45 protein-coding genes and 1 tRNA gene (2 of these 46 running past the window's edge) are annotated in these 57,671 nt (G+C 37.7%); 20 read left to right on the forward strand and 26 right to left on the reverse strand.

The features are described 5' to 3' along the window. Together CXF79_RS00710 and cobD are read left to right on the forward strand one after the other, a co-directional pair. Positions 1-547, forward strand: the 3' portion of a protein-coding gene (locus CXF79_RS00710; protein ID WP_101153538.1) for a cobalamin biosynthesis protein CobD/CbiB. 488 nt of this gene lie to the left of the window's left edge; only the last 547 of its 1,035 coding nucleotides appear in the window; its start codon lies off the left edge, out of view; its stop codon occupies positions 545-547. A 69-nt stretch (positions 548-616) separates the two neighbouring features. After that, positions 617-1,651, forward strand: a complete 1,035-nt coding sequence (gene cobD / locus CXF79_RS00715; protein WP_101153539.1) for a threonine-phosphate decarboxylase CobD — start codon at positions 617-619, stop codon at positions 1,649-1,651. Positions 1,652-2,070: 419 nt separating this feature from the next. On the opposite strand, the gene CXF79_RS00720 is transcribed toward cobD, so the two are convergent. The 11 genes from CXF79_RS00720 to trmJ form a co-directional block, all read right to left on the reverse strand. Further along, a complete protein-coding gene (locus CXF79_RS00720) occupies positions 2,071-4,410 on the reverse strand; it encodes a bifunctional diguanylate cyclase/phosphodiesterase (protein WP_198560013.1) in 2,340 nt (779 codons plus the stop codon). Positions 4,411-4,818: 408 nt separating this feature from the next. Further along, complete coding sequence (locus CXF79_RS00725) at positions 4,819-6,765, reverse strand: putative bifunctional diguanylate cyclase/phosphodiesterase (RefSeq protein ID WP_232769038.1); 1,947 nt, start codon at positions 6,763-6,765, stop codon at positions 4,819-4,821. Positions 6,766-7,151: 386 nt separating this feature from the next. Further along, a complete protein-coding gene (gene fdx, locus CXF79_RS00730) occupies positions 7,152-7,490 on the reverse strand; it encodes an ISC system 2Fe-2S type ferredoxin (protein ID WP_101153542.1) in 339 nt (112 codons plus the stop codon). A 68-nt stretch (positions 7,491-7,558) separates the two neighbouring features. After that, positions 7,559-9,421 carry a Fe-S protein assembly chaperone HscA gene (hscA, locus tag CXF79_RS00735; protein ID WP_011041973.1) on the reverse strand — a complete coding sequence of 621 codons (1,863 nt, stop codon included), beginning with the start codon at positions 9,419-9,421 and terminating at the stop codon, positions 7,559-7,561. Positions 9,422-9,510: 89 nt separating this feature from the next. Continuing rightward, the gene (gene hscB, locus CXF79_RS00740) at positions 9,511-10,038 is read right to left on the reverse strand and encodes a co-chaperone HscB (RefSeq protein WP_011041972.1); all 528 of its coding nucleotides are present in this window, start codon (positions 10,036-10,038) and stop codon (positions 9,511-9,513) included. A 183-nt stretch (positions 10,039-10,221) separates the two neighbouring features. Further along, positions 10,222-10,545, reverse strand: coding sequence for an iron-sulfur cluster assembly protein IscA (iscA, locus tag CXF79_RS00745; protein ID WP_011041971.1), 324 nt, complete (start codon positions 10,543-10,545; stop codon positions 10,222-10,224). 11 nt (positions 10,546-10,556) lie between these two features. Beyond that, the gene (iscU, locus tag CXF79_RS00750) at positions 10,557-10,940 is read right to left on the reverse strand and encodes a Fe-S cluster assembly scaffold IscU (protein ID WP_011041970.1); all 384 of its coding nucleotides are present in this window, start codon (positions 10,938-10,940) and stop codon (positions 10,557-10,559) included. Between the two features lie 102 nt (positions 10,941-11,042). After that, positions 11,043-12,257 (reverse strand): IscS subfamily cysteine desulfurase, encoded by a 1,215-nt coding sequence (locus CXF79_RS00755; RefSeq protein ID WP_011041969.1) that lies wholly within the window; start codon positions 12,255-12,257, stop codon positions 11,043-11,045. Between the two features lie 48 nt (positions 12,258-12,305). Further along, a complete protein-coding gene (gene iscR / locus CXF79_RS00760) occupies positions 12,306-12,812 on the reverse strand; it encodes a Fe-S cluster assembly transcriptional regulator IscR (RefSeq protein WP_011041968.1) in 507 nt (168 codons plus the stop codon). Positions 12,813-13,077: 265 nt separating this feature from the next. Then, positions 13,078-13,887 (reverse strand): serine O-acetyltransferase, encoded by an 810-nt coding sequence (gene cysE / locus CXF79_RS00765; RefSeq protein WP_011041967.1) that lies wholly within the window; start codon positions 13,885-13,887, stop codon positions 13,078-13,080. A 298-nt stretch (positions 13,888-14,185) separates the two neighbouring features. Further along, entirely contained in the window at positions 14,186-15,019 is an 834-nt protein-coding gene (trmJ, locus tag CXF79_RS00775) for a tRNA (cytosine(32)/uridine(32)-2'-O)-methyltransferase TrmJ (protein WP_101153543.1), read from the reverse strand. 593 nt (positions 15,020-15,612) lie between these two features. Between trmJ and suhB the strand changes: the two genes are divergently transcribed. Both suhB and cobA read left to right on the forward strand, forming a co-directional pair. Further along, entirely contained in the window at positions 15,613-16,416 is an 804-nt protein-coding gene (gene suhB / locus CXF79_RS00780) for an inositol-1-monophosphatase (RefSeq protein WP_011041965.1), read from the forward strand. Positions 16,417-16,598: 182 nt separating this feature from the next. Further along, entirely contained in the window at positions 16,599-17,390 is a 792-nt protein-coding gene (gene cobA, locus CXF79_RS00785; RefSeq protein WP_101153544.1) for a uroporphyrinogen-III C-methyltransferase, read from the forward strand. A gap of 401 nt (positions 17,391-17,791) precedes the next feature. Here cobA and CXF79_RS00790 read toward each other — a convergent pair whose 3' ends face one another. The 6 genes from CXF79_RS00790 to queA form a co-directional block, all read right to left on the reverse strand. Continuing rightward, the gene (locus tag CXF79_RS00790; RefSeq protein WP_011041962.1) at positions 17,792-19,192 is read right to left on the reverse strand and encodes a DEAD/DEAH box helicase; all 1,401 of its coding nucleotides are present in this window, start codon (positions 19,190-19,192) and stop codon (positions 17,792-17,794) included. Between the two features lie 243 nt (positions 19,193-19,435). Continuing rightward, complete coding sequence (gene secF / locus CXF79_RS00795; RefSeq protein ID WP_011041960.1) at positions 19,436-20,383, reverse strand: protein translocase subunit SecF; 948 nt, start codon at positions 20,381-20,383, stop codon at positions 19,436-19,438. Positions 20,384-20,403: 20 nt separating this feature from the next. Then, positions 20,404-22,251: a protein translocase subunit SecD gene (gene secD, locus CXF79_RS00800; protein ID WP_011041959.1), complete on the reverse strand. Its 1,848-nt coding sequence runs from the start codon at positions 22,249-22,251 to the stop codon at positions 20,404-20,406. A gap of 202 nt (positions 22,252-22,453) precedes the next feature. After that, complete coding sequence (yajC, locus tag CXF79_RS00805; protein ID WP_011041958.1) at positions 22,454-22,789, reverse strand: preprotein translocase subunit YajC; 336 nt, start codon at positions 22,787-22,789, stop codon at positions 22,454-22,456. Between the two features lie 191 nt (positions 22,790-22,980). Next, on the reverse strand, positions 22,981-24,114 hold the full coding sequence (gene tgt, locus CXF79_RS00810; RefSeq protein ID WP_041737349.1) for a tRNA guanosine(34) transglycosylase Tgt: 1,134 nt from the start codon (positions 24,112-24,114) through the stop codon (positions 22,981-22,983). A gap of 98 nt (positions 24,115-24,212) precedes the next feature. Then, a complete protein-coding gene (gene queA, locus CXF79_RS00815; RefSeq protein WP_101153545.1) occupies positions 24,213-25,292 on the reverse strand; it encodes a tRNA preQ1(34) S-adenosylmethionine ribosyltransferase-isomerase QueA in 1,080 nt (359 codons plus the stop codon). A gap of 250 nt (positions 25,293-25,542) precedes the next feature. On the opposite strand from queA, the gene aceK reads away from it, so the two are divergent. From aceK to CXF79_RS00855, 8 genes are all read left to right on the forward strand, one after another. Next, positions 25,543-27,312, forward strand: coding sequence for a bifunctional isocitrate dehydrogenase kinase/phosphatase (gene aceK / locus CXF79_RS00820; RefSeq protein WP_011041955.1), 1,770 nt, complete (start codon positions 25,543-25,545; stop codon positions 27,310-27,312). Between the two features lie 281 nt (positions 27,313-27,593). Continuing rightward, positions 27,594-27,670: transfer RNA gene (locus tag CXF79_RS00825), tRNA-Trp, on the forward strand. Between the two features lie 200 nt (positions 27,671-27,870). Then, positions 27,871-28,248 (forward strand): DNA polymerase III subunit psi, encoded by a 378-nt coding sequence (locus tag CXF79_RS00830; RefSeq protein WP_101153546.1) that lies wholly within the window; start codon positions 27,871-27,873, stop codon positions 28,246-28,248. 13 nt (positions 28,249-28,261) lie between these two features. Beyond that, entirely contained in the window at positions 28,262-28,780 is a 519-nt protein-coding gene (gene rimI, locus CXF79_RS00835; RefSeq protein ID WP_101153547.1) for a ribosomal protein S18-alanine N-acetyltransferase, read from the forward strand. Positions 28,781-28,982: 202 nt separating this feature from the next. Beyond that, on the forward strand, positions 28,983-29,231 hold the full coding sequence (locus CXF79_RS00840) for a hypothetical protein (RefSeq protein WP_011041951.1): 249 nt from the start codon (positions 28,983-28,985) through the stop codon (positions 29,229-29,231). A 317-nt stretch (positions 29,232-29,548) separates the two neighbouring features. Then, a complete protein-coding gene (gene prfC / locus CXF79_RS00845) occupies positions 29,549-31,129 on the forward strand; it encodes a peptide chain release factor 3 (RefSeq protein ID WP_011041949.1) in 1,581 nt (526 codons plus the stop codon). Positions 31,130-31,466: 337 nt separating this feature from the next. Beyond that, complete coding sequence (argS, locus tag CXF79_RS00850; RefSeq protein WP_101153692.1) at positions 31,467-33,230, forward strand: arginine--tRNA ligase; 1,764 nt, start codon at positions 31,467-31,469, stop codon at positions 33,228-33,230. 282 nt (positions 33,231-33,512) lie between these two features. Then, positions 33,513-34,418: a TatD family hydrolase gene (locus tag CXF79_RS00855; protein ID WP_232769039.1), complete on the forward strand. Its 906-nt coding sequence runs from the start codon at positions 33,513-33,515 to the stop codon at positions 34,416-34,418. A gap of 10 nt (positions 34,419-34,428) precedes the next feature. Here the strand turns inward: CXF79_RS00855 and CXF79_RS00860 are convergent, their stop codons facing one another. Beyond that, on the reverse strand, positions 34,429-35,121 hold the full coding sequence (locus CXF79_RS00860; protein ID WP_101153549.1) for a hypothetical protein: 693 nt from the start codon (positions 35,119-35,121) through the stop codon (positions 34,429-34,431). A gap of 102 nt (positions 35,122-35,223) precedes the next feature. On the opposite strand from CXF79_RS00860, the gene serB reads away from it, so the two are divergent. After that, entirely contained in the window at positions 35,224-36,234 is a 1,011-nt protein-coding gene (gene serB / locus CXF79_RS00865; RefSeq protein ID WP_101153550.1) for a phosphoserine phosphatase SerB, read from the forward strand. A 159-nt stretch (positions 36,235-36,393) separates the two neighbouring features. On the opposite strand, the gene CXF79_RS00870 is transcribed toward serB, so the two are convergent. Further along, positions 36,394-38,859 (reverse strand): PilZ domain-containing protein, encoded by a 2,466-nt coding sequence (locus CXF79_RS00870; protein WP_101153551.1) that lies wholly within the window; start codon positions 38,857-38,859, stop codon positions 36,394-36,396. Between the two features lie 562 nt (positions 38,860-39,421). Here CXF79_RS00870 and radA point away from each other — a divergent pair. From radA to hpf, 3 genes are all read left to right on the forward strand, one after another. Then, positions 39,422-40,810 carry a DNA repair protein RadA gene (radA, locus tag CXF79_RS00875; RefSeq protein WP_101153552.1) on the forward strand — a complete coding sequence of 463 codons (1,389 nt, stop codon included), beginning with the start codon at positions 39,422-39,424 and terminating at the stop codon, positions 40,808-40,810. Positions 40,811-41,059: 249 nt separating this feature from the next. Further along, positions 41,060-43,318, forward strand: a complete 2,259-nt coding sequence (locus tag CXF79_RS00880; protein WP_101153553.1) for a S9 family peptidase — start codon at positions 41,060-41,062, stop codon at positions 43,316-43,318. A gap of 325 nt (positions 43,319-43,643) precedes the next feature. Continuing rightward, the gene (hpf, locus tag CXF79_RS00885) at positions 43,644-43,979 is read left to right on the forward strand and encodes a ribosome hibernation-promoting factor, HPF/YfiA family (RefSeq protein WP_011041941.1); all 336 of its coding nucleotides are present in this window, start codon (positions 43,644-43,646) and stop codon (positions 43,977-43,979) included. A 219-nt stretch (positions 43,980-44,198) separates the two neighbouring features. Here the strand turns inward: hpf and metH are convergent, their stop codons facing one another. The 4 genes from metH to CXF79_RS00905 all read right to left on the reverse strand — a co-directional run bounded on the left by metH (position 44,199) and on the right by CXF79_RS00905 (position 50,889). Next, entirely contained in the window at positions 44,199-47,891 is a 3,693-nt protein-coding gene (gene metH / locus CXF79_RS00890; RefSeq protein ID WP_101153555.1) for a methionine synthase, read from the reverse strand. Positions 47,892-47,985: 94 nt separating this feature from the next. Beyond that, positions 47,986-48,933 (reverse strand): homoserine O-succinyltransferase, encoded by a 948-nt coding sequence (locus CXF79_RS00895; RefSeq protein WP_011041938.1) that lies wholly within the window; start codon positions 48,931-48,933, stop codon positions 47,986-47,988. A gap of 536 nt (positions 48,934-49,469) precedes the next feature. Further along, positions 49,470-50,234: a MipA/OmpV family protein gene (locus CXF79_RS00900; RefSeq protein WP_101153556.1), complete on the reverse strand. Its 765-nt coding sequence runs from the start codon at positions 50,232-50,234 to the stop codon at positions 49,470-49,472. A gap of 172 nt (positions 50,235-50,406) precedes the next feature. Beyond that, on the reverse strand, positions 50,407-50,889 hold the full coding sequence (locus CXF79_RS00905; RefSeq protein ID WP_011041936.1) for a YajQ family cyclic di-GMP-binding protein: 483 nt from the start codon (positions 50,887-50,889) through the stop codon (positions 50,407-50,409). Positions 50,890-51,091: 202 nt separating this feature from the next. On the opposite strand from CXF79_RS00905, the gene CXF79_RS23315 reads away from it, so the two are divergent. Next, complete coding sequence (locus tag CXF79_RS23315; RefSeq protein ID WP_157825820.1) at positions 51,092-51,469, forward strand: VanZ family protein; 378 nt, start codon at positions 51,092-51,094, stop codon at positions 51,467-51,469. A 53-nt stretch (positions 51,470-51,522) separates the two neighbouring features. After that, the gene (locus tag CXF79_RS00910) at positions 51,523-52,506 is read left to right on the forward strand and encodes a ketopantoate reductase family protein (protein ID WP_101153693.1); all 984 of its coding nucleotides are present in this window, start codon (positions 51,523-51,525) and stop codon (positions 52,504-52,506) included. A gap of 9 nt (positions 52,507-52,515) precedes the next feature. On the opposite strand, the gene thiI is transcribed toward CXF79_RS00910, so the two are convergent. The 3 genes from thiI to pomA form a co-directional block, all read right to left on the reverse strand. Next, entirely contained in the window at positions 52,516-53,970 is a 1,455-nt protein-coding gene (gene thiI / locus CXF79_RS00915; RefSeq protein WP_011041932.1) for a tRNA uracil 4-sulfurtransferase ThiI, read from the reverse strand. A 273-nt stretch (positions 53,971-54,243) separates the two neighbouring features. Beyond that, positions 54,244-55,188, reverse strand: a complete 945-nt coding sequence (locus CXF79_RS00920) for a flagellar motor protein MotB (RefSeq protein ID WP_101153557.1) — start codon at positions 55,186-55,188, stop codon at positions 54,244-54,246. Positions 55,189-55,232: 44 nt separating this feature from the next. Further along, positions 55,233-55,997 (reverse strand): flagellar motor protein PomA, encoded by a 765-nt coding sequence (gene pomA, locus CXF79_RS00925; RefSeq protein WP_011041930.1) that lies wholly within the window; start codon positions 55,995-55,997, stop codon positions 55,233-55,235. A 586-nt stretch (positions 55,998-56,583) separates the two neighbouring features. On the opposite strand from pomA, the gene CXF79_RS00930 reads away from it, so the two are divergent. Both CXF79_RS00930 and ispA read left to right on the forward strand, forming a co-directional pair. Continuing rightward, positions 56,584-56,832 carry an exodeoxyribonuclease VII small subunit gene (locus CXF79_RS00930; RefSeq protein ID WP_101153558.1) on the forward strand — a complete coding sequence of 83 codons (249 nt, stop codon included), beginning with the start codon at positions 56,584-56,586 and terminating at the stop codon, positions 56,830-56,832. Continuing rightward, positions 56,832-57,671 carry the 5' portion of a (2E,6E)-farnesyl diphosphate synthase gene (ispA, locus tag CXF79_RS00935; RefSeq protein ID WP_011041927.1) on the forward strand. Its footprint extends 63 nt past the window's final position, so 840 of the gene's 903 nt are visible here — the first part of the coding sequence; its start codon is at positions 56,832-56,834; its stop codon lies beyond the right edge, outside the window. The genes CXF79_RS00930 and ispA overlap by 1 nt, the downstream gene beginning before the upstream one ends.

Below are 57,671 nucleotides of genomic sequence, written 5' to 3' on the forward strand. Positions count from 1 at the left end.
AGAGCAAGAGATGTCTAGAGCGACTATAGAGTCGATGTTAGAAAACGGTCATGACTCGGTTATCGCATCTTTACTTTACTACCTTATTGGGGGGGCGCCACTGGTAATAATACATCGATTAGCCAACACCTTGGATGCAATGTGGGGATATAAGAACTCACGTTTCAACGACTTTGGATATGCCAGTGCTCGACTTGATGATTTACTCGGTTTTATTTCGGGTAAGTGTTGTACCCTGCTTTATGCCATTCAAGGAGTGAAACAAGGGAAGATCATTAAGGCTATCGTTAATGCCTATAGGCAAGGTAATCAATACAAAAGCCATAACGGTGGTTGGGTAATGGCTGCTGGTGCCACAGTGATGAGTAGACAATTAGGTGGCAGTGCGCTTTACCATGGACAAACTGTCAATTCTGTTGTCTTAGGTTGCGGTAGCTGTGTTACCACGAAAGACATCCCGACAAGTTTACTTGTGGTTAGTAGGGCCAGTTTAATATTACTCGCTTTAGTACTTATTATTCAGTTAGTTTGTTATTTTATTTATTAAATTTTCGTTATAATTCTCGTTTGACTTTTCATTTAAACTCTTCATTTAAAACATATATATAGGAATAAGATGGCATTACTTCATGGCGGGCAACTACAACAGGTGGCAAAGCAATATAACATTCCGCCTAGCGATTGGATTGATGTATCGACAGGTATTGCGCCTATTAGTTACCCTATTCCAATTATACCATTAAGTGTTTGGCAACAATTACCACAACAAAACCCAGATCTGATCGCTGCAGCACAGCAGTATTACCAATGTTCACAACTTATGATTACCAATGGTAGTCAGGCAATAATTAAAGCTTTACCAGCGTTATATCGTCAAAAGAATGCAGAGAGTCAAGATGTTTACTTACCTGAACGAGGTTATAAGGAACACGCTCATGCATGGAAGAATGCCGGTTATAATTTACACTTTTATCAGGAGTTTCTTCCAGAAATGTCAGAGATATTGCCCAATAGTGTGTTGGTGATCATTAATCCTAATAACCCAACGGGACAGTTTTTTAATGGTCAGGTAATTGCTCAATACCAAGAACGATTAAAGCTAGTTAACGGCCTGTTGGTTCTCGATGAAGCTTTTATTGATGTAGTACCAGGCAATCAATCTTACTGTAATCAACTAGAAAACAGCCATAGCTTGGTATTACGCTCTTTTGGTAAATTCTTTGGTTTAGCTGGAGTTAGAATTGGCTTTTTAGTAGCTAATCGTTATTGGTGTGGGGCATTTAAAGAATTGCTAGGCCCATGGCAAATCAACGGACCAGCGCAATTAATTGCACAACATGCCCTGCAAGATACAAGTTGGCAAACGAGGCAGAAGGATACATTAACACGACTTAGAATTGCTCAAGAGCACATGCTTAGGCAAGCATTCCCTCAAATCATTCTTCGAGAGATTAACGGTTGTAATTTATTTCTCACCCTAAGTTTTCATCAGCAAGATACAGCAAAAAAACTGTACCATTTACTTTGTCAACAAGGGGTCTATTGTCGACTCGCTGATGAGCAAGATACGCTTAGGTTTGGTATTACTACAGAAGAGCTACTTGAGCGTTTAACGCTTGCCTGTAGACAAGCTTATCAGCAATTAACGTAAGCTAGAAACAGCATAAAAATATCAGATATTACATAAGCACCTAATGCCGATCAGTAAAGAAATATTTAATGCTCCATTGACCAATCTTCATGTCGGGTTATATAAGTGTCCAGCTGAAGATACTTTTTTCAGAAAACCTGAGTGAATCATCAAAGCACATTTTCTGTTAATGTTCTTTCCTTAAAAAAATATAACAACGAATTTGACTTGCTACCACCAAAAAAATGGCTGGTTTATAAAAATGTTATACAACGTTATTTATTTCGATAAGGAGTACAGAGATGTACCTTATTAGTAAATGCAGGAGTAATTACCCTCAGCATATCCTCCTGAATTCATTCAAGAACCCTCTTTTGTGAACAACGGAACTACCAGCGATATGAAGTGATGATATATGTGAAGTTAACAAATAAAGCTTGTTAGCTTTTCTGTAAGAGATTACTTTTTAAATATAATAAAAAATCTTTTTCCCTTAATGGCTTACTAAAATAATAACCTTGAAAACGATTACACCCCAACTCATCAAGACACTGTTTTTGTGCCTCAATTTCTACCCCTTCAGCAAGACAATTCATTGATAAACTCTTGGCTATAACCAAAATACCTTTAACTACACCAAGCTTAATTTTATTGCAATGAATATCTTGAATGAATGAGCGGTCAATCTTTAATGTATTTAGCGGTAAATTAAGTAAATAAGTTAATGAAGAATAACCTGTGCCAAAATCATCAATAGCAAATCTAATACCATAATGACCTAGGTCCTTAAATAACTTATTGGTATTATTTATGTTTTGTAGAAAAACATTTTCTGTGATTTCTAATTCAAGTGCAGAGCCTGGTAAATTAGCATCATTTAATCCCGTTAATATGCAATGTTTCAACTTTTCAGGATACAAACAATTCTTAGCCGAAATGTTAACCGCAACATAAACTGACGGACATATTAATCTTAACCGTGCAATCATTTGCAAACTTTGATTAATAACCCAGTGAGTGATTTCTTCTATTAATAAACTTTCTTCTGCAATGGGGATAAACTCATCAGCCGAAATAACTCCCAATTCAGGGTCTTCCCACCTTAATAAAGCCTCAATAGCAAAGACACCATCTTCATTAATTTGTGGTTGAAAAACTAAATGTAATTCCTCATTTTTAACGGCTAATCTCAACAAAGTTTCCAGCTTTTGCCGACAATGAATTTTATCGGAAAGACGGCTAGAATATAATTTAAAGCTGCTTTTCCCCTGCTTTTTCGCATGATACATCGCAATATCAGCATATTTAAGTAACTCTTCTGAATTTTTACTATGTTCTGGGAAATAACTAATACCAATGCTGGCACCAATAAAAATACTATGTTCATCAATTTGAAAAGGCTCTTTAAGCGCTTTAATTATTCTGGCTGAAGTGATATCAGCAATAGCTTTCGATTGCTTGTTAAGTAATAGAACGACAAATTCATCACCACCATGTCGAGCTGCAAAATCTTCTTTTCTTATTTGTTGATTAATGCGTTGAGTAACCCGACATAATAACTCATCTCCAACATCGTGCCCCATGGTATCGTTAACCACTTTGAAACGGTCTAAATCAATGAATAACAAGGTAAAAGGTATAGGGTTATCTTGGGTAATTGCCACTTCCATTCTTTGATTAAACTGATGCCGGTTTGGCAAACCTGTCAGTGTGTCGTAACACGCTTGATGCTCTAACTGTTCTTGTAAATTAACTCGACTTAATGTCACTCCCATAATTCCACTAAGCATTTTTATAACACCGAGCTGTTGAGCTCTTTCATTAATTTTCACGTTACTAGCGGCATTTAGCAAACCAACAATTTCGCCCTTCACTCGAACAGGCACACTCCAGCCTGAACACAAACCGTTTTTACTTAATATTAAATGATCAGTAAAATTGGTTACAGCCAAATTTTCAAAAAATTGAGGGCTCCCTGATTGTAAGACAAATTGTAATGCACTGTTTTCCATGTCAACAGTAGCCGACTTCATAACCTCATTTTCAGAAAATACTGACCGTATTTCAAAACATTTATCTTTATAATTAGGCACACAATAACTGATTCTTTGTGCTGAAATAATGTGACTTGCCGAACGAGTGATAATAGAAAAAACCTCACTTTCATTCATAGCAGCACAAAGCTCTTCAGCTACGTGGTTAAGAGACTCTAACTGTTTTGAATAGGTTTTATACTGCTTAACGCCAATTTGAGCTTGTTCAAGTAGATGTTGCCGTTCTAAATAATTAGAGACTAACGTACTAACTAACGTTAACAGCTCTAACGAAGTACTATCATAAGCATTCTCTTTGTAACTACCTATATTCACCGTTCCTATTATACGATCACTAAACTGTAATGGTGAATTCATAATTGATAACAAGTCTTGTTGATAAAGCTGTTGAGCATCTATTTCTATGCGGTCAGCATTTAGCTTAGAAATAATTGTTTTTTCTTGCTGTACAGCTAAACCTGCCAGCGAATTATCAACGGAAAAGTATTTTCCAATAGATAACATTCCCTCAGGTCCCTGTAGGGAAAAGACTTCAAACTCATCTTTATTTTCTGTTATTAAAGTAACACTACCTCTGTCAGCTTGTAGTATCTTAGGTAAATTTTCAGCTAGTTTATTATAAATTTCTTTTTCAGAAACAGCCTCAGTAATTGCTAACGTAAAATTGCCTAAAGCAATGGATGCTTCAGGAGAGATAGATATAAGTGATGGTACTTTAGATTTCAAATTCAATCCAAAAAGAAATTATAGGAATTTTATCAAGGGGTGTGATTTATCAAACTTTATTATAGTAAAAATGTAACTACTTGCCCATTTTATGATTAAAGTTTATCTTTCGTTATCATTCTATTATGAGCTATAAATACACATTATTGATTGACACTTAATAAGTTACATTGTCATTTCAATTCAGGGGGTATATCCCCATGTTATCTCAAAATGCAGAATTCAGTTAGAATTAGAGATGCTTCGCCTCTTAGCCTTTTAATTCTCGTTAAGTGATCAATAAGTTAGTACGATTGGTATAACATAATGCGTGAACTTAAAAGCTCGAACCACAATTGGCTTCTAAACGGTGGGCTAAGTAATCTTCATGCTAGAGAGAAATAAAGGTAACGAGTCCTGAAAAATAATTTACTTGTTAAGTAAATACTGCTTATCCAGTGTCATGTTAGTTAAATAACTGTCTATATCTTCAATTTCGATAGGCTTAGAATAATGATAGCCTTGAAGGAAATGCACACCTAACTTCTGTAATTCCCGTGCTTGCGCTTCAGTTTCCACACCTTCAGCAATAACCAAGAAATCTAACGATGAGGCGATATGCATTACTGCGGAGATAATCGCATGACCATTGGTATTCATTTTATTCACAAATGAACGATCAATTTTAACCATGTTGATCGCTAAGTCTTGGATAACCGAAAGAGAAGAATATCCGGTACCAAAATCATCAATAGAAACCTTAATTTTTCTAGCTTGAAGTCGTTTTATTTGGTTTGATATGATACTAGTATCAGCAGCAAATACCGACTCGGTTATTTCTATATGCAACAAATCGCCAGGCAATGAACTGTTTGAAAGTGCATCATCAACAATAGCTATAAAATTCTCATCTTGTAGCTGAATCACGGAAACATTTACACAAACTGACAGCGGTTGTTCCGAACTCCATTGGCTGGCTTGCAAACATGCATTTCTTAGTACCCACGCACCGATTTTGTGTATTAAACCGTATTGCTCAGCAATACTAATAAAATCATCCGGAGGGATATTTTCCTCATCGAGTTGCCAACGAAGCAGCGCTTCAAAAGCAACAACTTCATCATTTTTAGATGATATTATCGGTTGAAAAACGAGCCTTAATTGTTCTTTCTCAATCGATTGAGTCAGTTCATTTTTCAGACGAAGTTCATAAGAATAAAGTTTATCCATTTGTTTGGAGAATACGCCAACAGTCGAACGCGCTTGTTTTTTCTGATAGTACATGGCCATATCGGCAGATTGAATAAGACGATCTTCTGTTTTTGCGTGCGAAGGATATAATGCAATACCTATAGTTGCACCGACAGATAAAACGCTATGTTCAGTATTATGAGGGGCAGATAGTACCTCTATCAGTTGCTTAGATACACCAACAGCGCTGACTTCATCAGTATCTGCTAGTACCATCAAAAACTCATCACCACCCCAGCGACACAATAGCTTGGTATCAAAAGACCACTGTTTAAGACGCTCAGCAGATTTTTTTAAAATTTGATCCCCAGCTTGATGACCAATTGAATCATTTATTTTTTTAAAGCCGTCTAAGTCGATAAATAACAGTGCAAAAGGTTTATTGGATGAAGCTAACGCAGTCTTTAAATGTTTTAAAAAGGCGGTTCGGTTATATAATCCAGTGAGTGAATCAAGATTAGAGAGTTCATAAATTTTTCTCGTTCGCTGCTCAACTTTTTCTTCCATTTGATGAACTAACACCTTATTTTCATTTTTTAAAAACAAGGTATTTCGCGTGAAATCTGCCGATTTCTTTGAAGTAATAAGCATTACGATACTGTAGGAAACTCCCAAAAAACCCAGTAATTGTAATGCATGTTGATCGGATAAGAGTAAGCCTATCGAGGCAGGAGAAAGTAGTATGAATGCATAAAACATTGCGGTGTATTTATGAGCCGCAAGTATCGTAGCTGAACCACCAGCCATAGCAGCTATGGCTATAAGCGTTGTAGTTAATTCGACAGAGCTATTGTATTTCGTGATATAAACTAAGTAGATGGCCCACATAATTGCTGTAGGATTTACACCGGTAATATAACGCTTAACCGCTTTTTCTCCATCAAAATCAGTGTGCTGCAGTTTAGTTTTCCAGATAATGACATCAACCATTCTGAGCACAAGCAATATGCTCATCCCCCACCACCACATGTGTTTAAAAGAGTCGGTTAATGGGTTACTGAACATGAAGACTAGAAAACTAGAAGTAATCAAAGAGATCACAATACCGGAAACTGCATTGCCATATAACAATGCCGCAGCATCACGCTGCATGTATTTGTTCAATTCTAGTTCACTTCTGGTCAAAAAGACCTCTACTATTATTTATCATCTTTTTATAAGTATATACCAAATAAAATGACATGAGTCTCTATGTCAGGTTATCAAGTCGCTATTATCTTTATCCATTTTTGAGCGTTCGAACAAAACGATGCACTATAACTATCGAGGTAATACCGCATTATTATTCTAAAAATGGGTTGTGTAATATTAGAAGCTTTTAAGGCTTAGTCAGATGAGTTTATATTGATTAATATTTGAAGAAATAGGCTGTTACAACATCGATACTTTTGATATGAATTTTCACAAAGTTAGCTATTAGTGGACTATTTCAATTATTCTCTAATACTAAAAAAGGGTAATAACATTAACATGTTACAACCCTTTGTTTGTATATGGCTTTAAAGAATCAACTAGTGAGTTTCAGAAACCATATTAACTGTGTATTTAGGTATATCGACGACTAAGTCTTCATCACCAACAATAGATTGGCAGCTTAGGCGAGATTCAGGCTCCAAACCCCATGCTTTATCAAGCATATCTTCTTCAAGTTCATCGCCTTCTTCGATAGAGTCAAAACCTTCTCGAATGATGACATGACACGTAGTACAAGCACATACTTTTTCACAAGCATGTTCGATACCGATGTCATTTCTTAAGGCTACGTTTAACACGCTCTCACCTTTTTCGGCTTCAACTACTGCGCCATCTGGGCATAACTCTTCATTAGGTAAAAATATAATTTTTGGCATTTTATTTATTCTCTGCTTGAAAGGCTTTCGCCTAACTTAAATATAATCAGGATCTTATCAAAGATAATCTAAATTTTATCAACTGCTTGGCCTGCAAGGGCTTCACTAATTGAACTATCCATACGACGTTCAGCAAATATTGCTGTACTGTCGTTTAACTTATCCAGTGCATTTTCTATCGCTTTAATTTCTTGACCTTGGCTAACCTGAGCAAGTGACTTAATTGCGTTTTCAATAACCGTAATTTCATCACTATTAAGTAGTTTACTGTCAGCCAATAAAGCAGCTTGAACAGACTCTATAACGCGTGAGGCTTCAACTTGTTGCTCTTTCAACATACGCGCTTGCATATCATCAGCCGCATTGCTCATTGAATCTTTGATCATCTGACTAATTTGATTGTCATCAAGACCAAAAGAAGGTTTAACTTCAATGCTCGATTCCACACCAGATGACTTTTCCATCGCCGAGACAGAGAGTAAACCATCCGCATCAACTTTAAACGTTACACGAATATGAGCTGCACCAGCAGTCATTGCAGGAATGCCGCGTAATTCAAAACGGGCTAACGAACGACAATCCTCAACTAATTCACGCTCACCTTGTAAGACGTGAACGGCCATGGCCGTTTGACCATCTTTAAATGTGGTAAATTCTTGCGCTTTTGCAACAGGTATTGTGGTGTTTCGTGGAATAACTTTTTCTACTAAACCACCCATAGTCTCTAGACCAAGAGATAATGGCGTAACATCAAGTAATAACATATCACTATCAGGTTTATTACCCACCAAAACATCTGCTTGAATTGCAGCGCCAATCGCAACCACTTTATCAGGGTCAATTGACGTTAACGGTGTTTTATTAAAGTGTTTTTCAACTTCGCTACGCACTAAAGGTACACGAGTTGAACCGCCCACCATGACAACTTCTATTACTTCATCGATAGTAATATCAGCATCTTTGAGCGTACGACGACAAGCACGTAATGTTTTATTAACTAATGAGCTAATAAGTTTATTTAACTGTGCTTTAGTTAAACTTGTTTTCCAATCACTGTCACTATCAAGAGAAATTGTGATATCAACTTCCTCTTTAGTTGTTAACTGTTCTTTAGCAAAACAAGCTTGCTGCATCAGTTGACGCTCTAACGAAGGTGATAAAGGTCTAACTAAACCGGCTTGTTCAACAAGATAGTCAACTAAAACGACATCAAAGTCATCGCCACCTAACGCAGAATCACCACCAGTTGCTAACACTTCAAATACGCCTTTGTTTAAACGTAAAATAGAGATATCAAAAGTACCACCGCCTAAATCATAGACCGCAATAACGCCTTCTTGGCCTGAGTCTAACCCGTAAGCTACCGCTGCAGCTGTTGGTTCATTTAATAGACGCAACACACTAACACCCGCCAATTTTGCCGCATCTTTGGTACTTTGCCTTTGGGCATCATCAAAGTGAGCCGGGACAGTAATAACAACACCAGTGAGCTCTCCACCTAAAGCCGCTTGTGCTCTTAGGTTTAAGCTTTTTAATATCTCTGCCGAGACTTGAACTGGGTTAACAGCACCTTGTCTAGTCATAATTTCAGGATGATTTTCATCACCACAAAACTCATAAGGTAACGAAGGATATTTACTTTGAATATCTTTAAGTGAGCGACCTATCAAGCGTTTTGCAGAAGTAATCGTATTTTGAGCATCTTCAATGCTAAGTGCTTGAGCTGTTTGACCAACTAAAACATTACCTGCCTGATAGCTAACAATAGAGGGCAATATATCACGGCCTTGATCATCACTTAAGGTACTTGCGTTACCGCTTTGTACACTTGCTATTAAGGAATTTGTGGTACCAAGATCGATGCCTGCAGCTAATCTGTGTTCATGAGGAACGGTGCTTTGACCGGGTTCTGCAATTTGTAATAAAGCCATGATGTTAATTCAATGAGTTAGTTTAAGTTTATGTATGTTTTTCTTAGCTTAATAAAAAGTATGTCTTGTTAAAATGTTTGCTAGCCACGCTAGTCATCAAATAAACTGTCTTCAAGACGATCCACTTCAATATTGAGCTTTTGATAAAACTTTAATTTACGTAAATTATCGCATGCAGCGCTATTCGATGCTGCATTATTTTCACTAATTTGTGTTCTCATTACTTGAGAAAGCTGTAAATATTCAGTCGACAAAACACTTTGTACTTCAAGTAAAGCTGCATCAACGTCACCAGAATGCCTAACGTCTTCAAGCATTTCTCGCAATTCCATTTGACGCATCAAAAAACTAGTATCTTGAAAAGAATGCTGTTCGTTTGGCATCTCAACACTACGTTGCACAAGTATATATTCAGCGCGTTGCAATGGATTTTTAAGAGTTTGATAGGCGTCGTTAATCTGCGCAGATTTTTGTACAGCTATTCGCTGTTCTTGCTCAGAGGCGTGAGCAAACTTGTCAGGATGCACAGTCTTTTGCAAGGTTTGATAACTTGACGAAAGTTGTTGTAAATCGACATCAAAGGAAACTTCAATGTTGAATAATTGAAAGTAATTCAAAATTTTTACTCTGATTTTATATGGACTGGCACTTACAAAGTGATCTCGCCATAATGAATTCAGCTCAACGATAGTTTGCTCTGATGCAAGGCGAAAGCACAGAGTTGACGTTAGTCAATGAGTACTTTCAACGCTGCAACTGAGCAAAATAGCTAAGAGATGAACTCGTTATCACACATTAGCTTAGACGTTGAACGACTCACCACACCCACATTCACCTTTGGCGTTGGGATTGGTGAATTTAAAGCCTTCGTTCAAACCTTCTTTAGTAAAGTCGAGTTCAATGCCATCAAGGTAAACTAAGCTTTTCGCGTCGATGATGATATTAACATCTTTAATGTTAAACAATTGATCATCTTCATTTAAATCATCTACAAATTCGAGCACATAGGCTAAACCTGAACAACCAGTGGTTTTAATACCTAAGCGAAGCCCAAGTCCTTTGCCACGGTTTTGCATGAACGATTGAACGCGTTCAGCAGCAGCAGGAGTCATGGTAACAGCCATTGTTATCTCCGTTATTTACTTTGCTTGGATTTATAATCTTCAATCGCTGCTTTAATAGCATCTTCAGCTAAAATAGAGCAATGAATTTTTACTGGTGGTAGCGCTAACTCTTCAGCAATCGCGGTATTTTTAATTTCACCCGCTTCTTCAATTGATTTACCTTTAACCCACTCAGTAACTAATGAGCTTGAAGCAATCGCAGAACCACAACCGTAAGTCTTGAATTTTGCATCTTCAATGATACCGTCATCAGAAATTTTTAGTTGTAACTTCATTACGTCACCACACGCTGGTGCGCCAACCATACCAGTTGCTACTGATGGATCGTTTTTATCCATTGAACCTACGTTACGTGGGTTCTCATAATGATCTAGTACTTTTTCGCTGTAAGCCATGTGACTCTCCTAGCATGTGTCAAATAATTCGTAAGAACTATTTAACACCAAATGTTATTTAAAATAATGAATTGTTTACTAAACTTTTATTATAAAGAGCGTCTAGTGAGCAGCCCATTCAATTGAATCTAAATCGATACCATCTTTGAACATTTCCCAAAGCGGTGACATATCACGTAAGTGACCAATTGCACCTTTAATAAGTTCAATTGCGTAATCAATTTCTTCTGTCGTAGTAAAGCGACCAAAGCTAAAGCGAATTGAGCTATGCGCCATTTCATCATTTAGACCTAAAGCACGAAGTACATACGATGGCTCTAAGCTTGCTGATGTACATGCACTACCAGATGATACGGCTAAATCTTTCAATGCCATGATGAGTGACTCACCTTCAACAAAGTTGAAACTAACATTCAAATTACCAGGGTAACGTTTATCCGCATCACCGTTAATAAAGACTTGTTCCATGCTATTTAAGCCGGCCCATAAACGATCGCGCATTGCAGTAACATGTGCTTGATCTTGTGCCATTTCTTCTTTAGCTAATCGACATGCTTCACCCATACCGACAATTTGATGTGTCGCTAAGGTACCAGAACGCATACCACGTTCATGTCCGCCACCATGTGTTTGTGCTTCTAAGCGAATGCGTGGTTTACGGCTTACGTATAACGCGCCAATACCTTTAGGTCCGTACATTTTATGCGCTGAAATTGACATTAAATCAACTTTCAATGCTTGCATGTCGATGTTGATTTTGCCTGCACTTTGCGCGGCATCAACATGGAAGACAATTTTACGTGCACGACACATTTCACCAATTTCACTGATGTCTTGAATAACACCAATTTCATTATTTACTTGCATGATACTTACTAAAATAGTGTCATCACGCATAGCGTCATTCAATTTATTTAAATCAATTAAACCGTTTTCTTCAGGATCAAGATACGTCACTTCAAAACCTTGACGTTCTAATTCACGACACGTATCTAAAACGGCTTTATGTTCAGTTTTGCAGGTAATAATATGCTTGCCTTTCTTATTATAGAAATTAGCAGCACCTTTTATAGCAAGGTTATTAGATTCAGTAGCACCTGACGTGAAAACAATTTCACGTGGATCAGCATTAATCAATTCAGCAATTTGATTACGAGCGATATCAACCGCTTCTTCAGCTTGCCAACCAAATTTATGTGAACGAGATGCAGGGTTACCAAAATGACCATCATTGGTCATGTACTGCATCATTTTTTCTGCTACGCGCTTATCTACTGGTGTAGTAGCTGAATAATCAAAATATATAGGAAGCTTCATTCGCTAACTCTCTCCGATGGTAAATATTTAATACGACGCGACTAGTTATTACCAGTCGTTCATTACATCTTTTGTGGTTATTAATGTTTCTAACGCTATGCTTTTGTGAGCATTGATATGTAATTTATCTTGGCGCTTAGAAACTTCTTGTACATCACCTTTCGCGACTAATTCGGATAAGGTGATATTTTTCAAGAATTCTTCAATTCGTTGGCTTAATCCTTCCCACAAGGAATGAGTTAAGCATTGTTCTCCATCCTGGCAATTGCCTTTACCTGAACATTTAGTTGCATCAACACTTTCATTCACAGCATAAATAACATCTGCAACGGCAATCTGCGCTGAGCATCTGCCCAAGCGATAACCGCCACCAGGACCACGAACACTTGTCACAAGCCCTTCTTTACGTAAACGTGAAAAAAGTTGCTCTAAATATGACAAGGATATACCTTGGCGCTCTGAAATATCAGCCAAAGATACAGGTCCAGACACTGCATGAATAGTAACGTCTAACATGGCAGTAACTGCGTAACGACCTTTAGAGGTAAGTTTCATAATCTGTTCTCAAACACTATGTTGGTGTACTCAAAACATCAATTTAGTAGGATGACTAAATTAAAACCATTTGACAGCAAAACAAAATATAATATAAATGTCTTACTTTACAAATGCTGGGCAATTTTACATAACCCTACAAATTAGTCAAGTAAATACCCTAGTAATTTACTCAGGTATTATACACCAAGAAATATCATGCGAGAAGTAATAGTTGACTGTTTTACTCAACTATTACTTTTATTCCCAGAATTGAATAGCGAGGTTAAATTTCAGGATCAAAGCTTGCCACTTTATTTTCACGGCGCTCTGCCGCTGCTTTTTCATCTTCGACAAACTCACCTACTCTTAACTCAGGCAAGTTTTTAGGGCAAATATCACCACCTAAAGTGTTAATTTCTTTGCAAAGTTCACTCACTCTATCATCCATTAAATGCATATGATCAAGTAAACGACCAATGGCTTTAGCAACAGGATCTGGATTATCATGGGACACCGCATAAGCATCAAAGCCATATTTTTTAGCAACTTCTTCTCGTTGCTGGTTTTCATCTTTACTGTGTTTATCGGGCACGATTCGACCAGGAATACCAACCGCAGTAGCATTAGCAGGTAAATCTTTAACAACAACAGAGTTAGAGCCTACTTTTCCGCCCTTACCTATGGTTATTGGTCCAAGTACTTGCGCGCCAGCACCTATAACAACATTATCTTCCAACGTTGGATGACGCTTTCCTGCCTTCCAACTCGTCCCACCTAAGGTGACACCGTGATAAAGCGTGACATCATTGCCTACTTCAGCTGTTTCACCAATAACAATGCCCATACCGTGGTCAATAAAAACACGGCGACCTAATTTAGCGCCAGGGTGGATCTCAATACCCGTTAACCAACGAGAGAAAGTTGATATAGTTCTCGCTATAAGTTTCCAATCAGCACACCATAATCTATAACTTAATCGGTGAATCCAAATTGCATGTAAACCCGGGTAATTGAGGATAACCTCAAAACTAGTACGAGCGGCTGGATCTCTATCAAAGACACTATTGATATCTTCTTTGATACGACTAAACATAAATTATTCCTTATCTTTTCTTATATACCCGCTCCACTTGAAGATGCGAGTTTCAGGATGCCTGAGTGATTCATGATCAAGGCACATTTTTTTATTAAGGGTTGTTCCCTTAAAAATAGATGCAACGAATAGTATAATTTACTCAGACATCCCCAAAGGGCTGGCTTAGAAACGTTTTATGCTACGTTATTGATTTCGAAAAGGGAACAACCATTATCTTCAATCAATGCCTTGCCTAAAGGCGTTTCTAATTCCAGCTGAATCCTGCACATTCAAGTGGAACAGGTATAAATGGCTGTTATGACTTCTCTTTACTAGACCTTTCCATCGAGGCAAAAATCCCACGCATCATCTTAATTTCTTTAACATCAGGTCTCGCACGATTAAATAAACGTCTTAATTTAGTCATCACTAAACCAGGATGATTTTCGACAATAAAACCTGTCGCTTTAAGTGCTTTTTCAAAGTGCTGATAAAAACGTTCAGTTTCTTCGATAACAGGATAAAGTTCATCATCTTCGTTTTTAGCCTTGGCAATTGAATTACCATTGCCCGTACTGCGTTCTTGATAATTTTGATCATGCGCTAATAAATAACTAGTACGTACTTCATAACTTAAAGTCTGTACAGCCATTGCTAAATTTAACGAACTATACTCAGGGTTTGCTGGTATCTGAACATGAAAATGACAAAGTTGTAATTCTTCATTGGTTAAGCCGCTATTTTCACGCCCAAAGACTAATGCGACTGGATATTCATCCGCTTCAGCAATCATCTTTTCACCACAACCTCTAGGCTCTAACATAGGCCAAGGCAATGTACGTGAACGAGCACTGGTTCCGACAACTAAGCCACAATCTTCAATAGCCTCAGCCAAAGTGCTAACAACTTTAGCATTAGCTAAAACATCGGTAGCTCCTGCAGCCATAGCTTGAGCTTGACCATTAGGCATTTCAATAGGATCGACTAAAATCAGCTGACTTAGTCCCATTGTTTTCATTGCACGTGCCGCACTACCAATATTTCGGCAGTCGGAAGTGTTAACTAAAACAATTTTAACACGATCTAATAATGTACCTTTGGTATTACTTGGTTGAGAACCTTGTTGAGAACCTTGTTGAGAATCTGACATTTTTTACTCTTCTTGTTTGCTTTTTTGGGAAAAGACCAATCGAACTAATTTATTTATCACTTAACGAAAATCAAAAGACTTATACACAGCCATAGGTTGTAGAGAATAGTTATTCTATTATCAAAATTAACCACGCCATATATAGGTATTATATTTTACTATTAGGTAAGTGCTCTGCAAAATTTTATTAGCAAACAAATAACATCACAAAATAAATCAAATATAGACTAACTATACTTACATTATTAAACCTGATCTAAGTTCGCTACTGAAGCGCTAAGTTTTACAATAAATGAATTCATTGGTATGAAGCCCATCTAGATGGCCAATATTCTATCATAGAAGATTACTGCTGTAGCTAACAAAAAGCACGCTTATTGGGCATATTTATCTATGGTAATTTGATATTTAATAGTTTTTTTTTCTCTATAGAGAAGTGATTGACCAAACTGATTACTTATTGAACATTTATTTAATAATATTATCGCTAAATAATTTTTTATTTGCTATAATTCGCGCGCTCAATTTTCAAGACAATGTTTGCTTGGAAATGTATTGTTCTTTTAAAATTTATTTACAAATAGGTACTCTAAATGCATCCCATGCTAAATATTGCCGTGCGCGCAGCGCGTACAGCCGGTAAAGTTATCGTTCGCTCTATGGAGCAACTTGATAAAGTTGAAGTTGAATCAAAAGGAACTAACGATTTCGTCACCAGTGTTGATATTAGCTCTGAAGAAGCCATTATTGAAACTATTCGTAAATCTTACCCTGACCACACTATTATTGGTGAAGAGTCTGGTATTTTAAAAGGCAGTGATGATGATTACCAATGGATTATTGATCCATTAGATGGCACAAGTAACTTCATTAAAGGCATTCCTCATTTTGCTGTTTCAATTTGTTTAAAAGTTAAAGGCAAATTAGATCAAGCTGTTGTATTTGACCCAATTCGTGGCGAATTATTCTCAGCCAGTCGTGGTAAAGGTGCACAACTAAACGGTTTTAGAATCCGTGTAAACAAAAACAAAGAAATTGCAGGCACTATATTAGCGACTGGATTTCCATTCAAACATAAGCAACACAGCGTAGCTTATATGGCAATGTTTTCAAATTTATTCCAAAAATCTTCAGATATGCGCCGTTCAGGTTCAACTGCACTTGACCTTGCCTATGTAGCAGCAGGCCGTGTTGATGGTTTCTTCGAAATTGGCACTAAACCTTGGAATACCGCTGCTGGCGAACTATTAGTGATTGAGGCAGGTGGTTTAGTTACTGACTTTACTGGCGGTCATAATCATGCAAATTCAGGTAACATTGTTGCAGCAAATACTCGTATATTAAAAGACGTTTTAAAAGAAATTCGCCCACATTTAGGTGATGCGCTTAGCAAGTAATATTTGTATACCCTTTCCACTTGAAGATGCTCGTTTCAAATCGAGCGGGTATAAGAGTTCACCTAAGTTATAGCAGAATAATATTAAGCGCCACAGCAACCTTAGTCAATTAAGGTCACTGTGGCGCTTTTTTTGCTTTAGACTAGCAATATAGTTATTTGCACATATTGTTAAGAGAGCTCATGGAAAATATCAACACAACAAAACAAGCTTTTATTGCTGGCGAAGTAGCCCTAGTTGGCGCCGGTCCCGGAGATCCAGATTTACTTACTTTGCAGGCCTATCGTTTTATCAAACAAGCTGAAGTTGTTATCTATGACAGGCTAGTCAGTGCGGCAATAATGGCGTTACTGCCAAGTGATTGCCAACAAATATATGTTGGTAAAAAACAAGCAGATCATAGAGTTCCACAAGAAGGCATCAATCAGTTACTCGTTGATTATGCTTTATTGGGTAAAAAAGTGGTGCGTTTAAAAGGCGGCGACCCTTTTGTTTTTGGACGAGGATCTGAAGAGGCTCAATTCTTATTGAGCCATGGCGTTGCTTGCCATATAGTCCCAGGAATGACAGCCGCATCGGCTTGTACCAGTTACGCTGGCATTCCCCTAACTCATCGAAAAGTCGCACGAAGTTGCACCTTCATAACCGGTAATGTGCAAGATAATGGTGCATTAGATCTACCTTGGCAGGCATTAAATGATAAAGAGCAGACCATTGTTTTTTACATGGGGATAAAAAGCTTACCTATAATCACCGCTCAGCTCACGGGAGCCGGTCGTGATATAAATACGCCAGCAGCATTAATCAGGAAAGGCACTCACCAAGATCAACAAGTAATAAAAGGGACGTTAGCAAATTTAACTGACTTGGTGGCTTTACATAGGATTACGCCACCCAGTTTAATTGTGATTGGTGATGTTGTAGGGCTATTCTCCAGTGAGCAACTAACTAATTTAGGCTACCTAACCCCTTAACATTTTTTCTTTAAGGTGTTGAGCGTCAAAATTTAGCATAAAAAAAGCCTTATGAAGAATATATATTATTCATCATAAGGCTTTTTTTGTTAATTGATTCTAATAATCAATTATACCAATTTGATTAAATTTCTTCCCAACTCAGAGCTATGTTAGATGTTCAATAACAAGGCGAATTTGTTTAGGTCTAGTCATTCTAAATCAAATGAATTTAACGATGTTAATGGGCATAGAACAAGCTCCCAAGGGCGAGTTTAAAAGGCTTACATGCAGCGTTATTGATTTTGACAAGGGAATAACCATTCTCTTCAATCAATGTCTTGCCTCTAAGCCTTTTAATTCTCGCTGAGTGGGAAAGAACTTAATCTACTTGGTATTAATTACTGAATCAACTGTGTTATTTATTTTGTAGGGCGTATTGCTCTACGTGGTTTAGGACCAGTACCATCGTATTCAGGTTTTTTACGTCTAGAAGAATCATTGCCCGGTTTTGCTTTATTTCCACCTGCATTGTTCCCGTTAGCATTACGACCTGAACGTTGACCATCTTTGTGCTCAACTCTGCCCTTACCTGCCCCATGAGGTTTTGCTGATTTTGGTGGTTTACCTTGTTTTAAAGGTTTGATAACACGTGATTCGCCTAATTCATTAGCGGGTATAAACTTCTCAATCACTTTTCGTTCGATGTGCTGCTGAATAACATGTTCAATGCCCCACAATAAATCTAATTCATCGGCACACACTAGAGATAATGCTTGTCCGGTATTACCTGCACGGGCTGTTCTACCAATACGATGAACATAATCCTCAGGTACATTAGGTAGGTCGAAATTAACCACTTGTGGTAACAAATCAATATCAATACCACGTGCTGCAATATCAGTTGCTACTAATATTTTCACTGAACCATCTTTAAAGGCAGCAAGTGCTTTAGTACGCGCTCCTTGGCTTTTATTACCATGAATAGCCGCCGCAGTTAGCCCTTCAGCTTCAAGATGCTTTGTTAGCTTATTAGCACCATGTTTGGTTTTAGTAAAAACTAAGACTTGTTGCCAATTATTTTCTTTTATTAAGTGCGTTAATACAGCAGGTTTGCGTTTTTTATCAACCGCAGTTAACCATTGAGTCACTTTTTCTGCTGTGCTATTTTCTGCATCAACTGAAATTTCTAATGGGTTATTTACCATGCCTTTAGCTAATGCACGTATCTCAGGTGAAAATGTTGCCGAGAATAGTAAGTTTTGACGGTCTTTTGGCAAAGCTGTCATCAACTTTTTAATATCGCGAATAAAGCCCATATCTAACATACGATCAGCTTCATCAAGAATAAAGACTTCAAGTTGGCTAAACTTAACTGCTCTTTGATTGTATAAATCTAATAGACGACCTGGTGTTGCCACAAGTACATCAACACCCTGGCGAAGACGCGCTATTTGTGGATTAATTTTAACACCACCAAAAACAACCATTGAGTGTAAGTTTAAATACTTACCGTAAACCTCAATGCTCTCGCTTATTTGTGCAGCTAACTCGCGAGTAGGCGTTAATATTAGCGCTCTTACGTTGTTAGATGAAACCTTGTTACCTTTACTGCTAGAAAGGCGCTGTAATAATGGCAAAGTAAACCCTGCCGTTTTACCCGTACCTGTTTGTGCGGCTGCCATGACATCACGACCAGAAATAACTGCTGGGATCGCTTGGGCTTGAATAGGAGAAGGTGTTTCATAGCCCTTATCACGTACTGCTTTTAGTAATGCTTCTGATAAGCCTAAATCAGTAAACTTGGTTGGGGTATCACTCATAAGAAATCTCTTTAAAAAATATCAAGCAAATACTGACAGCGCTAATGAAAATGTTGGCAGCATGGAAGGCCGTGCAGCATACAGCAAGGTTAATACCAAGTCTATTACCACGCCAAGATATTTACTGCAAAGTGGAGTATATAGCGCCACTTTGCAGATAAAATAAAAGCCATAAACACCATAAAAAAAAAGCCGAGTAACTTTCGTTACTCGGCTTTTTTATATCAAAATTACTTACAATACTTAAGGCATCATAGCTTCTTGATCTGCACCTTCTTTTTCAATGACTTCAGGTATTAAATCTTCTTTTGAAATACCTAGAGATAATGCCACTAAACTAGCAACATAAATTGAAGAGTAAGTACCAACAAAAACACCGAATAATAATGCCGTGGCAAAACCATGAATCAGTGCTCCACCTTGAAAGAACAAAGCAGCTAGAACTAATAGTGTGGTAATTGAGGTAATAAAAGTTCGACTTAATGTTTGCGTTAAAGAGATATTAATTATTTCTTCAGCTTCACTGTTGCGCACTTTTCTAAAGTTTTCACGAATACGGTCTGAAACAACAATAGTATCGTTAAGTGAGTAACCTATCACAGCTAATATCGCTGCAAGTACAGTTAAATCAAACTCTAGTTGTAAAATTGAAAACAAACCAAGTGTTAATAATACATCGTGAAATAACGCTACCACTGAGCCTACAGCAAAGCGCCATTCAAATCGAAAAGCAACGTAAATCAAAATACAGATCAGCGCTGTTAGCATAGCTAAACCACCCTGCTCTGCTAACTCATCACCAACGCTTGCGCCAACAAACTCAATACGACGCATATCAACCGTTTGGCCAGTCGCTCCTTGTAAGACATCAAGTACTTCATTGCCAAGCATTTCAGCTTTAACGTCATCACGTAAACCTAAACGAATCACAACATCACGGCTACTACCATAAAATTGCACTTTCGCATCAGCAAAGCCATTAGTTTTCATCACTAAACGAAGCTTTTCTAAATCTGCTGCTTCTTGAAAACCAACTTCAATCAAAGTACCGCCAGTAAAATCTAAACCAAAGTTCAGTTTATTAGTGGCTAGAGAGAAGATTGAAGCAATCATTAATAAGGCGCTAAATACTAAGGCTATCTTGCGATAGCTCATAAAGTTGACAGTTTCTTTTAATTGTAAAATTTGCATAATTTTAATTCCTGCCTTCTTTATATCGGAAGCTTTTCAAGGCGTTTACCGCCCCAAATAGCGTTAACTACGGCACGAGTACCAACAACCGAGGTAAACATTGAAGTAATAATACCAATAGATAACGTCACGGCAAAACCTTTCACAGGTCCAGTACCAATTGCAAACAGAATTAACGCTGCAATTAAGGTAGTGATGTTGGCATCAATAATCGTTGAAAATGCTGCATCATAACCTTGATGAATTGATTGTTGAATCGTTTTACCTTCACGTATTTCTTCACGAATACGTTCAAAAATAAGCACGTTAGCATCGACCGCCATACCAACTGTTAATACGATACCAGCCATACCCGGTAATGTTAAAGTAGCGCCAGGAATCATCGACATAACACCAACAATCAACACTAAGTTTGCACCTAGAGCAAGGTTAGCCACCACACCAAAGGCACGGTAATAAATCATCATAAAGATAAACACTAAACCAAAGCCCATTAAGATAGCTTCGAAACCAAGTCTTACGTTTTCAGCTCCTAATGTAGGCCCTACAGTTCGCTCTTCTACGATGGTGATTGGTGCAATCAAAGCCCCTGCACGTAATAATAATGCTAGGTTATGCGCTTCAGCAGCACTACCTGCTCCAGTAATACGGAAGGTTTTACCTAAACGTGATTGAATAGTTGCAACAGAGATGATTTCTTGTTGTTTTTCAAAAATGATGTTGCCTTCAGCATCTTTTTTGTCAGTCGCTTTATATTCAATAAATACCGTTGCCATTGGTTTACCAATATTACTTTTGGTACCACTAGACATTTTAGAGCCACCAGCACTATCAAGTGAAATATTCACTTGTGGTCGAGAGTACTCATCAAAGCCTGATTTAGCATCAGTGATGTGATCACCGGTTAACATGATGCGTTTTTTCAATAAGCTTGGTCTACCGTCTTTATCTGTTAACAAAATAGAGTTTGCTGGAATACGACCATTTAATGCATTAGACAAGTCACCTTCGGTATCGACTAATCTAAATTCAATGGTTGCGGTAGCATTAAGGATTTCTTTCGCTTTGGCAGTATCTTGAACACCTGGTAATTCGATAACGATGTGTTTTTTGCCTTGGCGTTGAACAAGCGGCTCGGCAACCCCTAACTCATTGACACGATTTCGAATAATAGTGATGTTTTGCTGTAAAGCATATTCACGAATTTCTTTAAGCTTTGGCTCCGTCATTTTTGCCGTTAGCGTTAGCGTATCGTCATCAGTACTTAGCAGTAAATCACGGTAACGCTGTTTCAGTAATGATTGTCCCGCCTCTAAGTCTTCAATTTTTCTAAAAACAACGACTACAGAATTATTAACTTCTTTAACACTGCGGTAGCGAATTTTTTCATTGCGTAAATCACCGCGAAAATCACTCACCATACCTATTTTAGCTTTATTGATGGCCTCTTTCATGTTCACTTCCATCAAGAAGCTAACACCACCACTTAAATCTAAACCTAACTTCATTGGCTTTCCGCCAATTGCTGCTAGCCAGCTTGGAGTATTAGGCGTTAAATTTAAAGCAACTGAAAACTGTTTACCTAAATTATCATCTAATACATCACGCGCTTTAAGTTGATCTTCAGTATTATTAAAACGTGTTAATACTTGTCCATTCTCTAAAGCAATACTAGCAAAGCTTAGGTTACTTTCTTCTAATTGTGCTTTGATACTATCAAGCGTAGCAGCATTTGCTTCAACACCGCGTAAGCCTGAAACTTGCACTGCAGGTGATTCGCCGTATAGCATTGGTGTGGCATAGAGCGCACCTATAGCGACAATCATTGCCACCATTAGTGTCTTCCATAAAGGGTATTTGTTTAACACAATGTGTCCTTTTTATTTATTTCTTTTTGCGCGAACAAGCTGTTCACTCTACTTAACAATTGATAGGCTTTAGCTAACAATAGTTAAGTAGTGTTAAGCTCGCAGCCAGTTAATACAGTAACAAAAAAGAAACACGCAGTTGACGCATGTCAATGAGTATTTCCGATGCAGTTACTGTATTAATTGGCAATGAGATAAGCTGCTACAATGATTTCATTGTGCCTTTTGGAAGTACTGCGTTTATGGCGCTTTTTTGTACTGTAACTTCAGTGCCTTCGCTAATACTAACAACGATAAAATCTTTCTCATCAGATACTTTAACGATTTTGCCAACAATACCGCCTTGTGTTAAGACTTCATCGCCTTTACCTAATGAAGACATTAAACCTTTGTGCTCTTTTACACGTTTAGCTTGTGGACGATAGATCATGAAGAAAAACACTAAACCAAAAACGGCTAGCATAATGATCATTTCCATTCCGCCACCGGCTGTTGCTGGTGCTGCTGCGGCGTGTGCTGTACTGATAAATAAACTCATATATTTCTCTACTTCTTATTTTTAATTATAAATTAGTTAGTGACTTTGTATTTTATTGCTCTTTCGCCCAATTGATATGTCAAAGGTACTCACTGACTAACGTCAGCTCCGTGCATTTTCCTTTCAATTAAATGAAAGCCCTTCAAAACACTAAGCCACTAGATTTAACAAAACCTTTCAATTAATGAAAGCTAAACTTGCTTACTACCTTCTGCTAATGGCGGCACAGGTAAACCACGTAAAGCGTAAAATTCTTCTACAAAGGCGTCTAATTTACCTTGCTCAATGGCATCACGCAAACCTTGCATCACTTTTTGATAAAAATGAAGGTTATGTAAGGTATTTAATTGCGAACCCAGTATTTCTTTACACTTGTCTAAATGATGTAAATAAGCACGTGAGTAATTCTTACAGGTATAACAATCACAAGTATCATCTAGTGGTGCAACATCTGTTTTATGGGCAGCATTTCTGATCTTAATAACACCCGTATTCACAAATAAATGACCATTGCGGGCATTACGTGTAGGCATCACACAATCAAACATATCGATACCACGGCGTACACCTTCAACTAAATCTTCCGGTTTACCTACTCCCATCAGATATCGGGGCTTATTTTTAGGTATCAAGGGTGCGGTATGATCTAATATTCGAACCATATCTTCTTTGGGCTCACCTACTGACAAACCACCAATAGCGTAACCATCAAACTCAATTGCTTTTAAGCCGGCAACTGATACTTCACGTAAGTCTTCATACATGCCACCTTGAACAATACCAAACAATGCGTTCGGGCTGTCGCCGTGAGCATCCTTTGAACGCTGTGCCCAACGAAGCGAGAGCTCCATTGAATCTTTAGATTCTTTATGGCTCGCTGGGTATGGCGTACATTCATCAAAAATCATCACTATATCAGAATTTAAACTACGCTGAACTTCCATTGAACGTTCAGGGGTCAGCATAATTTTTTCACCATTAACGGGTGAGCTAAAACGAACACCTTCTTCGGTGATTTTACTCATTTTCCCTAAACTGAAGACTTGAAAGCCGCCAGAGTCGGTTAAAATCGGTCCATTCCAATTCATAAAGTCATGCAAACCACCATGCTGCTCAATAATATCGGTACCTGGACGTAACATTAAGTGAAAGGTATTACCCAAAATGATATGAGCACCAGTAGCCTCTACTTCTTCAGCTTTCATGCCTTTGACCGTACCATACGTACCCACAGGCATGAATGCTGGGGTTTCCACCACACCACGGTCAAACGTTAATCGACCACGACGGGCTTTACCATCAGTGGTGATTAGTTCATATTTCATTTTATTTTTTACTGTTTCAGTCATAAATTTTCTCTCTCACCTACTAGCTAAACAGGCTGGCGGTGTTGGTTTAATAAATAGTATTTTTTCTATAACGTTTACGGCGTATCTTGCTTAGTTAGCTCTTGTTTCGTAAGGAACATAGCATCACCATAACTAAAAAATCGGTATTCTTGGCTTATCGCATGTTGATAAGCAGACATAATATGGTCATAGCCAGAAAATGCACTCACTAACATAAGTAAGGTTGACTCAGATAAGTGAAAATTAGTTACTAAAGCATCAATGATTTGAAATTGACAACCTGGGGTGATGAATATATCGGTATCACCATAAAAAGCACTTAATGGTTTGTTTTTATCCAGTGCTGCTTTTGCAGCACTCTCAAGTGAGCGAACAGAGGTTGTTCCAACCGCAACAACTCTTCCGCCAGCGGCTTTCGTTTTGGCTATTTGGGCAACAACTTCATCTGATACTTCAACATACTCAGCGTGCATAATATGATCAGCAATTTCATCTACCTTAACTGGTTGAAAAGTCCCTGCGCCTACATGCAATGTAACAAATGCCAGTTCAACGCCTTTGGCCTTAATTCTTTCTAATAAAGCTTCATCAAAATGTAAACCTGCTGTTGGCGCAGCAACCGCGCCGGGCTTTTCATTGTAAACAGTTTGATAACGTTCTTTATCACTGTCTTCATCTGGTCTATCTATATAAGGTGGTAGTGGCATATGCCCTATTTTGTCTAATATAGTTAACACTGACTCGTCACTGTTAAATTTTAATTCAAAAAGTGCACCATGGCGCGCCACCATAGTCGCTTTAACTTTAACGTCACTGTCTTCATTACCTAAGAAAAGTTCGTTGCCAACTTTAGGAGACTTACTCGCACGAATATGAGCCAGAGCTGTGTTTTGGTCGATAACACGCTCAACCAACACCTCAATTTTTCCACCACTGGCTTTTTGACCAAACATTCTGGCAGGGATCACTCTGGTATTATTAAAAACCAGCAAATCACCTGAGTTCAATTGCGCGACAATATCGGTAAAAACACCATCGGTTATAGCGCCTGAGTTGCCATTTAAGGTCATTAAACGACTAGCAGTACGCTCAGCTTTTGGGTATCGAGCAATAAGGGCTTCGGGTAAATCAAAGGAAAAGTCTGAAACACGCATGATATTGGCTATTTTTCTGCTTTAAAAAAAGCGTAATTTTAGAGCTGCACGCCATTGATAGCAAGTTAATTCGCCACTTTTAAAACTTAAGAGTCAAGATCAGAGAACAATCTTGTGTTGAAACAACATTATTGCTTGTTATAGCCAGTATTTAGGAAAATTATCTCTGTAATTGAGCTTTTAGTGTATGTTGGTAAATAAGCTGTGCTGACACGCCCTTACTTAAATCGACTAAAGAGTTAATTGCCCTATGAAAGATGAACTTGCGCTTACTATAGCCAATACAATTATTAATGGTTTTGAACGCCATTTTGCAATTTTTACCGAAATTACTCAATCTGCCCGAAATCGATTTCAACAATGTCAATGGAATGAAATTCATCGCTCTGCTAGGGCAAGAACCAATTTTTATGACGAACGTGTAAAAGAAACATTCAATGATATAAAGGAAGACTTTAATATTAGCTCGCTTGATGATGCGTTATGGCAACGAGTTAAAGCCGTCTACTCTGATTTATTAATCAATCATAAACAACCAGAATTAGCTGAAACCTTTTATAACTCGGTTTTTTGTCACTTATTCGAGCGTAAGTATTATCACAACGATTATATCTATGTCGAGAGTACCGCTCACCGACTTGATGATAAAACACAGCCGGAAATCTATACTTCTTATCAGCCAAAAGAACTTGGCTTAAAACAAACGATTTGTGACATTATGAATAGTCATAGAACGGTGATCCCATTTGAAGATCTCGATCGTGATGTTGATGCGCTTATTAACACTTTTCGCCGAAAAGCACATAAAACCCGTGTTAAATTAGAAGATTTGAAGTTTGATATTCTTAACTTTACCTTTTATCGAAATAAAGGTGCTTACCTCATTGGCCGGGTATTATCGCCAGCGGGAGAAACACCATTTATTATTGCGGTGCTTAATAATGAAAAGGGTGGTTTGTATATAGATGCATTACTCACCAGTAGTGAAAGTATGGCGGTTGTTTTTGGTTTTGCTCGCGCTTACTTTTTTGTTGACTGTGAACATCCTTATGCGCTGGTTAACTTCTTACAAGGGCTAATGCCCCATAAAACCAAAGCTGATTTATATTCTGCTATTGGATTTCATAAACAAGGAAAAACACAGTTTTATCGAGATTTTCTCAACCACCTCGATAGCAGTGATGACCAATTTGAATTAGCTGCTGGTATTAAAGGTATGGTGATGTCTGTATTTACCCTGCCCTCATACCCTTATGTTTTTAAAATCATCAAAGATAAGTTTTCACCCAGTAAAAACATAACCAAAAAAGATGTAAAAGGAAAATATCGTTTAGTTAAGTTACACGATAGAGTCGGTCGAATGGCCGATACTATGGAATATTCAGAAGTAGCCTTTCCTAAGTCGCGTTTTAACGATGAGCTTTTAGCTGAACTTCAAAAAGTAGCACCATCTATCATTCGCTATGAAGGTGAAGGCGAAGAAGCTCTTATTATTATTGAGCATTTATATATAGAGCGCCGAATGGTGCCACTTAATCTATACCTAATGGATGCCCTTAAAAATAAAGCACAGCAAAAAATTGATGACGCCTTATTCGGCTATGGTCAAGCCATTAAACAGCTAATCTCCGCAGATATTTTCCCTGGCGACATGTTACTCAAAAACTTTGGTGTGACACGTCATGGACGGGTGATTTTTTATGATTATGACGAAATAGCTTATATGAATGAAATCAACTTTAGAGTAAAACCTAAAGCGGTGACTGAAGAACAATTATATGCGGCTGAACCTTGGTATAGCGTAATGCCTGGAGATATGTTCCCAGAGGAGCTCGCTACGTTTGCACTCGCAAATCCAAGTTACCTCAAAGCATTTAAAATACACCACGAAGATTTATTAACAGCGGCATATTGGCAACAATGCCAACAAGATGTCGCCAATGGTATTTATAAAGATGTTTTTCCTTATCCTGATAAATATCGCTTTTGTAATTTAAGTTTTGGTAGCATTAAAAGATAAACAGCAGCTGAAATTAACGAGTAAGTGTACCGGCATAAGTAAACTATGTTGGTATTCCATCTATACCCGTTACCATTTTAGGTAAATAATAACCAAGTTTAGTCATTTGAGATAAAGAGTGAACTTGGTCAATTTCACCTAGCTATCAAACTTCACTAAATAGAACAGGCTAGTTTACTAGCACTTTGTTGATAAAACAGTCGAACAAACACTAAATACAAAAAAAAATCACCTTTACTCTTTACCTTTGCCTGCGCATCAGTATAATTCGAATCTGTTGCAGGGGTGTAGTTCCAATTGGTAGAACAGCGGTCTCCAAAACCGATGGTTGGGAGTTCGAGTCTCTCCACCCCTGCCATTTTCTTCTTGTTTTTTCTGTATTATCTAAATATTCTCTTCATAAAATCTAAGTCAACTCTTTGTAGATATTTATAAACTATCGAACAAAATAACACTTAGTTCATATTTTATTATTCCTATGAATTTATCTACTTTTAGTCTGTTGCAAATTCTGTCATTATATTTACCCTTAAATCTAGAGCAAATAAGCCATCACCGATGAGCATTAATCAACATCAATTTGAGCAACTCTCTGAAATGGGTATCAGCCTTTGGCAGCATCGTACCTGTGATACGCCAAAAGACACCGTTCAAGCTCAGCCCAAACAATATATTGATATCGATTTAAAGTATTTAGCTAGTCAGCAACTATTCAATGACATTTTATTAGCCATAGGTTTAAGTATCGGTGAAATAAATCATCAAAGTGATCACCTAGATTTAGGGCTTTTTAACTGGTATTTCACAGCAACATCATCACAAAATGGAATCAAATGGGTCGAGCAACAGCTGTTCACTCCACCTATCACTGAACTTTCAAAATCGCCTGCGCTTAAAAAGCAATTATGGCAATTATTGACTAAGCAAACACAATGAGTTGGCAAACCCAATGAGTAATGGAACAAAATCTAAAACAAACCACTTTACTGAAATAGCGCGCATTGACCTAGATACGTTAATGCCAATAGAGCTCGCTTGTCATTCACACCCTTGGAGTGAGAAAACTTTTTTAAGTTGTATTGGTGGTCGTTATTTCGGCGAAAAACTAGCTATTAACTTTGCTCAAAACGCAGCAACAGAAATACCCGACAATCATGCTATTGGTTTTTATATTGGTTTTTATATTGGTGAATATGTGCTCGGTGAAGCGACACTGATGGACATTTGTGTAAATCCTACTGAGCAAGGTAAAGGTTACGGAAAAGTATTACTAAACCAATTTTTAGCTCAAGCTAAAAAGCTCGGTACCACCAAGGTATTTTTAGAAGTTCGTGCAAAAAATATCGCAGCACAAATGCTTTACATGAACGCGGGTTTTATCGAAATCAATCGCCGCACAGGTTACTATCCAAGTAGCACTGGTTTTGGTTATGAAGATGCCATTGTCATGTCATTGGCTTGTAAGTAATTAATTAGTACGTTCGTTCATTCATTCATTCATTAATAACGATTAGTCCTCTTTACTGCATCAAACCAGCCAGCCCGTTAACAAATAACAACACTTGAATACGTAAAGTAGCTAGTTAATCGCTCTCCTTTAGTTAAGATACTGAACAAGAACCGCAATAAGGTTTTTACAGTATTTCTTACACCTAATTAAGGAGAGCAAAATGTTTACTAAGATAACCCACACAACAGATAGCCTGCTGTCTAATGAAGGTGTCACAAGCCTTATTGTCAATGATGCGCTGAGAAAAATTAGCCAGCTTACCGGTTTAAGCCAGCAACAAGCTTTCGCATTATTATCGAGTCAAGTAACTCAACAATACAACAATACTGACCATCGAGAAATAATTAAGGTTCAAGCGCCTTTATTAGAGCAAAAAGAATCCCAATTCATTTCAAGTTTGTTTAATTAATTTTTGACCTAACCTCAGCTGAATTATTCTTTTCAAGAATTCAATAACAAGCAGCTAACGTTACTGTAACCTCAGTCTTTATCTCGATTTATAATTCGTTATATTCACTACGCCATCCATCACCCCTCGATCACCCGACCCGTGATAATGCATCATTATTTCTTCCGTTATAAAAAACATCATAAAAGAATAAGACGAACTTAAACAACACGCCCTTTAATGGTACAATGCGCGCAATTTTTAATAATAATGAGAAGCGCTGTACTAAGCCAAGTACTAAAGTCACTTCTCTACTATTTACTTAACAGGTAATTTGCATGTCTGTACAGCAACAGCAAGTCGATTTACGTCGCACCTTTGCCATAATTTCTCACCCTGATGCGGGTAAAACCACCATCACCGAAAAAGTACTTTTGTTTGGTCAAGCCTTACAAAGAGCCGGTACGGTAAAAGGTAAAAAATCAGGTCAACACGCGAAATCTGACTGGATGGAAATGGAAAAAGAGCGTGGTATCTCAATTACTACCTCGGTAATGCAATTTCCTTACAATGACTGTTTAGTAAACTTACTTGATACCCCTGGTCATGAAGATTTCTCGGAAGATACCTACCGTACGCTTACTGCGGTTGATTCATGTTTGATGGTAATTGACGTTGCTAAAGGTGTTGAAGCACGTACCGTTAAATTAATGGAAGTTACTCGTCTTCGCGATACGCCAATTATTACTTTCATGAACAAAATGGACCGCGATGTACGTGATCCAATGGAAGTCATGGATGAAGTTGAAGAGGTATTAAAAATCAAGTGTGCTGCTATTACCTGGCCAATAGGCATGGGTAAAGAATTTAAAGGCATTTATCATATTCTTGATGACGAAATTACTTTGTATCAATCTGGCCTAGGCCACATGATTCAAGAAAAGCGTGTTATTAAAGGTCTTAATAACCCCGAACTTGATAAAATAATTGGTAACTATGCTGATGATTTACGCGAAGAATTAGAGCTTGTTTCCGGCGCGTCTCATGACTTTAATTTAGAAGAGTTCTTAAAAGGTGAATTAACGCCAGTATTTTTCGGTACTGCATTAGGAAACTTTGGTGTAGATCATATGCTTGATGGTCTGACTAAATGGGCACCTAAGCCACTACCTCGCAAAACAGATTTACGTGAAGTGACTGCTGAAGAAGAAAAATTTTCTGGTTTTGTCTTTAAAATTCAAGCCAATATGGATCCAAAACATCGTGACCGTATCGCCTTCATGCGTATTTGCTCTGGTAAGTATGAGAAAGGCATGAAAATGAAACAAGTTCGTCTTGCTAAAGATGTAAAAATTGCCGATGCGGTAACCTTTATGGCTGGTGATCGTTCAAACGTTGAAGAAGCCTTTGCTGGTGATATTATTGGTTTACACAACCACGGTAGTATTCAAATAGGTGATACTTTCACTGCCGGTGAAATGATGAAGTTTAGCGGCATTCCTAACTTCGCACCGGAAATGTTCCGTCGTATTCGCCTTCGTGATCCATTGAAAGCTAAGCAGCTACAGAAAGGTTTGATTCAGTTATCTGAAGAAGGTGCTGTACAAGTATTTAGACCTTTCATTAACAACGATATGATTGTTGGTGCTGTTGGTGTATTGCAGTTTGAAGTTGTTGTGCAGCGATTAAAAACTGAATACAAAGTTGATGCAATTTACGAAGCTATTAGTGTTGCTACCGCGCGTTGGTGTACTTGTGATGATGAACGTACTTTAGAGCAATTTAAAAAGAAATCGGGTGATTACTTAGCCTTAGATGGTGGTAATAACTTAACCTATATCGCACCAACGATGGTTAACTTATCGCTAGCACAAGAGCGAAATCCTGATATCGTGTTCCACTCGACTCGTGAACACTAGTTTGGTGTCCTAGTTCGTCATTTTTCGGTGTTGCTTGATAATTTTTATGCTGTCACTTAGTGTACTAAGCTCCCTTATAAAAATGATCAAGCGCCTTGTAAAATAAACGAACTAGTTAACCAAACAGAATTAAATCGTAAATAAAGATTAAAAATATTTTGCTGATTATTTTAATAATGAAGCAGAACTTAAAAAATAAATTTCACTAACTGCGTAATAGCTTCTTTATCGCAGTTAGTTGGTTCAAGGTTAAAGAAATGACACGGAGCATGCAGCGCATGTGAGTATCATTGATGCCAAGATTGAGCCAAATAACAATGATAAAGAGTCTATTACAATGAATATTAAGAACATATTAAGCGAAAGAGTCAGTGCAGCTATGGTTGCTGCTGGCTTACCTGAAGGTACTAATCCTGCAATTAGCTTATCTAACCGTCCTCAGTTTGGTGATTACCAAGCTAATGGTGTGATGGGCGCAGCAAAAAAACTAAAAATCAATCCCCGTGAGTTAGCAACCAAGGTTGTTGCCGAACTAGACTTAGACGGCATCGCTAGCAAAATTGAATTAGCCGGCCCTGGTTTTATTAATATTCATTTAGATGAAAGCTGGTTAGCGGCGCAACTAAATGAAGTTGCTCAAGATGACTTTATTGGCGTAGCACAACGCGGCGTAACCCCTGGTGATGAATCGCAAACAGTCGTTGTTGATTATTCAGCGCCTAACCTTGCCAAAGAAATGCATGTTGGTCACTTACGTTCAACCATCATTGGTGATGCTGTTGTACGCGCATTAGAATTTCGTGGTGACAAAGTTATTCGTCAAAACCACATGGGTGATTGGGGTACGCAATTTGGTATGTTAATCGCACACTTAAGCGATAAACTTGCCAGTGATGAAGTTGCTGAAACTGCCCTTGCCGATTTAGAAAATTTTTACCGTGAAGCAAAAGTACGCTTTGATAACGAAGAAGGTTTTGCTGATAGAGCACGTGCTGATGTAGTTAAACTGCAAAGTGGTGATGAAGCTTGTGCCAAGTTATGGCAACAGTTTATTGATATTTCAATCACGCACAGTGAAGAAATTTACGCTAAATTAAATGTGTCATTAAAACGCTCTGATATTATGGGCGAAAGCGCTTATAACGACGATTTATCTACTGTTGTTGATGAGCTTATGGCGAAAAAAATAGCGGAAGAGAGTCAAGGCGCTAAAGTTGTTTTTATTAATGAAATGGCTAACAAAGATGGTGAAGCACCAGTATTTATCGTACAAAAATCGGGTGGCGGTTTCTTATACGCAACAACAGATTTGTCTGCATGTCGTTACCGCAGTGGTAAACTAGCAGCCAATCGCATTATTATTTTTACTGATGCTCGTCAAGCATTACACTTTAAACAAGTTGAAATTGTTGCGCGTAAAGCTGGCTTATTACCTGAAAATGTCGGTTACCAACATTGCCCATTTGGCATGATGATGGGTGATGATGGCAAGCCATTTAAAACCCGTACTGGCGGTACTATCAAGTTAGCTGAATTACTTGATGAATCTATCGTGCGTGCTGCGGCATTAATCAAAGAGAAAAATCCAGATATTACTGATACTGATCTAACTGAAATCTCTAAGAAAGTAGGCATAGGCGCAGTTAAGTTTGCCGATTTATCAAAAAATCGTACCAGTGATTATATTTTCGACTGGAAAACGATGTTGAGCTTTGAAGGCGCTACTGCACCTTATTTACAATATGCTTACTCTCGTATTCAAAGTATCTTCTCTAAGGCAGAGAGCGCCAAGGCTGGAACAGTTAAAAATGATGCGGTTATCAACATAATCGAACCACAAGAAAAAGCCTTAGCATTAAAGTTATTACAACTTGAAGATGTGGTTGATGCAGTTATCAGTGAATGTACACCTAACTTGTTATGTAACTACCTTTATGAATTGGCCAGCCTCTACATGAGTTTTTATGAAGCCTGTCCTATTCTTAAAGAAGGCATTAGCGATGAAGTTAAAGCTTCACGTCTAGCGTTATGTAACGTTGTTGCTGATACCTTAAAACAAGGGTTAGATATATTAGGCATTGAAACAATGGAACGTATGTAAATTTACCCTAGTAAACGTGATTGGAGCGTCAAAAAATACTCACTGAAATTCGTCAGCTCCGTTTTTTTCCTTCCACTAACGTTTACTAGAAATAAATTACAATAAACGGAGTTTGTTATCTTAACTCTTACGTCATTCAAGTAATGTAAGATCGGGAGTCCAGTAATCAAACTGGATGCTCAATTAAAACACCCAGAGCATGACGACGGAAAGGTTTAGTGTTCAAGAATAGAAGTCCTATTCTTAATAGTTAACTCTCAAAAATAAATAATCAAAGGGGCAATGATGCAGTTTACCGATAGCCATTGCCACCTTGATGATATTGCTTTTAGTGAGCAACTACCCGCTTTATTAGCCCAATGTCAGCAACTTGCAATTAACCGTATAATCGTGCCCTCTATTGCGCCTGACAACTTCACTCAAGTCCTTAATCTAGCAAAGCGCTGCCTTGATAACCTTAGTAATATCACCAACACTAATCCGATTAAGATTTACCCTTGCTTAGGTATTCATCCGTGGTTTTTACAAGCCCTTAATGACTCTCACCTTCAAACATTAAGTGAGTTAGTAATTAAGTCACGAAACGAGATAATTGCCGTAGGAGAGATTGGCATTGACGGCGCTATTGCCAAACAAGCCGTAAACCATGGACAAACCCCTGAAGATAACTTGCATCATCAACAGCATTTTTTTGATTTTCAACTCAATCTCGCTAAACAGCAAAACCTACCGGTAATAATACATCACAGGCAATCTCACGATAAAATAATGCCGTTCCTGAAAAGATATCAGTTAGAAAGAAAAGGCATCATTCATGGATTCTCAGGTAGTTATCAACAAGCTATGGGGTATATTGATTTAGGTTTTAAACTCGGTGTCGGTAGTACTATTACTTATTCTCGTGCTAAAAAAACCATCAATACCCTCAAGCGCCTTCCCTTAGAGAGTTTAGTTTTAGAAACTGATGCGCCATCGATGCCGTTAAGTCGAGAAGTGACAGGTGAAGAAGTTCTGACAAATAATGAGCGTAGGGAACAAGAAAAGCTTGAGACGCTAGTTAGCTCTCCAACTAACTCCCCAGTAAATCTAATAAAAATTTTTGAGGTGTTATCAACCATACGCCCTGAAAGTTCAGAGGAGATAGCAAATCAGCTTGAACATAACATCAATCAGATATTTTTCACTTAAATGAAATGTATTAGTCTGTTTTAGACTCAGACTCTAAACGATATCCGCGCCTGCTAAAACGATTTAAACCCCGAGTAAGTAAGAACCCTACGACGCCTGCTAATAACAACATTAAGCGTTGTAAAGACTGTTGCTCTTCATCCGCTTTAGCTAAAAGATCAGTTAAATAAGATTGCTCGATAGTAAATCGAAGATAACCATGTAGATTGTAACTGCTTGAGTCGGTTTGACGTATTTCTTCAACAAAAGGCGTTAAGGTATCTGTTACATTGCGTTGATGAGGAGAAATTCCGTAAAGGTCGTTAATACTCTTTGCACTAGGCGGAGCGAGTTCATTACCCTGCTTATCTTTTTCCACCGAAGCACTCGATACGACTAATAGCCCTGTAGCATCATATAAATGGGCTTGTTTAACAAAATTAACTTTTGTTAAACCATCAAGATAACGTTGTAAAAACGCATCTTGATCTACTTTACTTTCATGTGATTGCTCAAGAATAACCGCAACCCCCGCAATCGCCTGTTGAAGTTGTTGCTTAGCAATATAATTAAAGTGCGCCGTTAAGTTATCACTATTTCTCTCTCCGGTTGACTGCCAGAGACTCATCAGTACTATGATAAGCAAAATTGCACTAGCTAATTGCAGGATTTTATTATAAATCGAGGATAATTTAGGGTATAAAGGCTGTTCGGCTTGCTTCATAAGAACACTGGTGACATTTTAGCGCATCGATAGTGCCACTATAGTTAGATTATTAACTGATGTGAAGTTTATTAATTTTAGAACATACCCAAGAGAGTTAACGTGTCTTTTATTACCACTATATCACCCCTTTCGCTTGAACAGTATTTAGCCAATAATTTACAAAATCAACAACTACCTATCGCTTTTAGTTTGTCTGAAAAAGCAGTTACTTTAGCTGATAATATATTAAGTGAACCGGCAACAGAAGAGCAGATAGAGTTGGTTGTATTCCAACAACTTCCCCTGTCGCAGCTGTTAGCATTGCAAAACGATGCTCAGCTTGAAATCATAACGCTCACTACGATTAATCACCGTAATAATCAAACGAGTTGTCGTTTTCAAGTGAACTGTGCTGACTTTATCAAAACCCGTAAAGCAGTAGCTGACTTCGCTTTAGCGAATAAAATTGAAGCCGCTTTATTAACACAGGTACCTAAATTAGCAGTGCCTGGATTATTAGTGATGGATATGGACTCAACCACCATAGAAATTGAGTGTATTGATGAAATAGCTAAGCTAGCGGGCGTTGGTGAAGAAGTCGCTGAAGTAACAGAGCGCGCCATGTTGGGTGAACTCGATTTTGCACAAAGTCTGCATCAACGTGTAGCAACATTAGCAGAGTCACCGGAAAGTATATTAAGTGATGTAGCAAAAAACATTCCCTTAATGGCTGGATTAAAACCACTCATTGTTGAGCTTAAAAAGCACAATTGGCGTATTGCTATTGCTTCTGGTGGTTTTACTTATTTTGCCGATCATCTAAAAGAAACCTTAAACTTAGATGCTGCTTTTGCCAACACCCTTGAAATTATTGATGGAAAACTCACCGGTAAGGTTTTAGGTAGCGTGGTTGATGCGCAAGTAAAAGCGGATTCTTTAGCCATTTTAAGTAAAGAGTATCAAATACCAGTAAATCAAACCGTTGCGATGGGTGATGGTGCCAATGATTTAGTGATGATGGCTGCGGCAAGCTTTGGTGTTGCTTTCCATGCTAAACCTATTGTATTAGCTCAAGCTGATAGCAGCATAAACGAGCAAGGTTTAGATTGCCTGTTACACTGGTTAGCGTAGTTTTTATCATGTCATCTAAAGTTTTAGAAGGCTGATCACAATCTATATTCGCTCTATTTCAATAGGTAAATTCAGACATATTGAAATAGTGCGGGTAAATAATAACAATCAGGTTTAGTTTTACACTGAAATTTTCAACTGCAACAAATAGCAAAAAACTTATTGAGTCAGCTTATATCTCAGTAATGTTTCTTGTGTGACATCAATTAGCTGAACTAACCCAGCAACACTATAGATATCTTGCTCAAGTTGTTTACCACGATGTATAGCATAAGAGCCGATATACGCCAGCTCTGGGTTTAAATGTTCCATATGAGCCTCATCACTACGTGATAATTTCAATTGCAGGCTGTAAAAGTCACCTTGTTTCAACGCGTTTTTAATAAAAAAGTTTCTCATCTGTGGGGTATTAAGCTCACTCACTTGCTTTATTGTTACCGATTTTTCTATGTCTGTAATACTTGCATCGATAGCAATATAGATGAGTTCACTAACGGCAGTATCACTCGCCATGAGTTTTTTCATATGTTGATCAATTAGATTACTGACCTGCAAATTCCCCAACATAGGGTATAAATTATAATAACCATGACGATCACTTAATCGTAACATCGCTGATAATAAATTTTTATGGCTTTGATAACCGTGCGTCCCTACTACTAAGTTTTCTACTTTATAGCGACTACCACTTGATTGCACCATCGCAGTAGGTATTTCCATATTCACCGCATACAAAGTTCTTAGTGCAGCTGATAAACCAGGTGTTAGCATGGCATACTCATCAGGGGTTAATTTATTTTTGTTCTTATCAATTAATAATTTAAAAAATGATCGTCCTATATGTTGATGCTCTTTAACGGACACACGCAGGTTGACCACCTTTTTATCTTTACTGATCCTCATGATCTTATAAGGTAACTGCTTTAGATCAAAAGCTGAGGTGATTTTCTGTAATTTTGGAAAGCTTAAATGAACGATATCGCCTTTTGATAAAGCAGCGGGGTTTTCTAAGTCCACTTTTAACCCAGAAACAGAGAAGTCTGCCGACAATCCAGACCAATTTGAAGCCTTAGATTCAATAGTAACGGGCGTTTGATATTTAAAGCGAACTTCTTGACGTTGATGTCCATAACTCAAAGTTATTTCATCGACTCGGCTTTCTTTATCGTTATGCTTTTGACCTAAACTTTTAAGTCGATCGAGATCGATGCCCTCATAGCCTAGCGCTTGATAATCATTAAAGTCACTGGTATCAGTAACATCAGTTGCAGTTACTGCACAGGGTAAATGCGCAAGAATATCATTCACTTCCTCAGTTAGAGGGGAATTTAAATAGTTCTGCTGTTTAGTAATAGCAGTAGATAAAGTAAAAGGTGAATAAGCTTGTTCAGCATCTATCGTCAGCGATTTTAACGCTGTGATAGCAAAGCTACTTTTACTGGCAGCAAAAGCTAAGAACTGCATAAAAAAAGCATTATCATGTTTAAGTTGTTCTTCATCTACCGTATAGAAAAACTTCTCACCTTTATGCTGATGAATAAAGCTAAACACTAATAAACTCTTACCTTGTTGTTGTAAGACATTTAAACGCGCTAGTCGTTCAGCATTAACAAGGTAATGTAATGCTGGGCGCTTTTTCTCATCGTGCCAATATTGATATAACTTTTGATTGTTCTTGGTCGTTAGTGCATAACGAGGAGACATTTTGTTCATATCCCCTTCGGCACTTTGCATAAATATAATTAATTCATTTAATTTAACTAATGCATATTGTTCAAGGCTTCTCGTCTGTAATGCCGCTAAACTGTTATCTAAGTTGATTTTATACCGGCGTTTATTTCCTTGAATATAACCCACTAAGAATCGCTCAAAGCTATCATTTTCAGGAATATCTATACGCTGACAACCTATTAGTTGAGTCCCCGAGTCGCGTAGGACATTTTTAACTTCAAAATAAAATAAATCATCTTTACTAAATTGAAACTCTTGCTCTAAACCAGTAAAGGCGATACTTAATTGATCACCTTTAAATAAAGAAATATCATTAATCAGTTTAAACTTAATCCCCTTAACACTCAGATCAATACTGGTTGTCGCTAACTGCTGTTTATTCAGTACAGTTAAGGTGATAGGAATAGCAAAGTTCATTCGCTCTTCAGCACGGTTGGGATAGTTTGCTAAGAAATTTAGTTTCGCAGGATATTGGAGCTTTTCTGTTCCTGATTTGTTATTATTAATGCTCTCAACGACGCTAGGGGTAACCTGCTCATTTTGATAAATATTACGAAAACTATTTTTAGCATTTTTAACTGATTCGTACACGCCAAAGGTATAACTACCATATACCGCCACATTTTCTTTGAAAGTAGCAATGGCAACGTCATCTAAAAAATGGGTTTGACCTTGAAAGTCAAATAACTGACATTCACCATTGACCAAACCACGTAAATCAATGGAGCGCGCGCAAGCACCCGCTAAACGTTTTAATTCCATTTTTAACAAAAATTTTTCAGTTTTATTAAGGTGCTCAGTTACAGCACTATAACTCGCTTCAAAACTATTTTTGTTTACCTCACCACGAAAATTGGCAATGATTTTATGATGTTTACTGAAATCTTTATCCATAGTTTTATTATTAACTTCTGATTTAGCGCATGTTTTAACACTTAATTACAGCGTCGCTGTTAGGTTAGAGTTTTTATCGTTACTTTTAACTTAGACAAAAAAAATCAAAATCATTATAATCTAACCGACTTTATCATTAAAAACTAAGCAATTTCTATGCCTCTCAATGATGGAGATCAAACAAAACCATTCATTTTTATAAATTGGTTTAGTTTGATAGTGTAATACCAACCGGACTAATTGATTGATCACTTAGCGAGAATTAAAAGGCTTAGAGGCAAGGCATTGATTGAAGAGAATGGTTATTCCCTTGTCAAAATCAATAACGCTGCATGTAAGCCTTTTAAATTCGCCCTACGGGAGCTCAATAGCAAACTGATAACATCACAAAATGAATGAAATATAGAATAACTATAGTTAACTCATTTTACTTGTTTTAAGCTCGCTAATGTAGCTCTAAGCTGACCAATAAATTAATCCGTTTGGTATAAATTCACATAATATTGTTCAATGACAGACGCTTATTACCGTCATGTTATCGTTTAAAAGGTGGTAAATCTAGATGGTAAAAGCAGCAAAAATCGAATTTGTATGCACCGATTGCGGTATGAATCATACGCGTTGGCAAGGGCAATGCCGTTGCGGAGCATGGAATACCTTGGTAGAAATGAAAATACCAAAAACAGCAAATAAAAATGCAGCTACTCGTACAACAAGTTCAGGCGGTTATGCTGGCTTAACAGGTGGCGGCTCTAAAAAGATTAATGAAATTGAATCCATTGACGCCGAAAAAAGATTAACGGGTATCGGTGAGCTTGACCGTGTTTTATGCGGAGGAGTGACAACAGGATCGGTAAATATTATTTCTGGCGATCCGGGCGCAGGTAAAACGACCCTACTCTCCGATCTTGTCGCTCGTATGTCAAAAACTCACGCCTCACTTTATTGTACCGCTGAAGAATCCCTTTCTCAGTTCAAAAACCGTGTGCACCGATTAAAGTTGGATTATGACGAAGATAACCTTTATCTATTAGCAGAAACCAGTGTTGAAGCCATCATTGATGAATTAGATAAAAACAAAATTAAGTTTGCAGTAATTGACTCTATTCAAGCGGTAGTCACTGAAAATGCTAATGGCAGTCCTGGCTCTCCTTCACAAGTAAAAAGCAGTGCGCAATCACTGACCCAATACTGCAAGCAAAATAATGTCACCATGTTTATTATTGCCCATGTAAATAAAAACAATGAAATTGCCGGCCCACAAACGCTAGTACACATAGTAGATGCCCTGTTGCATATTGATACGAATGACGGTCAAATTCGTACGCTTAGAGCGAACAAAAACCGTTTTGGTGATATCGACACCGTCGGCATTTTCAAAATGTGTGAACGCGGCATGCTCAGTGTTGATAACCCGAGCGAAATATTTTTATCGGGTTCTAGTACCGAATCTCCTGGTTCGACAATAACCTGTATTCGTAAAGGTAATCGCAACCTACTGTTAGAAATTCAATGTTTGACCACTGAAACCGAGGCAGAGTTTCCACAACGTGTTTGTGTTGGTTTGAACATGAACAGGATTAAAATGTTAACCGGGATATTGCGTAAACATACCAAAACGAAGATATTTCACGATACCTTTTTTAATATAGTCGGTGGCTTAAAAATTGATGAGTCTGAAACCTGTATCGATTTAGCCTTGGTCACTGCGCTATTAAGTAGCCTGAATGACTTTGTTATACCGCGTAATACCTGCATCATGGGTGAGTTGAGCTTAAATGGCGACGTTAGACCAATAGACAGTGGCGTACCTCGTGTTAAAGAAGCAGCGCAGCATGGCTTCACCGAAATATTTATTCCTTACCGTAATTATCATAAATCAATGGAAGGACTAGGCGCTAATATCAAAGCAGTAAAAACCATTCATGAGCTCATTGAATTGATAAAATAATGAGCTGAAAGCCTAATAACTTGCAGGCTATACAAATAATTTGTTGCCATTATTGTTTACACTAAGACCAATTTTTAAAGATAGTATCCCTTAAAATATTGGTCCTTTTTTAGCACTACGCTAGTTTAATATACTAGCGTTTGTTAAAGTGCTCGGGCTAAAAAATATTGGCATGGACGTCATAGGCACAACGCATATAATTACCTATTACCACAAACAAATAAAATAACTTAATAAGATAACTTTCCTATGAAATTTACTGTTAAAAAAGCACTTTTCTCTCTCCTTTGCTCATTAGCTTTACCATTGAGTGCAAATGCAAGTGATGAGAAAGTCCAAGTGCCTAGCGCAGAGCAATTAACCATTGAGCGCATTTATAGTTCGCCTTCTCTTAATGGTCAAACACCCAAGTCATTGAAATTTTCTCCAGACGGAACACGGGTAACTTACCTTCAAGGTAAAGCAGAAGATCTAAACCGTTATGATTTGTGGGAATACAATTTAGCCAGTAAAGAAAATAAGCTGCTTGTTGATTCTCAATCCTTATTTAGTGGCCCTGAAAATTTATCTGACGAAGAAAAAGCACGCCGTGAACGCCAACGTATTTATGGTGTTGGTATTATGGAATACCAATTTTCACAAGATGGTAGTGCATTATTATTTCCGCTTAATGGTGATATTTACTACTACCATTTAGCAACAAAAACAGCTAAACGCTTAACGGAAACTGCTGGTTTTGAAACTGATGTAAAGTTTTCACCTAAAGGCAATTTTGTTTCTTATATTCGTGAGCAAAACGTTTATGTATTAAATATTGCTTCAGGTGAAGAGCGCCAACTTACCATCGATGGCGGCGGCACCATTAAAAATGGTATGAGTGAATTTGTTGCTCAAGAAGAAATGTCGCGTATGACCGGTTATTGGTGGTCGCCAAATGAAAAGCATATTGCTTTTTTACGTGTCGATGAAACTCCGGTAAAAACGGTTATTCGTAACGAAATATACGCTGAAAAAATTGAGCTAATTGAACAACGCTACCCTGCAACAGGGACTAATAATGTTCATATTCAACTAGCCGTTACTGACATTAAAGGTAAAAAAATCCGTTTTGTTGAGTTAGGTGATAACAAGGATATTTATATCCCACGTGTGAAATGGCTTAGTGATAGTAAAAAGGTATCTTACCAATTACAAAGTCGTGACCAAAAAACGTTAACATTAAAAACATACAATTTAAAAAAACGTCGCCAAAAAACCTTACTAGTAGAAAAATCTAACCATTGGCTTAACTTGCATAAAGATTTAACTTTTTTAAGTGACAATAAAACTTTTATCTGGGCTTCCGAGCGCGACGGCTACAAGCACCTTTACCATTACAACTTAAAAGGTGAGTTAATTTCTCAGTTAACCAAAGGCGAGTGGGTAGTTGATTCACTAACACGTGTAGATGAAAAGAATGGTTGGGTTTACTTTACCGGTCGTGCTGACACTCCTCTTGAACGTCACTTATATAAAGTTCCTCTTAGCGGAAAATCGCCTGAAAATGTACAGCGTATTTCTAAGCGCAATGGCTTTCATAGCATAAACTTCAGTCAAACCAGCGAAAGTTATATTGATAGTTTCTCAAATACGAAAACACCTAAACAGGTAAGTTTGCATTCAGCTAATGGTGAACATATTACTTGGTTAGCTGAAAATAAAGTGACGTCTGAGCACCCTGTAGCACCTTATTATAATGGCTTAGTCATGCCTGAATTTGGTTCTTTAAAATCAGATGATGGCAAAGCTGATTTGTACTACAAGCTTTATAAACCTAAGAACATGCAACCAGGCAAAAAGTACCCTGTCATTGTTAGAGTTTATGGCGGTCCTCACGCACAACTGGTCACTAATAAGTGGCAAGGCGCTGATATAACCCAATACATGTTACAACAGGGGTATATTGTTTATCAGCTTGATAATCGAGGCTCTAACTACCGTGGTACCGCGTTTGAATTTCCAATCTATGAGACGCTGGGCCAAATTGAAGTTGCCGACCAAATTACGGGTGTGAAATACCTCCAGACATTGCCGTATGTTGATAAAGAACGCATTGGTGTATTTGGTCACTCTTACGGTGGTTACATGGCGTTAATGACTATGTTTAAAGCAGGTGATTACTTCAAAGCTGGTGTAAGTGGCGCGCCTGTAACAGATTGGATGCTCTACGATACGCATTACACTGAACGCTATTTAAATCACCCTAAAGTCAATGCTGCAGGTTATCAGCAAAGCAGTGTGTTCCCTTATGTTTCTGGCTTAAGCGGTCCACTGATGGTTTATCATGGAATGGCGGATGACAATGTATTGTTTACCAATACCACGAAATTAATTAAAGCCTTACAAGATGAAGGTAAACTATTTGAACTGATGACCTACCCGGGTAGTAAACACAGTATGCGTGGAAAAAAAGTAAAAGTGCATTTAAACGCGACTATTATGGATTTCTTTGATAGGCATTTTAAATAACCTGTTCAGTGTAACTTTGGTGTTAACTACTAGAAATTAACTACAAGGCATTAGCTATTTCGAACAACTCAAACGGCAAGTAACTTAAGTTACTTGCCGTTTTTTTTGCTTTGTCATTTTTGGTTTAATTAATTCTTTGAATAACAACTCAATTATTTATTAGTTTTTTATTAGCATATTTCATGCCCAAAAAACCCTAAAAATCGGGTTACATTTAATTGCATTTATCTACCATTTTTCTATTGCATTTTTATGACTGAAGGAGGATTATGAAATTGAAGATAACGACACAGATAAAGTTAAAGATAACAAAAGAGGTAAGACTATGAAGATTAAAATTTCTGGACACCACGTTGAAATAACTGAAGGTATCAAGCAATCTATCGAAAATAAGTTTGCGAAAATCTCTAAACATTATCCGTCAATCATGACGCTAAACTCGACCATTACCGTTGAACCGCATCTACAAAAACTTGAAGTAACCACACTGTATGAAGGTGAAAAAGTAACCGTAAATGCTTCTGACAAACAACTTTATGTTGCCATTGCAAAAGTAGCCAAAAAACTACAATCAGCACTAGCACATCGTAAAGGAGTATTATCCGCCAAATTCAATAATAAGTTTGAAGTACCACAAACAGACTTATATCAATCAGCATAATTAAGATATGAGCTAAGGTATAAGCCAAGGCCAGTAAAGTGCTTGTAATAACGTAATACATTACCAGCAAAATTCATTTTACTAAAAAGCATTAACTAGAAAACGAAAAGGCTGCACCATGATAAACATGGTGCAGCCTTTTTTATTAGTCTCAACTTGTGTAACTTAAATAGGTAATCAGTTCACCTATTTAAACGACTCAGTTTATTCTGGTTCAGCTTACTCTGGTTCATAGTCTAAGTTTGCAGATAACCAACGTTCTGCTTGCTCTAAGGTAAATCCTTTACGAACTGCATAATCTAGCACCTGATCTTTAGCTAATTTTGCTACCGCGAAGTATTTAGACTCTGGGTGCGAGAAGTACCAACCACTCACTGCAGCACCTGGCCACATCGCATAACTTGAGGTGAGGTCCATATCAATGTTTTCTTTAACATTGAGTAACTCCCACAATAAACCTTTCTCAGTATGCTCAGGACAAGCAGGATATCCTGGTGCAGGTCGAATACCTTGATAACTTTCGCGAATTAACGCGTCATTATTTAAATCTTCATCGGGGGCAAAACCCCAATATTCTTTACGCACTTTCTCATGTAAATATTCAGCACTCGCTTCCGCTAATCTATCCGCTACCGCTTTAAGTAATATTGAATTATAGGCATCGTGATCTGCATCAAAAACTTTGACTAAATCTTCAACACCAAAACCTGCTGACACAGCAAAAGCACCAACATAATCTTCAATGCCTGAGTCTTCTGGTGCGATATAATCCGCTAAACAACGGTTAAACTGCCCTGCTGGTTTTTTACTTTGTTGACGTAGTTGATGAAGTCTCATTAATTTATCGCTGCGACTTTCATCTGTGTATAGCTGTATATCATCTTGATTACTGTTTGCAGGAAACAAACCAAATACTGCTCTAGCACATATTTTTTCATTATTAATAACATCATCAAGCATGGCGTTAGCATCATTAAATAAGCTTGTTGCTTCAACACCAATCACTTCATGTTTTAAAATAAGCGGATACTTACCAGACATTTGCCATGTCATGAAAAATGGCGTCCAATCAATATATTTTCTAACTTCATTCAAATCGATATTATCAAGGACAGTTACACCCAGTTTGTTAGGTTTTTTAGGCGTATAATCTTCAAAATTAATTTTAGTAGCATTAGCACGAGCAGCTTCAAGGCTTATTAAACTTGAGCGCGGACCTTTTTTATAATGACGAACACGTACGCGTTCATATTCTTCTTGGGTACTGGCAAAGAACTTTGCTTTATGCTCATTTGATAATAAATTACTTACTACTGATACCGCACGTGAAGCGTTTGATACATAAACTACGGGTTCATCATATTGCGGCTCAATTTTTACTGCTGTATGGGCTTTTGACGTGGTTGCACCGCCAATTAATAGAGGCAGTTTCAAGCCTGTACGTTTCATTTCTTTAGCAACATAAACCATTTCATCAAGCGACGGTGTGATCAAGCCCGATAAACCGATGATATCGACGTTTTCTTCTTTAGCGACACGTAAAATATCATCGCATGAAACCATAACGCCAAGATCTATAATTTCGTAGTTATTACATTGCAGTACTACGCCAACAATGTTTTTCCCGATATCGTGTACATCGCCTTTTACCGTCGCGAGCAATACTTTACCGTTGGTGCTTATTTCAGTTTTTCCCTCTTCGATGTAAGGGTTTAAATAAGCAACCGCTTGTTTCATTACACGGGCTGATTTTACCACTTGCGGTAAGAACATTTCACCCGCACCAAATAAATCACCGACAGTATTCATGCCATCCATCAATGGCCCTTCAATGACATCTAATGGTTTCTCTGACGCTAAACGAGCTTCTTCGGTATCCTCGATAATAAATTCATTAATACCTTTAACTAACGCATGAGATAAACGCGCGTTAATCGGTAATTCTCGCCAAGTTAAATCTGTCTTTGAGGCTTGTCCGCCAGCTTTACCATGAAACTCTTGCGCAATATCAAGTAAGCGTTCAGTCGCACCATCGTCCTTATTTTGAATAACATCTTCTACCGCTTGTTTTAGATTTGCTGGTAAGTCTGAATAAATAGCTAATTGACCAGCGTTAACAATCCCCATATCCATACCATTTTTAATGGCATAGTATAAAAAGACTGCGTGAATGGCTTCACGCACTGGGTTGTTTCCTCTAAAGGAGAAAGAAACGTTAGATACACCACCTGAAATCATCGCATAAGGTAGATTTTTCTTAATGTCATCAACTGCTTCGATAAAATCGACCGCGTAGTTATTGTGCTCTTCAATACCAGTGGCGACAGCAAAAATATTCGGGTCAAAAATAATATCTTCTGGCGGGTAACCAATTTCATCAACCAACATATGATAAGCACGATGACAAATTTCATATTTACGCTTACGCGTATCAGCTTGTCCTTCTTCATCAAATGCCATAACAATAACAGCCGCGCCGTAACGACGAAGCAATTCAGCTTGGTGACGGAAGTTTTCTTCGCCCTCTTTTAAGCTGATAGAGTTAACAATGCCTTTACCTTGAATACATTTCAGGCCCGCTTCAATGATATCCCACTTAGAGGAGTCAATCATGATCGGCACTTTAGCAATATCTGGTTCGCCAGCAATCAGGTTCAAAAAACGCACCATGGCGGTTTTTGAGTCCAACATGCCTTCATCCATGTTGATATCAATAATCTGCGCGCCATTTTCTACTTGTTGTAGAGCTACAGAGATAGCTTTATCGTAATCTTCTTCAACAATTAAGCGCTTAAACATGGCAGAGCCGGTAACATTGGTACGTTCGCCCACGTTTACAAACAAGCTATCTTTGTTAATGGTTAATGCTTCTAAACCAGATAAGCGACAGGCAATTTCACGTTTTTCAACTTTACGCGGTTTTATTTTTGCAACTGAGTCAGCCATGCCTCTGATATGCTCAGGCGTGGTACCACAACAGCCACCAATGATATTTAAAAAGCCTGATGAAGCCCACTCTTCTACATGAGTGTTCATGTCTTCAACGGTGAAATCATACTCACCGAAGGCATTTGGTAAACCCGCATTAGGATGGGCAGAAACAGCCGTATCACAAATACGGCTTAATTCAGCAACATACTGGCGCAATTCAACCGGACCTAAGGCACAGTTAAGACCAAAGGATACAGGCTTTGCATGACGTAATGAATTGTAAAAAGCTTCGGTAGTTTGTCCTGATAAAGTACGACCAGAGGCATCAGTAATAGTACCTGAAATCATTACAGGTAAACGCTCACCTAATTGGTCAAATACAGTTTCTACTGCAAATACTGCCGCTTTAGCATTTAAGGTATCGAAAATAGTTTCGATTAAAATAATGTCACTACCGCCTTCAATCAAAGCTAACGTGGATTCGATATAGGCATCTTTTAACTCATCAAAAGTAACGTTACGATATGCAGGATCGTTTACATCGGGAGAAATTGAACAAGTACGGTTAGTTGGCCCTAAAACACCCGCAACAAAACGAGGACGATCAGGGTTCTTTTTAGTGTACTCATCAGCCGCTTCTCGCGCTATTTGAGCAGCAACACGGTTAATCTCAGCGCTATACTCTTGCATGTCGTAATCGGCCATGGCAATCGTTGTTGCGTTAAACGTATTCGTTTCAAGAATATCAGCGCCGGCTTCAAGATACTCAAGATGAATCGCTTTAATGATTTCAGGTTGAGTAAGCACTAACATATCGTTATTGCCTTTTACATCGGTATGCCAATCAGCAAAGCGTTCCGCTCTAAAGTCTTGCTCTTCAAATTTATATGCTTGGATCATGGTGCCCATTGCACCATCTAAAATTAAAATGTTTTTTGCTAACTGTTGCTCAAATAAGGCAAATGATGATGATTTTTTCATGTTCTTTTTCCGCTGTGTCGAAAGTTATTTAATGGCTGACTAAGATAAATAATAGTGACCAACTAATTAATCTTAGTTGGTCTTTTAGTGAAAACTAAATAACAGTATCAGGGTGAATAGCTCTAATATTTGAAGCATCTAATTGATATGGCGTCATTTGATAAACATAGTAGTTAAGCCAATTAGTATAGAGCAAACTACCATGACTACGCCATGAACCAACAGGTGATTTGCTGGCGTCATCATCTTGATAATAATTTTTGGGTAAAGCAGTATCAGCACTTTTATTACTATCTCGTAAATATTCTTCATGCAATGTGCTTGCATCGTATTCAGGATGCCCCGTCAAATACACTTGCTGTTTGTTTTTACTGGCAGCTAAATATACACCTGCATCAGCAGATTCAGCTAATATCTGTATTTGAGGAATGCTTTCATAATCTGATTTATCAATGTAACCATAACGAGAATGTGGCACATTAAAGTTTTCATCAAATCCTCTCGTTAATGACTCTTTATCATCAAGCGGTTTGTGTTTAAACACACCAGAAAGTTTTTCTTTGCGCAAATGACGGTTTAAACCGTAGTGATGATATAACGCAGCGTGTGCAGCCCAACATGAGAACATGGTTGAAGTTACATTTTTTTCTGCCCAATCAAACACTTCACAAATTTTATCCCAAAATTTCACTTGCGAATAATCAAGCAAAGCTAGCGGAGCACCTGTGATGATTAGACCATCGTATTGTTTGTGTTTTATATCATCAAACAAATGGTAAAAGTTTTCTAGATGCTCTTCTGGCGTATTTTTGGACACATTTTTATGTATACGAATAAATTCAATATTTATCTGTAACGGTGTATTAGACAGCATGCGCAATATCTGCACTTCAGTTTCAATTTTATTCGGCATTAAGTTGAGAATAGCGACTTGCATTGGACGAATTTCTTGAGATGCTGCTCGGTTCTCAGACATAACAAAAATATTTTCATTATCTAAAATTGATAACGCTGGTAATTGGTCGGGAATTTTAATGGGCATGACGCTACCTAACAAAAAATACACATAATAATTAAGAGTTATACTGTTACTTAGATCACTAGATATGTCAACATCTAAACGTATAGACGTCTATACTGTTTTTATCGTCTAAATCATAAATCGAGCTAATAACCACCTATTACAGTACTTAACGCCATGTTTAGCCTTTTCTGGATAGAGCTCAAACATGTATATAGCCCATAATGATGACTATCAATTATAGAGCCTTTTTTCCCCTTTTATTCATATCAGAAAATAATAAATATAAATAATCTTGCTAGATATTAGAGCTAATTCCCTTGGTACATCTACTTAAGTGAGTTATTAATCCCACGAATACTTACATTAATCGCACTAAATAAGTGATCATTTTCAGGTGAGTTATAGCAATCGGACTAATAATGGCAATTGACAATAAGTTACCATCATCGCCTAAAGTAGCTATTGAATTAAAAATGTCGAGAAGTCGTTTGAGGTAAGTAATACTTCAAAGAAAACAACACGAGATTTTAGCTAGTCTAAATGCCGTGATATAGTTAAAAAAACTTACTAAAGAGAAAACGAGCACTCATATTAGCTTCATCTTCAACCAATGGGCTATTGGTTATTGCTGAATCATACCAAGTGTAATCAACTACAATACGGGTAAAGCCACCTAAAAAAATGGGCGTGGCCAAGGATAAAGAAATAGTAGTATTTAGTGCGGATTTACCAAGATATTGAGATGTAAATTCATTAGTTTCGCTTGCCTTCACACCATAATAATAATCAACATGATTGCTGTCTAAATAGCTGACACTTAAACTTGGTTCAAAGAACAAAGGACCTTTGCGAAACACACGCGAGATGTTAGCTTTAGCTTCATAACCATTAGATCTGCCAAGTACATCAAACATGCTTGAAAGGCCTATTTTCCAGTCCTTCTTCTGATAAGAAAGTCCTAATCCAGCATCCATAGAAAACTTTCTTTCTTGCATATTTTCAAAAATAAAACTGTCAGACTCATCAAAGCCTTGAAATCGAGGGGCGATCTGCACAGTCAATTCAATATCAGAAAATTCCAATGCATCATAACTAACGAAGGGCCCTAAAACCCGAAAATTATCACCTCGGTAACCTATAATAGGTAAAGGAATGACTCGATAATCATAGCCAGAATATATCTCTTGGTTGATACCTAAACCTAAGCCATACAAAAAACCTTTCGGTTCAATACGCTCTCTAACGTCTCCTCTATCTCCGTCCGCAAACACAGCACTACTCAATAATGCTAGGCTCCAACAAAGGGCCAGATATTTCATTTACTTTCCTTAGGTTAATATACTATTCAAAGACTAGAATGCTATTCAAAACCTACAATACGCTTCAATAGAAGTATTTAGATCAATTATGCTTTTAATTTTAACCAACATAAAAAAACCATAACTAAAGTTATGGTTTTGAATTGGTTGTCACAATTTAGTTGGCTAAAATTTAATCTTTAAAGTTAGTAAACTGAAACGACTGTTCTAGCTCAGCAGTACGCACTAATTGCATTACCGCTTGTAATTCATCACGCTTTTTACCTGTTACACGAACTTGTTCACCTTGAATCGCAGCTTGTACTTTCAGCTTTTCGCCTTTGATAAGCTTCACTAGTTGCTTAGCCATATCTTGCTCTATACCTTCTTTAAACGTTACTTGCTGACTCCAATTTCTACCTGAAGCACTTGCATCTCCAACGGCCATTGCTTTAGCATCAACATTACGCTTAGCTAATTGGCTTCTTAACAAGTCGCACATTTGCTTTAATTGAAAGTCACCTTCAGCTTTAAGGATAATATTAGGTTTTTTCCATTCAAAACTTGCTTCAACACCACGAAAATCAAATCGGGTAGTAATTTCACGATTAGCATTGTCGACAGCATTTCTTACTTCTTCTAAATCAGTCTCTGATACGATATCCATTGATGGCATAATTTTTCTCTATGTAGGTTGGATTAACTCAATACCGCTATTATACCTTCACGTTTAATGCACGCAACTAAAGTACCAATTGAAGCAAGAATATATGTTATGCGGCAACTTAACAGCAATGCAGGACAGAAAAGTGCAACAAGAAATACTGTGTTAATCATGCTAATATTGAATAACTTACTTAGTTAATTGCAGATTACTTGTGAAAGCTCGCCCGCATTATTACTTTTTTATTACGGTCATTGTCGTAATTCTATTACTGCTTTTCGCGCATGAATTTTTACCCAATGTTTTACGAAAGCGCATATTTCAAATTCCAGAGATTGATACTATAGGGCACTTAACTAGCTTTTTCATTTTAACCTGGGTTTGCCACTCTATTATCAAATTGTCACTGTCTCTTTCTGTGCCTTTTCTTATTTTCTATGGCGCTTTGACAGAAATTGGCCAATCCTTTTTGGGGTATAGAACGGGGCAATTCGGAGACTTTATTGCTGATGTTGTAGGCATCAGTTTATTCGTGTTAGCGAAATGGCTGTACCGCAAGTTTTTCCATAGAACTAGAGTCAATACGTTGTAACTACAAATGTTACTCACTGCTACGAACTTAATACAATGGTACATAATAAACTCATGATTAATAAGCTAGATAATATTGTTGTCGTTGGACAAGGATCAATGGGACTTCTTTGGTACCATCACTTATCTCAACAGAATATTTCACATAGCGACATCCCAAACGTCAATAAAAACAAGAAGGTTACTTTACTTGCCTCGAATCAAAATTCACTGAGTAACCATGAGCTAGAGATAGCCACTTATCAATTTATCACCTACCAGCAAGCTCAAGAAAAAACTTATCCGCTAACCTATAGTCAAGCGGTTGATGTAGAGTCAGCTGATGTAATTATCTTATGTCTAAAGTCATTTAATATTGCCACCGCAATAAAGAAAATAGCTAAGAACATTAATCCTCATTGCATCATTATTCTTGCTCATAATGGCATGGGTACCTTTACGGATGTGGAGAGCCTACTACCCCGTCAGCAAATTATACTGGCGATGTTAACAACTCATGGCTGTTTACGAAATGCACCATTAGCGATTACCCATACAGGATTAGGTCAAACCGATATAGGACTACTTTCTGGAAAATTAAGTGTATCCCAACAAACTCAACTCACCAATCTATTGAACCATGCCCTGCCCCAAGTAAGCTTTCATCAAGACATAGTGACAAAGCAGTGGGTAAAGTTGGCAATAAATTGTGTGATAAACCCTATCACTGCCATTAATAACATTGAAAATGGCGAGGTAAATGACGAGAAGTTTTCTGCACAGATCAATGCGTTATTAAATGAAATAAGCGAAGTGAGCCAAACTGAAAATATAACGTTAGCATTTACTGACTTAAAGGCAATGGTTCATAAAGTAGCATTAGCAACAGCGAAAAACTGCTCTTCAATGAGAAGTGATGTTTTGACGGGAAGATCTACAGAGGTTGATTATATTAACGGTTATATTCACCGCTTAGGTAAGAAAAATAATGTTGCCACGCCAGAGAATACTCGTCTGTGGCAACAGGTGCTAAACCTTAACGTTAGCTCTAGAGGTTAAGTCTAAAAGTTAAGGACGGTACACTTTTACATTTTTGAAACCATTATCAAGTAAATATAAGGCTTGAAGTTTACTCATCACACCGTGATCACAATATAACAAGTATTCTTTCGTCATATCTAAGTCACCAAACTGTGTAGATAATTTGTAAAAAGGAATGTGCTTAACTTCAACATCACCTAGCTCTAACGGTTTATCTTCTTCTTCTTCAGGGCTACGAATATCTACAACAACAGCATTCTCAGGAATGTTTTCAACAAGATCTACAGCATGAATTTCTTCTTCCGCTTCTTTGCCTATATCGCGAATATCATAAACACGCGTTTCACTAACAACCTTGTCTAAAACATCAAAATCAAAGTTACCTTCTTCTTCTTCAACTTTAGATAAAACAGCTTTTACCGTTGGTTTTTTAGAAATAACTCCACAGTATTCTGGGATGGTTTTAGAAAATTCTTCTGTTCCTATTTTGCGCGCTATATCAATAATATCTTGCTTATCGTAAGCGGCTAATGGACGTAAAATCAGCGTATCAGTTACACGATTGATAACGTTTAAGTTAGTTAAGGTTTGACTTGAAACCTGACCTAAACTTTCACCCGTAACAAGTGCTTGAATTTTACCTCGCTCTGCTATTTTTGTGGCTGCACGAATCATCATGCGTTTAAGTACCACGCCCATCTGGCTATTTTCAACATTCTCTAGAATCTCAGCAACAACAGGCTCGAAGTCTACCGCAAAGAATTTAACTTTATGTGAGGCACCAAATTTGTTCCACAAATAATAACTGATTTGTTTAACACCCACTTCGTGAGCAGAACCACCAAGATTAAAGAAACAATAGTGAGTACGTGCACCTTTCTTGATCATTTGATAACTTGAAACACCTGAGTCAAAACCACCTGACATTAGTGATAACACGTCTTCTTGCGTCGCTATTGGAAAGCCGCCTAGGCCCTTATGTCGCTGGGTAACAATAAAAAGATCTTTGTTTTTAATCTCTAGATGAATAGTAACATCTGGATTTTTTAGTTTTACTTTCGCACTTTCTACCTGTTGATTTAAACCACCACCAACGTACTGTTCAACTTTTAATGAATTGAAATCATGATTTCCTGTCCGTTTAGCACGTACACAAAAAGTCTTATTTTCAATAGATTCAGCATGGACAGCGAGTGTTTTTTCATAAATATCATGAACATCAACAAATTCACTTTGCTGTACTTCTAAGAACATAGGAATGCCAGGAATGCATTTAAGGGCTTCTACTAAACGTTCACGGTTTTCAGGCGAATTGTCTTTAGTATTAACTTCAATATTATCCCAGTTCATACGTGTAGTGACTTGTTCGTCAATACGACGTAAAACATTCTTAACGCTAGACTCTAATATTTTAGTAAAACGTTTACGGACGGGGCGAGATTTGATGGTAATCTCGGCTTGAAGCTTTACGATAAATTTCATCGGTTATGACCTAAAAAAGACAAAAAAATAATGGCGCGCATTATACACTATTTTTCAGGTTCTGTTGAGTTTTCGTTTTAGTGCTTACTTTAAAGGGATATAAAGAAAGTAATGTGAGTAGAGTGTAATCCAGTTACTCAAGACAATACGAATCTGCATTGTCTAATAAGCTACGTCCGTGTAGCGTTACTTAACTATTTACAAGGCCGAGCGTTAACAACTGAAAGTGTTACAGGCTCTGTGCTTTTAAACTTTAACCTCGATGCTAACTTTCTATTCTTTAGTGATACCAATTCGCTCAGTTTCTTTGGCTTTACCTTGATTGATAGCTATTTCAACACGGCGATTTCGGCGGCGATTTAACGCATTAGTATTAGGCACTAAAGGTCGAGTATCTGCATGTCCAGCGGCCACTAATCGGCTGGCGTCAAAGTCAGGAACCTTAATTAACTGATGCGCTATTGCAACAGCACGTTTACTCGATAGATCCCAATTAGAGCTAAACAATTCAGAATCAACGCCGCGATTATCAGTATGTCCTGAGATCATGATTTCACCTGGCACAGTATTTAATAACTCACCAATTTCACGAATTACAGGCCAAAACTTAGGTTGTAAAAATGCAGATCCTGAAGGAAAAGAACCATTCTCTCTTATGCGAATAATAACTTGTTGGCCCAAAGACTCTAGTTCTATCGCACCATCTTGAATTTGCTGCTCTAACTGTTCAGCTATTTTCTTCACTAATTCGTTTACTTGTTCTTGAGCAGCTTCCTCCATATCTTGCTTAGCTTGATCTAATGCCTGCTGTGAAAGTGCATCTTCCGTATTTTGAGATTGGCCACCACGTTCAGTACCTCGCTGCTCTTGTCGACCACCAGCAGAGGTTTCATCACCCGCTTGAAACTCAAGCATCTGCTGAGTCATTTCCATGGTTTGTTGCTGAATAACCTCAATAGGTGTTGGTTCAGGTTTTCCTGGACGAAACTCTTGAGCAATAATACTGGTACCTTTGGGAATATCTTTTACTTCAATTTTATTTTGCACACCAAAGGCAAACTTCATCGAGCCCGCAATTTGTTTAAACTTTAAAACATCCATTTCTGAGAATGATAAAAGCAAAACGAAAAAACACATCAACAAGGACATAAGATCGGCAAAAGTCCCCATCCACGCAGGCAGCCCAGGAGGCGGACATTTACATTGTTGTTCAGCCATGCGCCACTCCTATTATAAAGCCACTTAACATAAGTCTGTTCATGCTATTCATCAGTTGTATCGACTTTTCTTTTACCTTCAGCTAAATAATTTTTTAATAAGCCTTCGATAACGCGTGGATTTTGACCATCTTGAATACCCAGTACAGCATCAAGCACTAATTCTTGATTCATTTTTTCTTCCGCCATACGCAGTTTCAACTTTGAAGCGATAGGAATAGCGATAACATTGGCTAAAAAGGCACCGTAGAGTGTTGTTAATAAGGCAACCGCCATAGCGGGACCAATCGACTTTGGATCATCCATATTAGATAACATGGCAACAAGACCGATAAGCGTGCCAATCATACCCATTGCAGGTGCGACATCAGCAAGGGCCATCATCATATCCGAACCTGTTTCATGCCGCTCTGTGGTTAAATTAATATCTTTTTGTAAAGTCGCTCTCACTACATCGGCATCATGGCCATCAACGAGCATGTCTACGCCCTTTTGCATAAAAGGGTTAGTAATTTCTGCTTCTTCTAACGCTAAAAAACCACCTTTACGCGCTGCATCAGCCATATCAACGGCTTTCTCAATTAACTCTTCAGGCTTTTCAAGTTTAAACATAAAAGCTTTGCCAATGATTTTTCCTATACCAAAGAACTGCCCTAAGTTGTAATTAGATAATACGATAAAAATTGAGCCACAAAAAACAATCAATACCGACTGGGTATCAGCGAACATCATAATGTCGCCTGATAACACCATCGCCATGACTAATAAACCAATGGCACCTAAAATACCAATTAACGTAGCTAAATCCACAAAACTCTCCTAAACAACTAACTAATCGCGCTTTAACACTCATCAGCATAAGAAAGGGCTCACTTCTTTACGCTGAATGGTATTAGACCGTACTTAATACCCGTAATCATTCAAAATGCTCGATTCAGAGTGCTTGAGCAATTTCAGTTTGAGGCGCGTCAATTAAATTAGGATTATTCCCTATTTCCTTGACGCAACAATAAAATGAGATTACTCAAGCGCTTCTACGATGGGGCTAAAAACGATTTATACGACGTTATTGATTTTGAAAATGGAATAACAATTCCCTACAATCAATGCCTTGCCTAAATCGTTTTTTTCTCCCACTGAAACATGTATTTTGAATTGTCACGAGTATAAATAAAAGAATAGTACATTAAGTGCAAACTATTCGCTAATCTCTAACGAATAATTCACTAATAATAAAATACGTATATAAGTTTATTATCGCCCGTAGTGTCAATAACTTAACACTAATGATAAAATATTTTTAAAACTATTATTCAAGTAGGTCAATTGACCCACGTTGCAAGCTAAGGTAAGTTTGCCGGAATTAATTAATCATTATGTGCTTAGAGCAAAAATCATGGCTAAGAAGAAACTAGAAAACCTCTCTTTTGAAGAATCATTAAATGAACTTGACACAATAGTGCAAAGTTTAGAGCAAGGTGAATTAAGCTTAGAAGAATCGATGGCACTTTTTGAACGAGGCCTGAACCTGAGCCAATTAAGTCAGGTGAAATTGCAAGCTGCAGAGCAAAAAGTACAAATTCTGCTTGATAAAAATGGTACTGCTAAGTTAACTGACTTTGATAGCAGTGCAGGCGAAAGTTAATGACTACATTAATTTCTTACGCCCATTATCAAGAGCGCATTAATGACTTTTTAGCCGCTAAGCTCGAAGGCCTTACCATCAATGATCCTAAGCTTATTGAAGCCATGCGTTATGGTTTGCTTATTGGTGGAAAACGCATGCGTCCTTACTTAGCCTATATTACCGGCGAAGCAGTTTCAGCTGATTTGAACGATATTGACGCAGTAGCCGGTGCTTTAGAGTGTATTCACGCTTACTCACTTTTGCATGATGACTTACCTGCGATGGATGACGATGATTTAAGACGCGGTAAACCGACTTGTCATAAAGCATTTGATGAAGCAACAGCAATACTAGCGGGCGATGCTTTGCAGACACTTGCTTTTGATATTTTAGCTAATCATACGTTTTCAATGAATCAAAGTACTGCTGGAATGCCTATCCAGGTAAAACTAATTCAACAATTAGTTAAAGCTTCTGGTTATCAAGGGATGTGTGGCGGACAAGCACTTGATTTAGCGGCAACGGGTAAAAACATTTCACTAGGTGAATTGGAAGTTTTACATTCGCTTAAAACTGGCGCTTTATTGGAAGCATCAGTATTAATGCCAGCAATGTGCAGTGGACAAGTCACCCGTGAATATAAAATAATATTGAGCGAGTACGCACAACTCATTGGCTTAGCCTACCAAGTGCAAGATGATATTATTGACTTAACATCAACCGAAGAAGAACTAGGTAAACCCGTTGGATCTGATATAGCAGCGAACAAAAGCACTTATCCTGCACTGCTCGGTTTACAAGGTGCACAAGACAAAGCGGAAAACTTATTACAACAAGCGCTTCAAGCTTTGAGCAGA

Origin of the sequence: Colwellia sp. Bg11-28, assembly GCF_002836245.1 — a bacterium.
Classification (GTDB): Bacteria; Pseudomonadota; Gammaproteobacteria; order Enterobacterales; family Alteromonadaceae; genus Colwellia; species Colwellia psychrerythraea_A.

What these genes read in the sequence shown, in the direction of transcription:
- tgt (WP_041737349.1), bottom strand. Translation starts at nt 24,114, where the DNA reads ATGAAATATGAACTAATCACCACTGATGGTAAAGCCCGTCGTGGTCGA.
- CXF79_RS00910 (WP_101153693.1), top strand. Translation starts at nt 51,523, where the DNA reads ATGATTAATAAGCTAGATAATATTGTTGTCGTTGGACAAGGATCAATG.
- iscU (WP_011041970.1), bottom strand. Translation starts at nt 10,940, where the DNA reads ATGGCTTACAGCGAAAAAGTACTAGATCATTATGAGAACCCACGTAAC.
- cysE (WP_011041967.1), bottom strand. Translation starts at nt 13,887, where the DNA reads ATGTTTAGTCGTATCAAAGAAGATATCAATAGTGTCTTTGATAGAGAT.
- iscA (WP_011041971.1), bottom strand. Translation starts at nt 10,545, where the DNA reads ATGGCTGTTACCATGACTCCTGCTGCTGCTGAACGCGTTCAATCGTTC.
- CXF79_RS00900 (WP_101153556.1), bottom strand. Translation starts at nt 50,234, where the DNA reads ATGAAATATCTGGCCCTTTGTTGGAGCCTAGCATTATTGAGTAGTGCT.
- secF (WP_011041960.1), bottom strand. Translation starts at nt 20,383, where the DNA reads ATGCAAATTTTACAATTAAAAGAAACTGTCAACTTTATGAGCTATCGC.
- cobD (WP_101153539.1), top strand. Translation starts at nt 617, where the DNA reads ATGGCATTACTTCATGGCGGGCAACTACAACAGGTGGCAAAGCAATAT.
- argS (WP_101153692.1), top strand. Translation starts at nt 31,467, where the DNA reads ATGAATATTAAGAACATATTAAGCGAAAGAGTCAGTGCAGCTATGGTT.
- radA (WP_101153552.1), top strand. Translation starts at nt 39,422, where the DNA reads ATGGTAAAAGCAGCAAAAATCGAATTTGTATGCACCGATTGCGGTATG.
- CXF79_RS00830 (WP_101153546.1), top strand. Translation starts at nt 27,871, where the DNA reads ATGAGCATTAATCAACATCAATTTGAGCAACTCTCTGAAATGGGTATC.
- aceK (WP_011041955.1), top strand. Translation starts at nt 25,543, where the DNA reads ATGAAAGATGAACTTGCGCTTACTATAGCCAATACAATTATTAATGGT.
- CXF79_RS00755 (WP_011041969.1), bottom strand. Translation starts at nt 12,257, where the DNA reads ATGAAGCTTCCTATATATTTTGATTATTCAGCTACTACACCAGTAGAT.
- prfC (WP_011041949.1), top strand. Translation starts at nt 29,549, where the DNA reads ATGTCTGTACAGCAACAGCAAGTCGATTTACGTCGCACCTTTGCCATA.
- queA (WP_101153545.1), bottom strand. Translation starts at nt 25,292, where the DNA reads ATGCGTGTTTCAGACTTTTCCTTTGATTTACCCGAAGCCCTTATTGCT.
- CXF79_RS00905 (WP_011041936.1), bottom strand. Translation starts at nt 50,889, where the DNA reads ATGCCATCAATGGATATCGTATCAGAGACTGATTTAGAAGAAGTAAGA.
- CXF79_RS00790 (WP_011041962.1), bottom strand. Translation starts at nt 19,192, where the DNA reads ATGAGTGATACCCCAACCAAGTTTACTGATTTAGGCTTATCAGAAGCA.
- hscA (WP_011041973.1), bottom strand. Translation starts at nt 9,421, where the DNA reads ATGGCTTTATTACAAATTGCAGAACCCGGTCAAAGCACCGTTCCTCAT.
- rimI (WP_101153547.1), top strand. Translation starts at nt 28,262, where the DNA reads ATGAGTAATGGAACAAAATCTAAAACAAACCACTTTACTGAAATAGCG.
- yajC (WP_011041958.1), bottom strand. Translation starts at nt 22,789, where the DNA reads ATGAGTTTATTTATCAGTACAGCACACGCCGCAGCAGCACCAGCAACA.
- hpf (WP_011041941.1), top strand. Translation starts at nt 43,644, where the DNA reads ATGAAGATTAAAATTTCTGGACACCACGTTGAAATAACTGAAGGTATC.
- CXF79_RS00920 (WP_101153557.1), bottom strand. Translation starts at nt 55,188, where the DNA reads ATGGCTGAACAACAATGTAAATGTCCGCCTCCTGGGCTGCCTGCGTGG.
- CXF79_RS00880 (WP_101153553.1), top strand. Translation starts at nt 41,060, where the DNA reads ATGAAATTTACTGTTAAAAAAGCACTTTTCTCTCTCCTTTGCTCATTA.
- thiI (WP_011041932.1), bottom strand. Translation starts at nt 53,970, where the DNA reads ATGAAATTTATCGTAAAGCTTCAAGCCGAGATTACCATCAAATCTCGC.
- metH (WP_101153555.1), bottom strand. Translation starts at nt 47,891, where the DNA reads ATGAAAAAATCATCATCATTTGCCTTATTTGAGCAACAGTTAGCAAAA.
- trmJ (WP_101153543.1), bottom strand. Translation starts at nt 15,019, where the DNA reads ATGTCAGATTCTCAACAAGGTTCTCAACAAGGTTCTCAACCAAGTAAT.
- CXF79_RS00895 (WP_011041938.1), bottom strand. Translation starts at nt 48,933, where the DNA reads ATGCCCATTAAAATTCCCGACCAATTACCAGCGTTATCAATTTTAGAT.
- CXF79_RS00870 (WP_101153551.1), bottom strand. Translation starts at nt 38,859, where the DNA reads ATGGATAAAGATTTCAGTAAACATCATAAAATCATTGCCAATTTTCGT.
- CXF79_RS00840 (WP_011041951.1), top strand. Translation starts at nt 28,983, where the DNA reads ATGTTTACTAAGATAACCCACACAACAGATAGCCTGCTGTCTAATGAA.
- fdx (WP_101153542.1), bottom strand. Translation starts at nt 7,490, where the DNA reads ATGCCAAAAATTATATTTTTACCTAATGAAGAGTTATGCCCAGATGGC.
- CXF79_RS00860 (WP_101153549.1), bottom strand. Translation starts at nt 35,121, where the DNA reads ATGAAGCAAGCCGAACAGCCTTTATACCCTAAATTATCCTCGATTTAT.
- CXF79_RS00855 (WP_232769039.1), top strand. Translation starts at nt 33,513, where the DNA reads ATGATGCAGTTTACCGATAGCCATTGCCACCTTGATGATATTGCTTTT.
- CXF79_RS00930 (WP_101153558.1), top strand. Translation starts at nt 56,584, where the DNA reads ATGGCTAAGAAGAAACTAGAAAACCTCTCTTTTGAAGAATCATTAAAT.
- suhB (WP_011041965.1), top strand. Translation starts at nt 15,613, where the DNA reads ATGCATCCCATGCTAAATATTGCCGTGCGCGCAGCGCGTACAGCCGGT.
- iscR (WP_011041968.1), bottom strand. Translation starts at nt 12,812, where the DNA reads ATGAAACTTACCTCTAAAGGTCGTTACGCAGTTACTGCCATGTTAGAC.
- cobA (WP_101153544.1), top strand. Translation starts at nt 16,599, where the DNA reads ATGGAAAATATCAACACAACAAAACAAGCTTTTATTGCTGGCGAAGTA.